At 63.9% G+C, this 57,313-nt stretch carries 46 protein-coding genes, 1 tRNA gene and 2 pseudogenes (1 of these 49 only partly in view); 23 read left to right on the top strand and 26 right to left on the bottom strand.

All coding sequences use genetic code 11. The features are described from left to right. Nucleotides 1-61: 61 nt before the first annotated feature. Nucleotides 62-487 carry a hypothetical protein gene (locus FQ664_RS19110; protein ID WP_144174100.1) on the bottom strand — a complete coding sequence of 142 codons (426 nt, stop codon included), beginning with the start codon at nt 485-487 and terminating at the stop codon, nt 62-64. 246 nt (nt 488-733) lie between these two features. Between FQ664_RS19110 and FQ664_RS19105 the strand changes: the two genes are divergently transcribed. Further along, nucleotides 734-1,036, top strand: coding sequence for a hypothetical protein (locus FQ664_RS19105; RefSeq protein WP_144174098.1), 303 nt, complete (start codon nt 734-736; stop codon nt 1,034-1,036). Nucleotides 1,037-1,039: 3 nt separating this feature from the next. Here FQ664_RS19105 and FQ664_RS19100 read toward each other — a convergent pair whose 3' ends face one another. Together FQ664_RS19100 and gcvA are read right to left on the bottom strand one after the other, a co-directional pair. After that, nucleotides 1,040-2,290 (bottom strand): 2-aminoadipate transaminase, encoded by a 1,251-nt coding sequence (locus FQ664_RS19100; RefSeq protein WP_144174096.1) that lies wholly within the window; start codon nt 2,288-2,290, stop codon nt 1,040-1,042. Nucleotides 2,291-2,525: 235 nt separating this feature from the next. Beyond that, nucleotides 2,526-3,422: a transcriptional regulator GcvA gene (gene gcvA, locus FQ664_RS19095; RefSeq protein ID WP_144174095.1), complete on the bottom strand. Its 897-nt coding sequence runs from the start codon at nt 3,420-3,422 to the stop codon at nt 2,526-2,528. 255 nt (nt 3,423-3,677) lie between these two features. Here gcvA and FQ664_RS19090 point away from each other — a divergent pair, with 255 nt between their 5' ends. The 3 genes from FQ664_RS19090 to FQ664_RS19080 all read left to right on the top strand — a co-directional run bounded on the left by FQ664_RS19090 (nt 3,678) and on the right by FQ664_RS19080 (nt 6,402). Beyond that, entirely contained in the window at nt 3,678-5,060 is a 1,383-nt protein-coding gene (locus FQ664_RS19090) for an amino acid permease (protein WP_144174093.1), read from the top strand. Between the two features lie 60 nt (nt 5,061-5,120). Next, a complete protein-coding gene (locus FQ664_RS19085) occupies nt 5,121-5,618 on the top strand; it encodes a PaaI family thioesterase (protein ID WP_144174091.1) in 498 nt (165 codons plus the stop codon). Between the two features lie 88 nt (nt 5,619-5,706). After that, nucleotides 5,707-6,402 (top strand): glutathione S-transferase N-terminal domain-containing protein, encoded by a 696-nt coding sequence (locus tag FQ664_RS19080; protein WP_144174089.1) that lies wholly within the window; start codon nt 5,707-5,709, stop codon nt 6,400-6,402. 230 nt (nt 6,403-6,632) lie between these two features. Here the strand turns inward: FQ664_RS19080 and FQ664_RS19070 are convergent, their stop codons facing one another. Further along, on the bottom strand, nt 6,633-8,249 hold the full coding sequence (locus FQ664_RS19070; protein ID WP_144174086.1) for an inorganic phosphate transporter: 1,617 nt from the start codon (nt 8,247-8,249) through the stop codon (nt 6,633-6,635). A 128-nt stretch (nt 8,250-8,377) separates the two neighbouring features. On the opposite strand from FQ664_RS19070, the gene FQ664_RS19065 reads away from it, so the two are divergent. From FQ664_RS19065 to FQ664_RS19035, 7 genes are all read left to right on the top strand, one after another. Beyond that, on the top strand, nt 8,378-8,764 hold the full coding sequence (locus FQ664_RS19065) for a DUF488 domain-containing protein (RefSeq protein WP_144174084.1): 387 nt from the start codon (nt 8,378-8,380) through the stop codon (nt 8,762-8,764). A gap of 336 nt (nt 8,765-9,100) precedes the next feature. Next, nucleotides 9,101-9,532, top strand: coding sequence for a GNAT family N-acetyltransferase (locus FQ664_RS19060; RefSeq protein ID WP_144174083.1), 432 nt, complete (start codon nt 9,101-9,103; stop codon nt 9,530-9,532). 117 nt (nt 9,533-9,649) lie between these two features. Then, on the top strand, nt 9,650-10,039 hold the full coding sequence (locus FQ664_RS19055; protein WP_144174081.1) for a helix-turn-helix domain-containing protein: 390 nt from the start codon (nt 9,650-9,652) through the stop codon (nt 10,037-10,039). A gap of 63 nt (nt 10,040-10,102) precedes the next feature. Next, nucleotides 10,103-10,741 (top strand): response regulator transcription factor GacA, encoded by a 639-nt coding sequence (gene gacA / locus FQ664_RS19050; protein WP_003251380.1) that lies wholly within the window; start codon nt 10,103-10,105, stop codon nt 10,739-10,741. Between the two features lie 6 nt (nt 10,742-10,747). Further along, entirely contained in the window at nt 10,748-12,571 is a 1,824-nt protein-coding gene (gene uvrC / locus FQ664_RS19045) for an excinuclease ABC subunit UvrC (RefSeq protein WP_144174079.1), read from the top strand. A 32-nt stretch (nt 12,572-12,603) separates the two neighbouring features. Next, the gene (gene pgsA / locus FQ664_RS19040) at nt 12,604-13,164 is read left to right on the top strand and encodes a CDP-diacylglycerol--glycerol-3-phosphate 3-phosphatidyltransferase (RefSeq protein ID WP_144174077.1); all 561 of its coding nucleotides are present in this window, start codon (nt 12,604-12,606) and stop codon (nt 13,162-13,164) included. 64 nt (nt 13,165-13,228) lie between these two features. After that, nucleotides 13,229-13,304: transfer RNA gene (locus tag FQ664_RS19035), tRNA-Gly, on the top strand. A gap of 198 nt (nt 13,305-13,502) precedes the next feature. Here the strand turns inward: FQ664_RS19035 and FQ664_RS19030 are convergent. Continuing rightward, nucleotides 13,503-14,228, bottom strand: coding sequence for a TorF family putative porin (locus FQ664_RS19030; protein WP_144174075.1), 726 nt, complete (start codon nt 14,226-14,228; stop codon nt 13,503-13,505). Nucleotides 14,229-14,376: 148 nt separating this feature from the next. Continuing rightward, a complete protein-coding gene (locus FQ664_RS19025) occupies nt 14,377-16,098 on the bottom strand; it encodes an amidohydrolase (protein WP_144174073.1) in 1,722 nt (573 codons plus the stop codon). A gap of 60 nt (nt 16,099-16,158) precedes the next feature. Here FQ664_RS19025 and FQ664_RS19020 point away from each other — a divergent pair, with 60 nt between their 5' ends. The 4 genes from FQ664_RS19020 (at nt 16,159) to FQ664_RS19005 (ending at nt 19,927) form a co-directional block, all read left to right on the top strand. Next, nucleotides 16,159-16,350 (top strand): hypothetical protein, encoded by a 192-nt coding sequence (locus FQ664_RS19020; RefSeq protein WP_144174071.1) that lies wholly within the window; start codon nt 16,159-16,161, stop codon nt 16,348-16,350. Continuing rightward, nucleotides 16,343-17,272 carry a LysR family transcriptional regulator gene (locus tag FQ664_RS19015; protein ID WP_144174070.1) on the top strand — a complete coding sequence of 310 codons (930 nt, stop codon included), beginning with the start codon at nt 16,343-16,345 and terminating at the stop codon, nt 17,270-17,272. The genes FQ664_RS19020 and FQ664_RS19015 overlap by 8 nt, the downstream gene beginning before the upstream one ends. Before the next feature lie 180 nt (nt 17,273-17,452). Further along, entirely contained in the window at nt 17,453-18,523 is a 1,071-nt protein-coding gene (locus FQ664_RS19010) for a C45 family autoproteolytic acyltransferase/hydrolase (protein WP_144174068.1), read from the top strand. A gap of 57 nt (nt 18,524-18,580) precedes the next feature. Continuing rightward, a complete protein-coding gene (locus FQ664_RS19005; RefSeq protein ID WP_144174066.1) occupies nt 18,581-19,927 on the top strand; it encodes an MFS transporter in 1,347 nt (448 codons plus the stop codon). A gap of 144 nt (nt 19,928-20,071) precedes the next feature. Here the strand turns inward: FQ664_RS19005 and FQ664_RS19000 are convergent, their stop codons facing one another. From FQ664_RS19000 to FQ664_RS18990, 3 genes are read right to left on the bottom strand one after another with little or no spacing between them, the layout of a single operon-like run. Beyond that, nucleotides 20,072-21,139 (bottom strand): alkene reductase, encoded by a 1,068-nt coding sequence (locus FQ664_RS19000; RefSeq protein ID WP_144174065.1) that lies wholly within the window; start codon nt 21,137-21,139, stop codon nt 20,072-20,074. A gap of 48 nt (nt 21,140-21,187) precedes the next feature. Further along, nucleotides 21,188-21,976, bottom strand: a complete 789-nt coding sequence (locus FQ664_RS18995) for an SDR family NAD(P)-dependent oxidoreductase (RefSeq protein ID WP_144174063.1) — start codon at nt 21,974-21,976, stop codon at nt 21,188-21,190. Between the two features lie 45 nt (nt 21,977-22,021). After that, on the bottom strand, nt 22,022-23,020 hold the full coding sequence (locus tag FQ664_RS18990) for an NADP-dependent oxidoreductase (RefSeq protein WP_144174061.1): 999 nt from the start codon (nt 23,018-23,020) through the stop codon (nt 22,022-22,024). 412 nt (nt 23,021-23,432) lie between these two features. Between FQ664_RS18990 and FQ664_RS18975 the strand changes: the two genes are divergently transcribed. After that, nucleotides 23,433-23,876, top strand: coding sequence for a winged helix-turn-helix transcriptional regulator (locus FQ664_RS18975; protein WP_144174060.1), 444 nt, complete (start codon nt 23,433-23,435; stop codon nt 23,874-23,876). A 139-nt stretch (nt 23,877-24,015) separates the two neighbouring features. Here FQ664_RS18975 and FQ664_RS27935 read toward each other — a convergent pair. Next, nucleotides 24,016-24,129 (bottom strand): annotated as a pseudogene (locus tag FQ664_RS27935) (quinone oxidoreductase); the annotation flags it as partial. A gap of 91 nt (nt 24,130-24,220) precedes the next feature. Between FQ664_RS27935 and FQ664_RS18965 the strand changes: the two are divergent. Next, nucleotides 24,221-25,119, top strand: a pseudogene (locus FQ664_RS18965) (LysR family transcriptional regulator). 63 nt (nt 25,120-25,182) lie between these two features. Further along, nucleotides 25,183-25,668, top strand: coding sequence for an adenosine-specific kinase (locus FQ664_RS18960; RefSeq protein WP_144174058.1), 486 nt, complete (start codon nt 25,183-25,185; stop codon nt 25,666-25,668). 119 nt (nt 25,669-25,787) lie between these two features. On the opposite strand, the gene FQ664_RS18955 is transcribed toward FQ664_RS18960, so the two are convergent. Together FQ664_RS18955 and FQ664_RS18950 are read right to left on the bottom strand one after the other, a co-directional pair. After that, nucleotides 25,788-26,303: a DUF4880 domain-containing protein gene (locus FQ664_RS18955; RefSeq protein WP_144174056.1), complete on the bottom strand. Its 516-nt coding sequence runs from the start codon at nt 26,301-26,303 to the stop codon at nt 25,788-25,790. 434 nt (nt 26,304-26,737) lie between these two features. Further along, nucleotides 26,738-27,049, bottom strand: coding sequence for a DUF6124 family protein (locus FQ664_RS18950; RefSeq protein WP_144174054.1), 312 nt, complete (start codon nt 27,047-27,049; stop codon nt 26,738-26,740). Between the two features lie 130 nt (nt 27,050-27,179). On the opposite strand from FQ664_RS18950, the gene FQ664_RS18945 reads away from it, so the two are divergent. Further along, the gene (locus FQ664_RS18945; protein WP_144174051.1) at nt 27,180-27,845 is read left to right on the top strand and encodes a LexA family transcriptional regulator; all 666 of its coding nucleotides are present in this window, start codon (nt 27,180-27,182) and stop codon (nt 27,843-27,845) included. A 136-nt stretch (nt 27,846-27,981) separates the two neighbouring features. Here the strand turns inward: FQ664_RS18945 and FQ664_RS18940 are convergent, their stop codons facing one another. The 4 genes from FQ664_RS18940 to FQ664_RS18925 are packed head-to-tail and all read right to left on the bottom strand — an operon-like array spanning nt 27,982 to nt 33,540. Next, entirely contained in the window at nt 27,982-29,934 is a 1,953-nt protein-coding gene (locus FQ664_RS18940; RefSeq protein ID WP_144174050.1) for an acetyl/propionyl/methylcrotonyl-CoA carboxylase subunit alpha, read from the bottom strand. Beyond that, complete coding sequence (locus FQ664_RS18935; protein ID WP_015271009.1) at nt 29,931-30,746, bottom strand: gamma-carboxygeranoyl-CoA hydratase; 816 nt, start codon at nt 30,744-30,746, stop codon at nt 29,931-29,933. The genes FQ664_RS18940 and FQ664_RS18935 overlap by 4 nt, the downstream gene beginning before the upstream one ends. Before the next feature lie 3 nt (nt 30,747-30,749). After that, a complete protein-coding gene (locus tag FQ664_RS18930) occupies nt 30,750-32,357 on the bottom strand; it encodes a carboxyl transferase domain-containing protein (protein WP_144174049.1) in 1,608 nt (535 codons plus the stop codon). Nucleotides 32,358-32,376: 19 nt separating this feature from the next. Next, on the bottom strand, nt 32,377-33,540 hold the full coding sequence (locus tag FQ664_RS18925) for an isovaleryl-CoA dehydrogenase (RefSeq protein ID WP_144174048.1): 1,164 nt from the start codon (nt 33,538-33,540) through the stop codon (nt 32,377-32,379). A 236-nt stretch (nt 33,541-33,776) separates the two neighbouring features. Here FQ664_RS18925 and FQ664_RS18920 point away from each other — a divergent pair, with 236 nt between their 5' ends. Then, nucleotides 33,777-35,459, top strand: a complete 1,683-nt coding sequence (locus FQ664_RS18920) for an AMP-binding protein (RefSeq protein ID WP_144174047.1) — start codon at nt 33,777-33,779, stop codon at nt 35,457-35,459. A gap of 140 nt (nt 35,460-35,599) precedes the next feature. Here FQ664_RS18920 and FQ664_RS27315 read toward each other — a convergent pair whose 3' ends face one another. After that, a complete protein-coding gene (locus tag FQ664_RS27315) occupies nt 35,600-35,761 on the bottom strand; it encodes a hypothetical protein (RefSeq protein WP_172228164.1) in 162 nt (53 codons plus the stop codon). 140 nt (nt 35,762-35,901) lie between these two features. On the opposite strand from FQ664_RS27315, the gene FQ664_RS18915 reads away from it, so the two are divergent. The 3 genes from FQ664_RS18915 (at nt 35,902) to glgB (ending at nt 43,523) form a co-directional block, all read left to right on the top strand. After that, the gene (locus tag FQ664_RS18915) at nt 35,902-37,920 is read left to right on the top strand and encodes an alpha-1,4-glucan--maltose-1-phosphate maltosyltransferase (RefSeq protein ID WP_144174046.1); all 2,019 of its coding nucleotides are present in this window, start codon (nt 35,902-35,904) and stop codon (nt 37,918-37,920) included. 74 nt (nt 37,921-37,994) lie between these two features. Continuing rightward, nucleotides 37,995-41,309 carry a maltose alpha-D-glucosyltransferase gene (treS, locus tag FQ664_RS18910; protein WP_144174045.1) on the top strand — a complete coding sequence of 1,105 codons (3,315 nt, stop codon included), beginning with the start codon at nt 37,995-37,997 and terminating at the stop codon, nt 41,307-41,309. 3 nt (nt 41,310-41,312) lie between these two features. Further along, complete coding sequence (glgB, locus tag FQ664_RS18905; RefSeq protein WP_144174043.1) at nt 41,313-43,523, top strand: 1,4-alpha-glucan branching protein GlgB; 2,211 nt, start codon at nt 41,313-41,315, stop codon at nt 43,521-43,523. 117 nt (nt 43,524-43,640) lie between these two features. On the opposite strand, the gene FQ664_RS18900 is transcribed toward glgB, so the two are convergent. From FQ664_RS18900 to FQ664_RS27310, 9 genes are all read right to left on the bottom strand, one after another. Continuing rightward, complete coding sequence (locus FQ664_RS18900) at nt 43,641-44,717, bottom strand: autotransporter domain-containing protein (RefSeq protein WP_144174042.1); 1,077 nt, start codon at nt 44,715-44,717, stop codon at nt 43,641-43,643. A gap of 316 nt (nt 44,718-45,033) precedes the next feature. After that, nucleotides 45,034-45,828 (bottom strand): endonuclease/exonuclease/phosphatase family protein, encoded by a 795-nt coding sequence (locus tag FQ664_RS18895; protein ID WP_144174041.1) that lies wholly within the window; start codon nt 45,826-45,828, stop codon nt 45,034-45,036. Between the two features lie 92 nt (nt 45,829-45,920). Beyond that, complete coding sequence (glgX, locus tag FQ664_RS18890; protein ID WP_144174040.1) at nt 45,921-48,074, bottom strand: glycogen debranching protein GlgX; 2,154 nt, start codon at nt 48,072-48,074, stop codon at nt 45,921-45,923. 153 nt (nt 48,075-48,227) lie between these two features. Then, nucleotides 48,228-48,476: a DUF2934 domain-containing protein gene (locus tag FQ664_RS18885; RefSeq protein ID WP_144174039.1), complete on the bottom strand. Its 249-nt coding sequence runs from the start codon at nt 48,474-48,476 to the stop codon at nt 48,228-48,230. Nucleotides 48,477-48,490: 14 nt separating this feature from the next. Beyond that, the gene (locus FQ664_RS18880; protein ID WP_144174038.1) at nt 48,491-51,265 is read right to left on the bottom strand and encodes a malto-oligosyltrehalose synthase; all 2,775 of its coding nucleotides are present in this window, start codon (nt 51,263-51,265) and stop codon (nt 48,491-48,493) included. Then, nucleotides 51,262-53,331, bottom strand: a complete 2,070-nt coding sequence (malQ, locus tag FQ664_RS18875) for a 4-alpha-glucanotransferase (RefSeq protein ID WP_144174037.1) — start codon at nt 53,329-53,331, stop codon at nt 51,262-51,264. Before malQ ends, FQ664_RS18880 begins: the two co-directional genes overlap by 4 nt. Then, entirely contained in the window at nt 53,328-55,070 is a 1,743-nt protein-coding gene (gene treZ / locus FQ664_RS18870) for a malto-oligosyltrehalose trehalohydrolase (protein ID WP_144174035.1), read from the bottom strand. The genes malQ and treZ overlap by 4 nt, the downstream gene beginning before the upstream one ends. Nucleotides 55,071-55,083: 13 nt before the next feature. Next, a complete protein-coding gene (gene glgA / locus FQ664_RS18865; protein ID WP_144174034.1) occupies nt 55,084-56,640 on the bottom strand; it encodes a glycogen synthase GlgA in 1,557 nt (518 codons plus the stop codon). A 641-nt stretch (nt 56,641-57,281) separates the two neighbouring features. Continuing rightward, nucleotides 57,282-57,313, bottom strand: the end of a protein-coding gene (locus FQ664_RS27310) for a DUF6026 family protein (RefSeq protein ID WP_178091018.1). It continues 136 nt past the right edge of the window; the window shows 32 of its 168 coding nt (coding positions 137-168); its start codon lies off the right edge, out of view; the stop codon is at nt 57,282-57,284.

Genomic DNA, 57,313 nt, shown 5'->3' with positions numbered 1-57,313 from the left:
GTGGATGAGCGGATTCTCCCACGGTAGCAGACCGGGAGAATCCTGCCGTGCCGCCGGGCCGTCAGTCGGCCTGGGCTTGCAGCAGCCACTGGCCGTCCACTTCGCGGGCCAGGCCGCTGGCTGGCAGCAGGGCCAGCAGGCGCGTATGCAGGGCGGCTTCGGTGAAGGTCTTGAGGGTGGCCAGGTCCAGTGCACCGACCAGGTTGAGATCGGCCTTGGTGTACGACAGCCAGGCCTTTTTCAGGGCCTGGGCGACGTCGCTGCCAGAGGTGCAGGCGAAGCGGCGGTGCCATTGGCGACCGTCGAAGGTGAAGGTGTGGGCGTGGCTGTAGGTGCTTTGGTCGCCACCTTCGGTGCAGCGGTGGCAACGGCACGGGCCTTCGCCGAAGGCGTTGCGCAGGTAGCTGTTGAAGTCCACCACGGGCTTGAGGGACAGGCGTTTGTCGACTTCGAACAGGTCGGCGATCAGGGGTTCTTCGGCGCTCACTCGGGATCCTCGTGTGGTGTGGCTTGCATCGGCGGGCACCCTAACAGATCGGACCCTTCAGATCACCTTTTGCAGGCCCGGCCTCTTCGCGGGTAAACCCGCTCCCACAGGTATTGCGCGCGCCGTGGGCAGTGTGCGGTCCCTGTGCGAGCGGGTTTACCCGCGAAGAGGCCAGTAGAGACAATAGAGATCACCTGCCGTACTCTACGCGCCCATATGCCTACACACCCACAGAGGTAACCCCGCTTGAGCACCAAGTACCCGTACATCGCCACCGTCACCATCAGCGCCGAAGACCGTGGCGGCGACGCCGAGGCCTCGGAAAACCCCAACATGCGCGTTGGCCTGGAAGCGGTGACCGAAACGCTGAAAAAGGTGCATTTCGTCGGTACGCTCGCAGCCCCTGAAAAGTCGGCCACGCATATCTGCGTGACCCTGGAAAACGGCCTGACCTACTACGGCCCCATCGTCAACGGCCACGCCGAACTCGAAGGCGGCTGGATTGCCTTCGAGTCCGACATGCTCACCCCGGCAGAACTGGATTTGTAAGTATCAGTTCAGCTCGGCCAGGCACTGTTCGAGGATATCCAGGCCTTCCTCGAGCACTTCGGCCTCGATAGTCAGCGGTGCCAGCAGGCGGATGATGTGCCGCGCCTTGCCGCTGGGCATCAGTAGCAGGCCCTTGGCCCGCGCTGCTTCCATCACCTTGGCCAGGTGCGCCGGTGCCGGGCTGCCGTCGGCATTGACGAACTCGATCCCGCGCATGGCGCCGACGCCGGTCAGGCGGCCGATGAACGGGCTCAGCCCCGAAGCCTTCCAGCGCTCGTAGCGGCGCACGATTGCCTGCTCCTGGCGCTCACCCCAGGTGGCGACGTTCTCGTCGGTCATCTGCGCCAGGCTGGCCAGGGCCGCCGCGCAGGCGATCGGGTTGCCCGAATAGGTGCCCCCCAGGCCGCCCTTGGGCAGCGCCGCCATCAACTCCTTGCGCCCGACCACCGCACCCAGCGGCATGCCGCCAGCAATACTTTTGGCCAACAGCAGCAGGTCGGGCTCAAGCCCTAAGCGCGGGAAGGCGAAGCGCTGGCCGGTACGACCGAAACCCGACTGGATCTCGTCGATGATGATCAGGATCCCGCGTTCGTCGCAGAAGCGGCGCAGGGCCTGGGCGAAGCCCGGATCAAGGGCGAGGAAGCCGCCTTCGCCCTGCACCGGCTCGAAGATGAACGCCGCCACGTCCTCCACTGCCAGCTCGACGCTGAACAGGCGGTCCATGGCCTTGAGGGCCTGTTCGCAGGTAACCCCGGTGTCGGCGCTGGGGTAGGGCAGGTGGTACACCGGCCCCGGCAGCTCACCGACCCGTTGCTTGTACGGGGCGACCTTGCCGTTGAGGTTCAGGGTGGCCAGGGTGCGACCGTGGAAGCCGCCGTCGAAGGCGATGATGGCGCGTTTGCCGGTGGCACCGCGGGCCACTTTAAGGGCGTTTTCCGCGGCTTCCGCGCCGCTGTTGGTGAGCATGCCGGCCAAGGGGTAGCTGACCGGCACGAATTGGCTCAGTTGCTCCATCAACGCCAGATACGGACCGTGGGGGGCTGCGTTGAAGGCGTAGTGGGTCAGACGAGTGGCCTGGGCCTGGATCGCCTCGACCACGGCCGGGTTACAGTGGCCCAGGTTGAGTACGCCGATACCGCCGACGAAGTCGATGTAACGTTTGCCGTCGGTGTCCCAGACTTCGGCATTACGGCCATGGGAAAGTGTAATCGGGTGAACGATGGCAATGGATTGGCTGATACTTTCCTGGTTCATGGGCACGCGGACCTTTGTTCGAATTTCTTATTATCCAAGCGTGTTGGCGGGTTATTCCGCAAACGAATTATTCGATTGCGGTTATTCCCTGGATTCTTGATCTTGGCTGATTTTGTATTGCTGGCACTGGCCTCTTCGCGGGTGAACCCGCTCCCACAGGTACGGCGCCACACTTGAAAGCTGTGCGATCCCTGTGGGAGCGGGTTTACCCGCGAAGAGGCCCGCCCAGGTGATATCAATCCCCCTCGGCCACCCGCTCCCGGATCCACTGCACAAAGGCCCGCACCTTGGGCACTTCGGCGGCATGCTCGGCATGGGCGATGAAGTGCCGGCCATTGCTCGCCACCGGGTGGTCCCAGGCCACCACCAGCTTGCCCTCGCTCAGTTCTTCGGCCACCAGGTAGCGCGGAATCAGGGCGATGCCGCAGCCGGCAATGGCTGCGCGGATGCACAGGTAGAACGTGTCGAAGCGTGGCCCGTGGTAGCTGTTCTGGCTATGCAACCCCAGCCCCAGAAACCATTCGTGCCAGGCCTCCGGGCGTGACACGCACTGCAACAGGCGGTGTTCGGTCAGCGCCTGGGCACTGTCGAAACGGTGGTTGGCCAGCAGCTGCGGGCTGCACACCGGCACCACCTCCTCGCTGAACAGTTCGATACAAGTTGCCCCGGGCCAGGTGCCCTGGCCAAAGAAAAACGCAACGTCGGCCTTGGCCTGCACCAGGTCGAACGGCTCCAGTTCGTTGCGGATATCCAGGTGAATGCGCGGGTAGCGGTCGCCAAAACCCTTCAGCCGGGGCACCAGCCAGCGCGCGCCGAAGGTGGGCTGGGTGGCGATGCGCAGCACTTCGGTCTCGTCGCCGTAGCTGAGGATGTAGCGGCTGGAAATGTCGATCTGGGTGAGGATCTTGTTCACTTCGGTGAGGTACAGCGCGCCGGCAGGGGTCAGGTGCAGGCGCCGGCGAATGCGCTGGAACAGTGAGTGCGAGAGCATGTCCTCGAGTTGCGCCACCTGCTTGCTGACGGCGCTCTGGGTCAGGTGCAGTTCCTGGGCCGCGCGGGTGAAGCTGAGGTGGCGGGCGGCGGCTTCGAAGCACTGAAGGGCGGTGGTCGAAGGCATCAGGCGTTTGGACATGACGGGCAAATACCGAGCAAAAAAGGAAGGAGTTCATTCCGTGTTGGAATCATGTGTTTCGAAAAGGTCGTTTGTTGACCCCGCCCTATAGATTAATACTGACCTGGATCAACGATTACAACCGGTCGTGCAAAGAGGAGGTCAATACCTGCTTCCGGCATCTGCAAAACAACAACAACGTACATCAGAAATTTATAAGAATTCTGCTCCAGTCTTCAGCCGCTCCGCTGCGGCCGACCCATTCGAGGGTTCTTCATGGCTTCGCAACACAACAACAAACAGCGTTCCCTGCAGCACGGCCTGACGTCCCGTCAGGTATCCATGATTTCCATCGCCGGCATCATCGGTGCCGGTCTGTTCATCGGTTCCTCCAACGCCATCGCCACCGCCGGTCCGGCCATCCTCATCTCTTACGCCATGACCGGCCTGCTGGTCTTGCTGGTGATGCGCATGCTGGGCGAAATGGCCATCGCCAACCCCAACAGCGGCTCGTTTTCCACCTATGCCTCCGAAGCCATCGGCCCTTGGGCAGGTTTTACCATCGGTTGGCTTTACTGGTGGTTCTGGGTCCTGATCATTCCCGTCGAGGCCATTGCCGGTGCCGATATCCTGCATGCCTACTTTCCCGGTGTGCCGTCGTGGCTGTTTGCCTTCCTGATCATGCTGGTGCTGTCGGGTACCAACCTGATCAGCGTGAAGAACTTCGGGGCCTTCGAATACTGGTTCGCGTTGGTCAAGGTGGTGGCGATCATCGCCTTCATCGTGGTCTGCAGCCTGGCGGTGTTCGGCGTCTGGCCGTTGGCCGAGGTGTCCGGGGTGAGTCGGTTGTGGGACAGCGGCGGCTTCATGCCCAACGGTTTCGGCACCGTACTCGGTGGCGTGCTGATCACCATCTTCTCGTTCTTCGGCGCCGAAATCGTCACCATTGCCGCTGACGAAACCGCCAACCCGAAAGACAAGATCCGCCGCGCCACCAACCTGGTGGTGTACCGCATCGCCATCTTCTACCTGGCGTCGATCTTCCTGGTGGTGTCGCTGGTGGCCTGGAACGACCCGGGGCTTAAAGCGGTGGGTTCGTTCCAGCGCGTGCTGGAGGTGTTGAACGTGCCGGGCGCCAAGTTGCTGGTGGATATCGTGGTGCTGGTGGCCGTGACCAGTTGCATGAACTCGGGCCTGTACACCGCGTCGCGCATGCTCTATTCGCTGGGCGCCCGTGGCCAGGCGCTGAGCGTGACCAAGCGTATTTCCGGTTCTGGCGTGCCGACCGTGGCGGTCATCTTCTCGACCCTGGCCGGCTTTGCCGGGTGCTTCGTCAACTATGTGTTCCCGGGCAAGGTGTTCGGCTTCCTGCTGTCCACTACCGGCGCCATCGCCTTGCTGGTGTACCTGGTGATTGCCGTGTCGCAGCTACGCATGCGGGCTCGTGCCGAGCGTGAAGGGCGGCCGCTGGAGCTGAAGATGTGGCTGTTCCCATGGCTGACCTGGCTGGTGATCGGCACCATCGTCATGGTGCTGGGTTACATGTTGTTCAGCGATGCCTACCGCTACGAGACACTGATGACCGCCGGGGTAACCGCGTTCATCCTGCTGGTTTCGCTGACCCAGCGGCGGGCCAGGGTGGTTGCCCAGACGGCCTGATGTTTTTGTTTTAATGTGGGGGCGTTGCGCGCCCCCCATATCAATAAGCACAGGAAGCGTATGAACGACCACTCCCTTTCCCTCCAAGCCCTCGCGGCACCCGACGGCACTTGCTACGGTTGCGGTTGCGCCCACCCCAGCGGCCTGCACCTGCAAAGCCATTGGGATGCCGACGGCATCCACCTGTTGTGCCGGCACGCGCCCGACAGCACCTTCATCGGCTGGCCCGGCCTGGTCTACGGCGGCCTGCTGGCGATGCTGGTCGACTGCCACTCCAACTGGACGGCAATGGCTTACCACTACCGCAACGAAGGTCGCGCAGCGGGGAGCCTGCCGCGCATCGACTGTGTCACTGGCAGCCTCGGCCTGAACTACCTCAAGCCCACACCCATGGGCGTCGAATTGTTGCTCAAGGCGCGTGTGGAAGGTGAGGTCGGGCGCAAGACCCGGGTGATCTGCGAAGTCTGGGCTGACGATGTGCTGACGGTGACCGCCGACTCGGTGTTCGTCCGCGTCGATACCGAAAAGCTCAAGCTCAAGGCTCACGGCCAAGCCTGAACTGCCCGTGCTGACAACTGGTCGGTGATGGTCAGCCGCCGGGGATGTCTCTAGAGTGAGAGGTTCATTCCCCCCGGCAAGGTTGATCATGACCGATCTCAGTGCTTTCCCCATTACCCGCAAATGGCCGGCCAGACACCCCGAGCGTCTGCAGCTGTATTCACTGCCGACACCCAACGGCGTCAAGGTGTCGATCATGCTCGAAGAGATTGGCCTGGCCTATGAGCCGCACAGGGTCAGCTTCGACAACGATGACCAGCTGAGTGCCGAGTTCATCTCGCTCAGCGCCAACAACAAGATCCCCGCCATCCTCGACCCCAATGGCCCGGGCGGTCAGGCGCTGTCGCTGTTCGAGTCGGGGGCGATCCTGCAGTACCTGGCGGAGAAGAGCGGCCAGTTGCTCAGCCAGGATCCGGCCCAGCGATACCAGACCCTGCAGTGGCTGATGTTCCAGATGGGCGGCATCGGGCCGATGTTCGGCCAGGTTGGCTTCTTCCATTTCTTTGCTGGCAAGGAATACGAGGACAAGCGCCCGCGGGACCGTTATGTCAACGAGTCCAGGCGCCTGCTTGGTGTGCTGGACCGGCATTTGAAAGGCCGGGAATGGATGGTCGACGAGTACAGCATTGCCGACATCGCGATCTTCCCGTGGGTGCGTAACCTGGTGGAGCGTTACAACGCCGGTGACCTGGTCGGCTTCGATCAGTTCAAGCAAGTGCAGCGGGTGCTGGCGGCGTTTCTCGAGCGGCCGGCGGTGCAACGCGGGCTGAAAATTCCAGGTTGATCAGGTTGCGCTGAACCTGTGGGAGCTGGCCCAGCCCTTTGGGCTGCGCTGTCGCATAGAGAACTGAATTCGCAAGCGGTCCGTGCATCCTGTGGGAGCGGCTTTAGCCGCGAAGAAACCAACGCGGTGCATGGCACCGGCTGCGCCGGTGTTCGCGGCTAAAGCCGCTCCCACAGGGGCCCTGCTAATTCAACGAGTTATGTGCAGTTCTATGAGAGCGGCGTACAGATTCAGAAGATGTGGTGCAGCAGCCAGTACAGGCTGCCGGCCAACAGCATCGCTGCCGGCAAGGTCAGCACCCAGGCCATCAGCAGGTTGATCAGCGTGCGCGTCTGAATCCCCGAGCCGTTGGCCACCATGGTCCCGGCTACCCCGGAGCTCAGCACGTGGGTGGTCGACACCGGCAACCCGAACATGTCCGCCGCACCAATGGTGCACATTGCCACCACCTCGGCTGAAGCACCCTGGGCATAGCTGAGGTGGGTCTTGCCGATCTTCTCGCCTACCGTCACCACGATGCGCCGCCAGCCGACCATGGTCCCCAGCCCCAGCGCGATGGCCACGGCCACTTTCACCCACAGCGGGATGTAGCGGGTGGCGTCATCCAGCTGGGTCTTGAACAGCAGCACATGGCTGCGGGTGTCGGCATCGAACGCCACCAGCTGGTTCTTCTCGATCAGGCGGATGGCTTCGCTGGTCAGGTACATGTCGTTGCGCACGTTGGCCATGGCTTCGGCCGGTACCCGCTTGAGCGAGCCATAACCTTTGACCTCTTCGCCGATCATGCCGGTCAGCGCCGCCAGCGCCGGGACCAGTTGCGGGCTGGCCTTGGGTTCGGCAATGAACGCGGTCAGCACCTGGCGAGGGTCGGCCGGGGCCGCTTGCGGGTCGTTGCGCAGCAGTGCCTGGCGGGTTACCTCGGCGACGGCGGAAAACTGCAGGGCCTGCTGATTGGGCATGGTCTTGTTCAGCGCGTAAGCCATCGGCAGGGTGCCAACCAGAATCAGCATGATCAGGCCCATGCCTTTCTGGCCGTCGTTGGAGCCGTGGGCAAAGGACACCCCGGTGCAGGTCAGGATCAGCACGCCGCGGATCCACCACGGTGGTGGTGTCTGGCCTTCCGGCGCCTGGTACAGTGCCTGGCGCTTGACCAGCGCGCGCAGGGCCAGCAGCAACAGGGCAGCGCAGGCAAAGCCGATCAGTGGCGAAAACAGCAAGGCATAACCGACCTTGCTGGCCTGGGCCCAGTCCACGCCGCTGGTACCGTCGCGCCCGTGCATCAGCGCATTGGCCACGCCCACACCGATGATCGAACCGATCAGGGTGTGCGAGGATGATGCTGGCAGGCCCAGCCACCAGGTGCCGAGGTTCCAGATGATCGCCGCCAGCAGCAGGGCGAAGACCATGGCGAAACCGGCCGAAGAGCCGACCTGAAGAATCAGCTCCACCGGCAGCAGGGCGATGATGCCGAACGCCACCGCGCCGCTGGAGAGCAGCACGCCGAGGAAGTTGCACAGCCCGGACCAGACCACGGCTACCGGTGCCGGCAACGAGTGGGTGTAGATCACGGTGGCCACTGCGTTGGCGGTGTCATGGAAGCCATTGACGAACTCGAAGCCCAGGGCAATCAGCAAGGCCAGGCCCAGCAGCAGGAATGGCGTGACCGTGGTGATTACCGTGCCGCTGGCCGTCACATCCTGCTTCAGGCTCCAGGCGGTGTAGGTGATGCCGACCAGCAGCAGGCCGAAGAACAACACCAGGGTGGCACGCCCAGGCTTGTGGGCAAGCTGCGGGCGGGAATCGCGTTGGGTCAGTTGCGGCTGGCTGGCCAGTGACGGGGTTGCCATGGGGGCTCCGGTTGGCGTGGGGCGAAGGTGCCGAAGGCCTTGAGCATAGAAACAATTCCTGACCCGGCCGTGACCTCGATCAATGATTTATCTAGGCTCAAGACGGACGGTAATGGCAGGAGAAACCCATGATTCGCTGCAAGCGTGTCTACGATGCGATTGAGCAAGACGATGGCCAGCGCGTGCTGGTCGATCGCCTGTGGCCGCGTAACAAGCGCAAGGACGATCTGCACGGGCAGTGGTTGCGCGAAGTTGCACCCTCGGCTGAATTGCGCAAGGCGTTTCACCAGGGTGAAGTGGACTTCGCCGGCTTCACCCGGCGCTACCAGCAGGAACTGGCAGCCCACCCCGAACACTGGTACCCGCTGCTGGACCTGGCGGGGAAGGGCGCGCTGACATTGCTTTATGCGGGCAAGGACACCGAGCATAACAATGCCCGGGTGCTGGCTGAATGGCTGGAGGACGAACTGGACCGGCGTGGGCCTGGCAGTTCGCCCGTGTGCTACGGCCAATGATCGATATTCGTTGTACCGGCCCTGTCGCCGGCAAGCCAGCTCCCACAGGTACAGCGATAGCCTTGAAGGCAGCGCTGTACCTGTGGGAGCTGGCCCAGCCCTTTGGGCTGCGCTGTCGCATAGAGAACTGAATTCGCAAGCGGTCCGTGTATCCTGTGGGAGCGGCTTTAGCCGCGAAGAATCCAACGCGGTGCATGGCACCGGCTGCGCCGGTGTTCGCGGCTAAAGCCGCTCCCACAGGGGCCCTGCTAATTCAACGAGTTATGTGCAGTTCTATGAGAGCCTGGCTTGCCGGCGACAGGGCGGGGCCTGGCAAACTGAAAAGTCGGAAATGTGATGTCCCTGAAACTGACCCCCGCCAACGACAGCCACTGCACCTTCGCCCGCGACCTCACGCGCCGCGCCATGCTGGCGTACTACCGTGAATACGACCTGCTGTGGATCGAGCAAGCCTTCGACGAAGCCTGGGGCTGGCGCGAGCAGTGGCTGGTGACTGAAGGTGACACCGTGCTCGGCTTCTGCAGTCTCAGCCAGGACCGCCAGGCACTGTTCATCCGCGAGTTGCACCTGCTACCTGAGCACCGTGGGCGTGGTGTCGGCAGCTGGGTGCTGGAGCAACTGGCGCTGTGGGCCCGCCGGCGGCATCTGCCGCTGCTACGGCTGATGGTGTTTCGCAGCAACCCGGCGCGTGTGCTGTACCAGCGCCATGGCTTCGTCGAGATGGGTGAGGACGAATGCTTTGTGCGTATGCAGCGGACGATCGACTGATAGCTCAATGATGGCTTGTCGCGACTGGTGAGCATGGGCATAGTGAGCTCGGGCGTATACGGCTGTCTGCAGGCGGATAGGCCGTGCATGAGTGTGATCAGGGACAAGGAGAATCCCATGAAAGGAATCGGTCCGCGGCTGCGGGAAGAGCGTGAGCGTCTGGGGATGACCCAGCGCGTGTTTGGCGATATCGGTGGGGTCGAACCCAATGCCCAGGGCAAATACGAGAGTGGTGAGCGCACGCCGCGAGCCGATTACCTGGCGGCATTGGCGGCCAGAGGCGTGGATGCGCTATATGTGCTCAGCGGTATCCGCACCTCGGCACCGCTCGAGGGGCTGAACACCGATGAGTCCGGTTTGCTGGGGGCTTTCCGGCAGTTGTCGGGCGACGATCAGGCGGCACTCTGGCACCTGCTGCGGCGTTTGACCAACAACGACAAATCCCGGCCGACAGTGAGGCCGCGCACGGTTGAACGTCAGGCGTTTCTTACGGAAGGAATGCGTTAGGTCCGCCGTGAAAAATTTTGTTAAGGTGGCGGGATCCAATCGCCCTGCTGACGAGGTGTGTGCTTGATTAGGGTCTTAGTGGTCGATGATCACGATCTGGTACGAACCGGTATTACCCGCATGCTGGCCGACATCGATGGCCTGCAGGTGGTGGGTGAGGGTGACTCGGGCGAATCGGCACTCAAGCTGGCCCGTGAACTGAAGCCGGACGTGGTGCTGATGGATGTGAAAATGCCCGGCATCGGTGGTCTGGAAGCCACCCGCAAGCTGCTGCGCAGCCACCCGGACATCAAGGTGGTTGCCGTGACCGTGTGCGAGGAAGACCCATTCCCCACGCGCCTGCTGCAGGCCGGTGCCGCTGGCTACCTGACCAAGGGCGCCGGCCTTGACGAAATGGTCCAGGCCATCCGCCTGGCCTTTGCCGGCCAGCGCTACATCAGCCCGCAGATCGCCCAGCAGCTGGCGCTGAAACCGTTCCAGCCACAGGGCTCGCCGTTCGATGCCTTGTCGGAACGGGAAATCCAGATTGCCCTGATGATCGTCGGCTGCCAGAAAGTGCAGATCATCTCCGACAAGTTGTGCCTCTCGCCCAAGACCGTCAATACTTACCGTTATCGGATCTTTGAAAAACTCTCGGTCACCAGCGATGTCGAACTGACCTTGCTGGCCGTTCGCCACGGTATGGTCGACGCAAGCCTGTAAAACCTCATGTCCCAAGTTTTCGATGCCAGCGCATTCCTGGCGACCTGCAGTGGCCGCCCGGGCGTCTACCGGATGTTCGACGGCGAAGCCCGGCTGCTTTACGTGGGCAAGGCCAAGAACCTCAAGAAGCGTCTGGCCAGCTATTTCCGCAAGACCGGTCTGGCGCCCAAGACCGCCGCGCTGGTGGCTCGCATCGCCCAGGTCGAAACCACCATCACCGCCAACGAAACCGAGGCGCTGCTGTTGGAGCAGAACCTGATCAAGGAATGGCGGCCACCGTACAACATCCTGTTGCGTGACGACAAATCCTACCCCTACGTGTTCCTTTCCGACGGTGAGTTCCCGCGGCTGGGCATTCACCGTGGAGCGAAGAAGGCCAAGGGCCGCTACTTTGGCCCATACCCCAGCGCCGGGGCCATTCGTGAAAGCCTCAGCCTGCTGCAAAAGGCCTTTTCGGTGCGCCAGTGCGAAGACAGCTACTACGCCAACCGCACCCGGCCGTGTCTGCAATACCAGATCAAACGCTGCAAAGGGCCCTGCACGGGCCTGGTGACCGCCGAGGAATATGCCGAGGACGTGCGCCACTCGGTGATGTTCCTCGAAGGGCGTAGCCAGCAATTGGGCAATGAGCTCAATGCCGAGATGGAGAAGGCCGCCATGGCCCTCGATTTCGAGAGGGCCGCCGCGTTGCGCGACCAGATCGCCTTGCTGCGCCGGGTCCAGGACCAGCAGTACATTGAAGGCGGCAGCGGCGACGTCGACGTTATCGCCGCCTTCGTCAACCCCGGTGGCGCCTGCGTGCACCTGATCAGCGTGCGCGGCGGGCGGGTGCTGGGCAGCAAGAACTTCTTCCCGCAGGTAGGCATCGAGGAGGAGGTGGCCGAAGTGATGGCCGCGTTCCTCTCCCAGTACTACCTGGGCAATGCCGAGCGCGAATTGCCGGGGGAACTGATTGTCAACGTGGTGCACGAAGACTTCGCCGCCATCAGCGAAGCCCTGCAGACCCTGCGCGGCCGCGAGCTGACCATCAGCCACCGGGTACGCGGTACCCGGGCCCGCTGGCAGCAGCTGGCGGTAACCAACGCCGAGCAGGCGCTCAATGCCCGCCTGGCCAACCGCCAGCACATGGCCGCACGTTTCGAGGCGCTGGCCGAGGTGCTGGGCCTGGACGAGGTGCCGCAGCGCCTGGAGTGCTACGACATCAGCCATTCCAGCGGTGAGGCCACGGTGGCCAGCTGCGTGGTGTTCGGCCCCGAAGGCCCGCTCAAGTCCGACTACCGCCGCTTCAACATCGAAGGCGTCACTGCCGGCGACGACTACGCCGCCATGCACCAGGCCCTGACCCGCCGTTACGGGCGCATCAAGGACGGCGAGGGCAAGTTGCCCGATGTGCTGCTGGTGGACGGCGGCAAAGGCCAGCTGAACATGGCCCGTGACGTGATGCAGGCGCTGGGCTTCAGCGACCTGACCCTGCTTGGCGTGGCCAAGGGCGTGACGCGCAAGGCTGGTTTCGAAACCCTGTACCTGAACGATGTGCACCACGAGTTCACCCTCAAGGGCGACTCACCGGCCCTGCACCTGATCCAGCAGATCCGCGACGAAGCCCACCGTTTTGCCATCACCGGTCACCGCGCCCGCCGTGGCAAGGCCCGCCGGGTGTCCAGCCTGGAGGATGTAGCCGGGGTAGGGCCCAAGCGCCGGCGCGACCTGCTGAAACATTTCGGCGGCCTGCAGGAGCTCAACCGCGCCAGTATCGATGAAATCGCCAAAGCACCCGGCATCAGTAAAAAGCTTGCCGAGTCGATTTATGCCAGCCTGCATAGCGAGTAGAATGCGGGCTCAACTTGCGGCCAGTCGTACCGATGAATATTCCAAACCTGCTCACCGTTCTACGCGTCCTGCTCATCCCGATCTTCATCCTGCTGTTCTATATGCCTTACCCCTGGAGCTACACAGCCGCCAGCAGCGTGTTCGCCGTTGCCGCCGCCACCGACTGGCTGGACGGCTACCTGGCGCGTCGCCTGCAGCAGAGCACGCCGTTCGGTGCCTTCCTCGACCCTGTGGCCGACAAGCTGATGGTGGCGGTGGCCCTGGTGCTGCTGGTGCAGACCCACGCCAACTTCTGGCTGACCTTGCCGGCCGCGGTAATCATCGGCCGCGAGATCGTGGTGTCGGCGCTGCGCGAGTGGATGGCCGAACTGGGCGCACGGGCGCATGTGGCAGTGTCCAACCTCGGCAAGTGGAAAACCGCGGCACAGATGCTGGCGCTGGTGATCCTGCTGGCCAATCCACCGGCGATGACCTTCTGGGTAATCCTCGGCTACGCACTGCTGCTGGTGGCGGCGGGGCTGACCCTGTGGTCGATGGTGCACTACCTGCTGGCCGCCTGGCCGCACCTGCGCGAAGGCTCGGAGCAGAAATAAAAGTTTTTTTGAATCAAGGGGTTGACGCTGTTTTAGAATTCGCTAGAATGGCACCCATCACGACGCGGGAATAGCTCAGTTGGTAGAGCACGACCTTGCCAAGGTCGGGGTCGCGAGTTCGAGTCTCGTTTCCCGCTCCAAATATAGATCTACAGAGTTCCATGGAAGTCTGTAAGTCATTGAAAAAAGGGCCTTACGGCCCTTTTTTCGTTCCAGCGGGAACCACCGAAAACCGGCAGTATCCAGCCATTTCAAGGCCAGGTTCAAGGCCAGGTTTGAGGCCAGAACTGGAAAAGTCCCCATCGGGCGAAGGCGGCACCTGTCGGTACCGCACAGGTTCAGAAGCTTTTGCCGACCGAGGCCACCACCGTGGCCGAGCAAATGTCGTTGAAGCCCAGGTAACTGGCGCATTCTGCCTTCGACAGGTCTGTGTCGATGTAGCTGACCGACCAGTCTAGCGACAGCATCATGCGGCTCAGTTTCACTTCCCATTCGTGGTAGGTATCGCGGCTCGAACCGTCGTTGGCGAACCAGCTCGGATCTTTGTAGTCATTGCGCCCGTAGCGTGTTTCCAGGCCAATGCCATAGGGCAGCTGCGTGGCGTAGCCGACATAGCTGTAGAGCATCGACTGGTTGCCGTTGAAATTGTCCGAGTAATTGCCGCCTAGCAGCATGCCCCAGGCGCGCAGTTCAGCATGGTATTCACCGTAGTTGAAGTTGCCCTGGCGCGGGTAAACGTACTTGATGTACGAGGTGTCGAGGGTGACGTCGCCGCTGACCTGCCAGAAGTAGCCGGCGTAGTAGTCCAGCTCCTGACGCGTGCTGCTGCCATAGCCAAAATCGACGTTGGAGCTCCACACGCCTGCGTACAGGCCGCTGGCGTGAATCAAGCTCAGTGAGCCTTGCAGGGCCCGGTCGTTCTGGGTCTGGGAGATGCCGCGGGTGCGGTAGTCGCTGAAGACCCCGGCCTTGGCTTCGAGGCTGAAGTCGTCTTTGAGGTCGATGGCATGGGCCAGTGGCGCGCAGCCGAGCAGGCCGCCTGCGATGAGGTAGCGTACGTTCATTCGATGCTTTCCATTCTTGTTGTTGTGAGCGGTGCGTCAGGGCCGGCCTCTTCGCGGGCAAGCCCGCTCCCACAGGGTTCGGCGCTATTGCTGTGGGAGCGGGGTTACCCGCGTTGCGCTGCATCGGTGGGCATAGGCAGGCGCCGCCTCAGCGCGCGTAGATCTGCTTGCCGGCAAACCAGGTCTGCAGCACTTGCGTATCGCGCAGCGCCTCTGGCTCGACGGTGAACACGTCGCGGTCGAGGACGATCATGTCGGCCTGCTTGCCGACCTTCAGCGAGCCGACCTGCTGTTCCAGGCGCATGGCCCGGGCGGAGTTGAGGGTGTAGGCCTGGAACATCACTTGGCGGTCAATGGCCTCGTCGGCGTTGAGCACACCTTTGGGCCCTTTGCGGCTGACGGCCTGGTAGATCGCTTTCCACGGCTCCGGGGTGGTGATCGGCCAGTCGCTGGCGCCAGAGATGGTCGCGCCATGCTTGAGCAGCGAATGGGCCGGGAAGGTGTGCATGAAGGCCATGGCATTCACGTAGGGCTTGACCAGGTCGATGTTGGACTCGTCGGCACTGGCCCAGTACAGCTGCATCGCGGCGATCACGTCGAGGTGCTTGAAGCGGGCATATTCCTTGGGGCTGACCATCTGCAAGTGGGTGATGGAGTGGGGGATGCCACTGTGGCGATCACGCCGGGCCTGCTCGATGCCATTGAGCGCTTCGCGTACGGCGCGGTCGCCAATCGCGTGCACGTGCACCAGCCAGCCGCGGGCATCGGCGGCACTGACCAGCTCGCCGAAGTGTTTCGGGTCAAGCAGCAGCTCGCCGTTCTGCCCGGAGTTCTTGTAGGGATCGAGCATCGCCGCGGTCTGCGCCGGCGCCTCGGCCACGCCGTCGGCGAACACCTTGATGCCCGGCAGGGTGAGGTTGCGCACGCCGAGGAATTGTTGGCGTACTTTGTCCAGTTCGTCGAGGTCGGCGGGGCGGGCCTTGGAGTCGGCCATCAGCAGCGCCGCGACGTGGGCGGTCAGCTCGCCGCGCTCGGAAAGGTTCTTGTAGACCGGCAGCACGCCGAGCGCGTTGTTCTTCACGTCGGCGCCCGGCAGTTCGTTGGCCAGCGGGTCCATCCAGCCGGTGATGCCCAGTTGCTTGTAGTAATCCAGGGCCATGCGCCCAGCGGTCATCAAGGTGTCGTGGGACAGCGGTGGCAGCAGGTCGGTCACCGGGTAGTAGCTGGCATCGGCGAGGAAGCCGTTCGGGGTGCCGTCCTTATGCTGGCCGACGGTATTGCGCGCCTCGGCGGGCAGGGCCGCGATGGTCTTGGCGTCGATGCCAGCGCGTTTGAGCATGGCCTGGTTGGCCCAGCCGGTGTGCATGTCATTGGCGGCGAAGAGGATCGGCTGGTCGGCCCACTCACCGTGGTTGAAGCGCTGCTCCAGGGCGGGAATGTCGTCCCAGTAGGTGCCGGGCACGCCACCGACGCTGAGGAACTCGCCACGCACGGCCTTGCCGTCCTTGCGCCACTGATGCAGGCGCCGCTCCAGTTCATCGAGGGGGACTTCTTCGCCAGCCAGGTTGGCCAGCTCCAGTTGCAGGCCGCCCTTGATGGCATGGGAGTGGGAATCGAGCATGCCAGGCATCAGCACTTTGCCGCCCAGGTCGATCACCTGCGTACTGTCGCCTTTCAGGCTTAGCACGGCCTGGTCGGATCCCACCGCCACGATCTTCTCGCCTTCGACTGCCACGGCCTGCTGCAATGGCTGGCCTGGCTCGGCGGTGTAGACCTTGGCGTTGTGCAGGATCAAGTCCACTGCCGCAACACTCGGCAGGGCGGTGCAGGCAAGGCCCGCGCTGATCGCCATCTTCAGGAGCTGCTTCATTCGATGCCTCGTTCTTGTTGTGTTGGAGCGGCAGCCTAGCCAAGGCACGCAGTTGGAAAAATGCGCAAGCAGGCACAACTTTTTTCGCCCTGGGGAAATAATCCGTCGCCTATGATTGCCGTGCTGCAAGCCGCCCCCATTCCAGTGCCTATTCAAATACGCGGTAATTACGGGCTTGATAAAAAGGCGCGCACGCTTACCCGCGCCGCGCATCGCCCCGTTTGTGCCGAACAGGAAGAAAACCATGGATAAAATGACGGCCCTGACCATCTTCGTCGCCGCCGCCGAACACGGCAGCTTCAGCCGTGCGGCCGAGCAATTGGGCAAGACCCCCTCGGCGATCACCAAGGCCATCGCGCACCTGGAGACCGAGCTGGGCGTGCGCCTGTTCGAGCGCACCACGCGGCGCATGGCACTCACCGAAGCGGGCACGCTGTACCTGGAAGGTGCTCGCCAGGCGCTGATGCACCTGCAATTGGTGACCGAAGAAGTGGAGCAGTTGCAGCATGAGCTGCGCGGCACCTTGCGCATCACCGCACCGCCATCGTTCGGCCCGGCGTTTCTCAACCAGGTGTGTTGCCGCTTCATGCGCGAACACCCGCAGGTGCGTCTGGAGGTGAACCTCAACGACGCCAATGATGATTTGATCGACGGCGGCTACGACCTGTCGCTGCGCGACGGCCCCACCGACCAGCCCGAGTTGATCGCCCAGCCGTTGATCGAGAACCGCGTGATCCTCTGCGCGAGCCCCGACTACCTGGCCCGGCGAGGCGACTCGATCACCCTGGAAAACTACGCCCAGCACGACTGGCTGTTGCTGCGCCATCCGCTGCTCAACCGCAGCTTCTGGTGGATCGAGCGCGACGGCCAGGCGCTGCGCGTACGCCAGCCCACGCCTCGGTTGGTGAGCGACAACTTCGATTTTTTACTGGCCTGCCTGCTCGATGGCCAGGGCTTGCAGTTCGTGCCCACGTGGAGCGCCGCGCCGTACCTGGCCAAGGGGCAACTGGTAGAGGTGATGCCTGACTACTGGCGCGCGCTGAGCGCATTCGGGCCCTGGGTGCACGTGCTGTACCTGCCGCACCGGCGCAACACGCGTAAGGTGCAGACCTTCATCGCCCTGTTGCACGAACACCTGCGGGGGCAGGGCCTGGAGGCGGGCGTACGGGGCTGAGTTTTTCCGTTTGGGCACAAAAGTTGTGCGGAGTGTGGCGATGATCGGCGGGGGATGGGTCGCTAGGCTAACGGTGGTTTGCCTGAATCCAGCGGCCGCTTCGCGCCCGATTGCGATGCGGCCCCACTCTTTCCAGAACAGCAACGATGCCTTGAGCCCGCTGTACCAGGAGTTCCCGCAGTGAAGATCCACACCTTAGTCACCGATGTCCGCAACCCCCTCGAACGGGGTCGCCAGATCGGCGAACGCTTCGCCGAGCAGATCCGCACCACCACCGAGCTGTACCTGGACTTCTTCCCGCGGGTCGGCGTAAGCCTGCGCGAAGCGCAGCGCATCGGCGAAAACAGCCTGGCCGCGCTGGAGGCCTGGAGCCCGGACCTGGCCGGAGAACTGATCGGCATGGCCAGCGGCGCCGGCCTGCCACTGTGGCAATTGGCGAGCCTGAATGCCCGCACCGAAGTGCTGGCGGCACGCACCCGCCATAGCGAATGTTCGACCACCGTGCACGCCCCGCGCGGTCCGCGCGCACCGCAGACCTTGCAAACCTGGGACTGGCACGACAGCCTCTGCCCCCATGGCCTGATGCTGGCGCTGCACACCGAGCGTGGCATGCACGTCAAGCTATTCAGCGAGTTCGGCATTTTGGCCAAGCTGGGCGTGAACAGTGCCGGCCTGGGCCTTCACTTCAACATCCTCCACCACGTCAGCGACAACGACAGCGGCGGCGTACCAGTGCATGCCATCGCCCGTCGTCTGCTGGAGGAAGCCAGCAGCGTCGAAGGCGCCGTAGAGCTTGCGCGTTCGGCACGGGTCAGTGCCTCCACCGTGCTGACCGTGTTCTCCCGCGAGGACAGCAGCCCGCGCGCGGTCAGCATCGAGCTGAGCCCTGAGCGCACCGCGCTGGTGCTGCCGCGCGAAGACGGCTGGCTGCTGCACACCAACCACTTCCTCGACCCGCACCTGAGCCAGGGCGAGCAGGTGGCCGACCGCGCTGACACCCAATGCCGTCTGGGCCACTTGGAGCAGGTGATCGGCCAGATGGGCAGCGCCGACCTGCGTGCCCGCGCCGAAGCCATGTGCGGTGCCCAAGGCGACAGCGCGCCGATCTGCTTCCACCCGGACATGGCCATGCCCGACACCGAGCGCTGGGAAACCCTGCTGAGCGTGGGCATCGACACCGAACGTTGCCTGCTGGAATACGTGGCGGGCACGCCACTGCAACTGGCCAAGGCCGGGTTCGAAACCTTCTGAGCCAACCCGGTGCCGCCAGCCGTAGCCGGCGGCACCCGCTGAACGAGAACAACAACAATGCATGCGGATCATTCCCAACCTGCGTCATCGCGCTCCGCCTTCCGGACCTTCTGTGTTTCCGGCATGGGCACGGCGCTGGAATTCTACGATTTCATCATCTATGGCACCGCCGCCGCGCTGGTGTTTCCCCAGGTGTTCTTTCCCCAGATGGACCACCTGACCGCTACCCTGGTGGCGTTCAGCGCTTTTGGCGCCGGTTTCTTCGCCCGGCCGTTGGGCGGGCTGGTGTTCGGTCACTTCGGCGACCGTATCGGCCGGCAGAAAGTGCTGGTCGCGACCTTGCTGCTTATGGGCCTGAGCACCTTTCTCATCGGTTGCTTGCCAACTCACGCTAGCATCGGTGTGGCCGCGCCGATCCTGCTGGTGCTGCTGCGCCTGGTCCAGGGCTTCGCCGCGGGCGGGGAGTGGGGCGGTGCCGCGCTGTTCGGCATCGAGTCTGCGCCGCCGGGCCGGCGAGGCCTATGGGGTAGCTTCACGAGCATGGGTATCGGTGTTGGCGGCATCTTCGGCGCGGCGGTCTTCGCCATCGTCAGTGCCGCCTTCGACGACAACCTGGTGGACTTTGCTTGGCGCATCCCGTTCTGGCTCGGCGGCACCCTGGTGCTGATCGGCCTGTACGCCCGCCTCAAGTCTCCAGCCCCCGTTGCCGCCCCTGCGGTCAAGCCGGTACGCCCGCCGCTGGCCCAGGCCCTGCGCCAGCGTCCACGGCAGCTGCTGTTGTGCACCGGCATCGCCTTTGGCTATTGCACCATTGCCTACATTGGCAGCACGTTCTTCCTGACCTATGCCACCCAGGTAGGTTATGGCAGCACCGAGGCGTTGATGTTCGACCTGACGTTGTCGATCGCCATCGTGTTCTCCGCACCGCTGTTCGGCTACCTGTCCGACCGCCTGGGTCGGCGCACGGTGATGGTGTTCGGTGCCGTGGTCATGGCGCTCGGGCTGTTCGCCTTCTTCGAACTGGTCGGCATGAAGAGCTTTGGCATCGCCCTGTTCGCCTACAGCCTGACCGGCTTGCTGATGGGCGCGACCCAAGGGCCGATCCCGGCGTTTCTGGGCGAGCAGTTCCCGCGCAGCATGCGCTACTCGGGAATCTCGGCCAGCTACCAGATCGGCGCGGCGCTGGGCGGGGGGACGGCATCGAGTATCGCCACGGCGATTCTTATCCTCACCGAGCACAACCCGCTGGGGGTGGCATTGTATGGCACGGGGGCATTGGCCTTGGTGGCGATATGCTCGTTGATGTTGCGCGAGACCTCGCAGTTGAGCATGGAGGAAATCGATGAGGAGCGTGTTGGTGTTGCATTTGGGGGACCAAGTTACTGCGACATCAATCGCCATTAGCAGACAAAGACCGAGAATTTCTGCGCATAGCGGCGTTCAGTTGAACCGGAGAGGGTACAGGCTTACCTTTCCGAACGGCAGCCATGGGCCGGTGACCTGGTCCCCCGTCGCTCAATATGGCACTGCTGGAAGGGACGCCAGAGGTCAATAATCGGTGTAGCCCTTTTCTCCAGGGGTGTAAAAGGTCGAGCTATCAGGTGCTACCAAGTTCTGTCCCGACGCCAGCTTGGTGACCAGGTCTGGGTTCGAGATGAATGGACGACCGAACGCAACCAGGTCGCCACGCTGTGCGTCGAGATCCGCATTGGCACGGGCGACATCGTAGCCACCGGAGAGTATGTATTGGCCGTTGAATGCGGCACGGATAGCGGATTTCAATTCGGCGCTGACTTCCGGCGCCCCCATGGCGCTGTGATCGACGATGTGAATATAGAGTAGGCCGAGCGCATTCAAGTCCTCGATCAAATGCAGGTACATCGCGTCCATATCGGCATCCGGCAGCTGGCCATTGAACACTCCATACGGCGAGATACGCATGCCAACCCGCTGCGCGCCAATGGCGGCGACAGTTGCCCTGGCAACTTCGACCGCGAAGCGGATGCGGTTTTCGAGCGAGCCTCCCCAGCGATCATCACGCTGGTTGGATGCGGTATTGAGGAATTGGTCGATCAGGTAGCCATTGGCTGCATGCAGCTCGACGCCATCGAAACCAGCCTGTATCGCCAGTTTGGCCGAGGCTGCATATTCGGCGATGCTCTGGGCAATGTCCGCCTCGCTCATTGCGTGTGGGGCAGGATGCGGCTGCATTCCTTCAGCGTCGGTCCACATCTCGCCGGGAGCGGCGATCGCCGAGGGTGCCAGGATGCGAGCGCCTGCCGGCAGGTTCGCAGGGTGGCTGACCCGCCCGGTGTGCATCAATTGCACAAAAATCCTTCCACCGGCCTGATGGACACCATCGGTCACTCTTCGCCAGCTGTGCACTTGCTCTTCGTTGAACAGGCCAGGAATGCGTGGGTAACCCAGGCCATTGGGTGATGGAGAGGTGCCTTCGGTAATAATCAGTCCGGCGTCCGCCCGAAGGCGGTAGTACTCTGCCATCAGTTCATTGGGCAGGTTGCCGATCGCGCGGCTGCGGGTCAGTGGCGCCATGACAATGCGGTTCTTCAGCGTGAGGTTGCCGAGCTGGGCAGGGGTGAACAAGCGGTTGTTCATGGACGTTTCCTTGGTGTTGGATTCGATCGTTCCTAGAGCATCACGCGCTCAAGGTTGTAGCTGGTATCGTTCAGCCGCGTGGGTTTGTCGAATGTCAGACAACAGCCCTTGACGCGCACCTTCCAGCGCATTCCAGCGCTCAGCATCGTGAAGCGGCGGGATGGTTACCAACTCGCGACGGTCGAAGCCGACGAGTGCCGCATCGACCAGCTCACCGACCTCCATCAGCTCGGGGAGTGTGTTGACGTCAATGCCGGCACGCGCCCAAATCTCGGTGCGGGTCGCTGCCGGCAGCACCGCTTGCACGTATACGCCTTTGGGTGACAGCTCCAGGCTCAGGCCCTGTGACAGAAACAGCACGAAGGCTTTGGTAGCGCCATAGATGGACATGCCGAACTCGGGCGCAAAACCCACCACAGAACCCACGTTGACGATCGCCCCCGTGCCTGACTGCGCGAGGCGCGGCGCGATCGCAGCAGCGAGCCGCGTCAGGGCGGTGGTGTTGAGCGTGACAAGGCGATCAATGGCTTCGGCGGATTGGTCCAGGAAACCACCCGATTGGGCCATCCCCGCATTGTTGATCAAGACGCCGATATCAGCGTCATCGCGCAGTCGATTTTCAAGTACGCACAGGTCTGCCGAGCGGGTCAGGTCGGCGGGCAGCACCTCAACGGCCACAGTGCTTTCCTTGCGCAAGCGCAAGGCCAGCTGCTCCATGCGCGATTTGTCGCGCGCAACAAGGATGAGATCATGGCCACGACGGGCGAAACGCTCGGCGTAGGTGGCGCCAATGCCGCTGGAGGCACCGGTAATGAGTACGGTCGGACGTGTGATCATGGGGTTACCTTCATGTCGATGGTTTGGTGGGGAATACGGCGGCAGTCACATCTTGATCACGACCTTGCCCTTGGAACGTCCTTGCGCAAGGTACTCAAGCGCACCTTTTGCGTCCGCGAACGGAAATACCCGGTCGATCACCGGCTGAATTCGCTGAGCTTCCAGAAGTTTGCCGATTTCGGCGAGTTGGGCGCCGTCGGGGTGGACGAAAAGGAACGAGTATCTGACGTTCCGCTTCTTTGCCAGGCGCATGATCTTGCGGCTCATCAGCCCGAATACGAAGGTCAGGAAGACGTTCAGCCGTTTGGTACGGGCAAATGCAGCATCCAGCGGGCCGATGAGCGAGACGATCTGGCTTCCCGGTCTGAGGATGGACATGGATTTTTCAATCGCGTCGCCCCTTACGGTGCCGAGCACTGCGTCATAGCCGCGCAGCACGGTCTCGAATTCCTGGGTCTTGTAGTCCACAACCTCGTCTGCCCCCAGAGCGCGCACCAGTTCAAGGTTGCCTGTGCTGGTGGTGGTTCCCACCGTTGCACCAAGGTGTTTCGCCAGCTGAATTGCAAACGTGCCGATCCCGCCCGACCCGGCAGGAATGAATACCTTCTGCCCAGCCTGAAGATTGACGCGTTCCTTCAGCGCTTGCCATGAGGTGAGGCCGACCATCGGGATCGACGCAGCCTGTACGAAGCTCATGTTGGCCGGTTTCATCGCGGCAGCGCTCTGCGGTACCACCGCGAATTCGGCAATCGCCCCTGTGCCAAGATCGAAGATGCTGGCGAAGACAGCATCGCCTGGCTTGAAGCGGGTCACGTTACTACCAACCTCGGTCACTATGCCGGCCAGATCGCTGCCCAGGGTGGCTGGCAGCTGGAAATGCAATACAGGCTTGAACATCCCCGTCGGAATCATGTTGTCGATCGGGTTCAGGCCGGCAGCGTGAACCTGTACCAATAATTCGTCGGCCTTTAACGTGGGGCGGGGAATGTCGGCCAATCCGATGTCGGGCGACTTGCCATAGCGTTTGAAGGTTAGTGCTTTCATGGTTCGGTTATTCATCATGGGTTTTTGATACTTGTCTGTTCTGAACCGTCAGGGAGAAAGTCCCGTACCGCAGGTACAAAGGCTTGGCAATTTTGCAAGACCCCCATGACCAGAATCGGGATAGATGGTCAGTTGGGCCTTCGGCAGGCGGCGAGCCATGTCAGCTGAAAGCCTGCTGTCGACCATGAGGTCGTTGTCGCCATTGGCGACTCACACCGCCCATTGAAAAGCCAAGCAGATCGACCCTGTCGAGTCCCAATGCACGAATGAAGGCAATTGCATCACGCCCCATTATTTCTCGCGCTCATCAGTGACGCCTCCCGAACCGGTGGATGGCTCATCACCGAGGTGTTACTATCGATTTGATACAGACAATACTACCATTTCGAAGGCTGGTCACTATCAAAATAGTATGGACATGAAAAATAGTTGCGATAACCCGTGCCCGATCGCCCGCAGCCTGGCTGTTGCCGGTGACGCCTGGAGCATATTGATCCTGCGGGATGCCCATGCTGGCCTCACTCGCTTTGACCAATTCCGGAAAAGCCTGGGTATTGCGCCGACAATGCTGACCCGCCGGCTGGCGACACTGACGGAGGAGGGATTACTGGAGAAGCGGCGCTACTCGGAGCACCCGCCTCGAGAGGAGTATCTGCTGACCGCTGCGGGTCGCGATTTTCTACCTGTGCTTTTCATGATTGGTGCATGGGGGCGGCAATACCGAGGTGGTGGCAAGCTGACGCGCTTCTTCGACGCGGAAACAGGCACGGAAATTAAAGCTGTCGCCGTGGACGAGATTACAGGGGCGAAGATCGGCACTCGCCCCATGCGCATTGTTATACCTGACGAAAGCTGAGACGATCTCTGATCCCGTCGGTAGATCATTGGTCGAGCCTCAAAGCTACTATCGACCCATCATAGATAGGCGCCACGGACCGGCTTCGGCCAGGCGCAGCCCCTCCTGGCCAGATACGTTGACTTGAGCCGTCTCGGCTCTATTCACTCACCAACTGGATTATCGTCTTGCCCTTGGCGCGACCTTGAGCGTCCTGGCGAAATGCGTCGTTGACCTTATCCAGTGCAAACCATTCCGGATTCACCCGCAAGGCTGTCGAATGAAGGGCCGGTTGCTCCGTCTCCTCCATTCCGATAAGAAGCTAAATTTGCATATCAGTTGTTCCCCCAAGAGGCCCAGTGGCGATGGATCTGTTCGACAGCATGCGCATCTTCGTACGCGTCGTGGAGCGAGGGTCTTTTTCGGCAGTGGCTCGGGAGCTGAACATGGGGCAGCCGGCAGTGAGCAAGCAGGTCCGCGCTCTGGAGCAGTACCTGGGCGGGCCAGTGTTCGCCCGCAGCACCCGGCACCTGGTTCTGACCGACCAGGGGCAACGTTTCTACAGTCACTGCCAGGAAATTCTCGGCCACCTCGAAAGCGCCACGCGCAGCTTTGCCTGCGGTCAGGAGCAGATCGCTGGGCCCCTGCGCGTCGCTGCACCGGTCAGCTACGGGAGGTTATGCATAGCACCTCTGATCGGAACTTTTCTGCAGCGCTATCCCGATGTGCGGATCGATCTGCGGTTGAACGATCACAATGAAGACCTGCTCATGGAAACATCGACCTGGCGATCCGGATCGGGGTGGTGAAGAACGAGGGGCTGGTGGCTGTGTCCCTAGGCACCAGCCCCCGGCGGGTATACGCCTCGCCTACGTATCTGCAACGCCACGGCCTGCCACTCGAACCGGGTGAACTGGCAGGCCACAACTGCATCGGCTTCACCTTGCTGGAGCACTACGACCGCTGGCGCTTCACGCACAAGGCGGACGAGTTCGAGGTTGCCATCACCGGCAACGTCACCAGCAACAGCAGCGAGGCGATTCGTGAAATGGTACTCTGCGGCTTGGGCATCTCCCTGTCGCCACAATGGCTGTTCGCGGCGGACGTTGAACTTGGCAGCGTGCGTAGTGTGCTCGACGATTACCAGCCTCTCGCGCTACCAGTCAGCGCGGTGTTCAGTCGTGAGCGGCGACATTCGGCACGGGCAATGGCGTTCATCGATTTTCTCCGCGAGCACCTGCAAGTTACCCCAGGCGGAGCATAGGCCCGCGGTTGTCGGCGCAGTCGGTGAAGCTTTCGCTGTCCACAGCGTGAAAGGAGGTGTTTGATGCAACTCATCGCTCTGAAAATCGACAAGCCAGAAACGACGAACTTCATTTTTGGCCAGACGCACTTCATCAAGTCTGTCGAGGACATCCATGAAGCGCTGGTAAATGCCGTGCCAGGTATCCAGTTTGGCCTGGCCTTCTGTGAAGCGTCCGGCGAACACCTGGTGCGCTGGTCTGGCACCGATACCGCCATGATCGAGCTTGCCCAGAAAAATGCACAAGCCATTGCGGCTGGCCATAGTTTCATCATCTTTCTCGGCGATGGCTTCTATCCATTGAATGTGCTGAACACCATCAAGCTGGTTCCAGAGGTGTGCCGTATTTTTTGTGCGACAGCCAATCCGGTTGAAGTGATTCTTGCCGAGACGGGACAGGGGCGGGCAGTCCTTGGGGTAGTGGATGGTGTGTGCGCCACTGACATTGAAGGCGATGAAGACATTGTGAGACGCAAGGGCTTGTTACGACAGATCGGCTACAAATTGTGAGTTGGCGAGCGGGTACGCATGAGCGCTGCCTTGTACGATGGCCACGCTAACCAGTACTCGAATTTGATAACAAACAAGCCATTCCCGGTGAAACGAAAGCGGCGTAGCTGAGACATTGATCAGGCCCAGAAACCAAACAGCAGCAACGCCGCCACACCTAACCCGAGCGCAACCGAACACCCCCCCAACGACAGTGCTGCTCGGCCTTCCTGGTACCAGCCGTCATGGCCCAGCTGCCGTGCCGGCGCCAACAGGCTGCGCCAGTGCAGTTCCGTGTCATGAAACGCCTGCAAATGCGCCGGGTCCGCATCCAGCCAGCGGCGAAAATCGATCCGTTCGCACGCCGTCACCTGTGGGCTTTGCAAGCGCACATACCATTGCCCGGCAACACTCGCCGCTACATCCCGGCGCGAGCGGCCGGCCTGCAGCGCCTGGCCCATGTGCCGCTCGATGCTCGCCAATGGCAGATCGAGGCGGGCGGCGATGCTGGCGAAGTCCAGCTGGTCGAGGCGATTGAGCAGGAACACTTGCTGCACACGCCGTGGCAGGCGCTTCAGGGCATGCAGCAGAGCGTCGTCGGCATGATATTCGGCAGCAGGGTTTGGGTGCTCAAGGGGCAGTAGCAGACGGTTCATGGACAGCTCCTTGCTCTGGTAAGGATGAGAGGGGGCATCTTCCGTGATGCGTGATCAGCGTAGGTTAAGCGAGATTGATTCTCAAGTGCTGATTCCGCAAAGTTTTGTAATGAGCGTTCACGCCCTGAAACACCTTTGCTATCATGCGCGCCATTACGATCTTCATTAGCCTGAAGAGCCAAAAAAAAGACCCAGCAAAAAGCTGGGTCAAAAACCGTGATTAGCCTGATGAGGAGATAATCTGAGAGCGACCTAAGCTCCAGGTTATCCAGCAGATCTTGCGATCAGCTGAGTGCAATAATAATGGTTATCATTTGCAAGTCAAATGAATTTTCGCTAACCCGGTAAAAAAATTTACCGGTGCGCTTCCTTGTCCCGGCAATCGGGGCCTTTGCCGTTACCAGGCCATCACGTTCTCTCCCTTCTTTTCGTGTCTACAAACCCGGCCCCACGGTGCGTTTGTGCTCCAGCAGTGCGCGGGCCATGTCCATCATGTGCATCAGGGCGAAGGTCAGTTCGCGCTGGCTGCCGTGCTGGTGGCTGGCGGTTTCCTGCGCGGTGGCGGCGGCGCAACGCAGCAGGGCGATGGCGTGCTCCTGGGCCTGGTCGGTGGTTACGCCCTCGTGCAGGGTCCAGATCTTGTTGTCCTGGGTGGGACGCGGCGGGTTGGGGTTGAGGTAGTAGTCGAGGGCGCGGCGGGCGGCTTCGCTGTCGAGATCTGTTTCGTCGTTTTTCGGTGGTTTCATCCTGATACCTGCTAACACCAGTAGGGAAAGGGTTCAGATCGATACTAATACCTAAAGTATTTTTTTGCTTTCCGATAAATAATACTGAATGTTTATTGAGCGCTAGAAGGCAGTCCGTATCGTGCCAGCGATGAATATGGATAAATGGATTGCCCTCGTCCGTGACCGGATGGAGGAGCTAGGGCTCACTCAAGAGCAGCTTGCCGAGCGCGTTGGCGTGTCTCAAGGCAGCGTGGGGCATTGGGTGAACAAGCGGCGCCAGCCGAAGATCGAGTCGATGAACCGCACATTCGTCGAGATTGGCATGCCCCACTACAACGTCAGCCTACAGCTGCGCATTGTTGGTCAGGTTGGCGAGGAGCGCGGTATTTACGAGGTCGATGACACCGATGACGACCTGGACCTCATGCAATACATCGTGTGCTTCCGCTACCCGGTGCTGGGTTGGGATGAGCTAGGTGTTGCAGAGGGGGCGGAGCCAGGTGTGTTCGAGCAGACGGACTACCTGGCCCAGGGCAAGGCGTTCTGGCTGACTGTCGAGAATGATGCGATGAGTGCCGCCAGTGGCCGCAGTGTGCCGCAGGGCATGCGGATGTTGGTGGACCCTGGGGTAGATGCCGAGCCAGGGCGTCTGGTTATCGCTCGGCAGCCCGGCAAACCGGCGATTTTCCGTGAGTTGGCGGAGGAAGGTGGGCAACGGTACCTGAAGGCACTTAACAGCAACTACCCGGCGCTGTTGTGTGAGGATGGCTGCGAGTTTCTGGGGGTGGTCGTGCGAGTGCATGGCTCTTTCTAGATTGCCGGGGCTGCTGCGCAGCCCTTTCGCGACACGAGGCCGCTCCCACAAGTACCGCACCAACCTCAAGGCATGCACCGTACCTGTGGGAGCGGCCTTGTGTCGCGAAAGGGCCGCAAAGCGGCCCCTAGGGCTCTTACTCCACCAATTCGACCAGCACCGTCCCTTCGCTGACCATATCCCCTTCCTGGCAGAACAACGCCTTCACCGTGCCGCCATGCGGCGCACGGATGCTGTGCTCCATCTTCATGGCTTCCAGCACTACCAGCGCCGTACCCGCTTCCACCACCTGCCCCGGCTCCACCAGCACACGGACGATGCTGCCGTTCATGGGCGCGCCCAGGCCACCCTGGTGGCTGTGGCTGGCCTCGGCCTCGGCAATCGGGTCGAAGGCTTCGATGGCATGCATCTCGCCGTCCCAGTGCAAGTACAGCGTGCCACCGCGGCGGATCGCAAGGTGCTGGCGACGCACGCCAGCCTGGTCATGTACCAACTGCTCGCCTACTAGTTGCCAGGTAGACGCAGCGCTGCGCTCCAGGGCAACCGCCTGGTCCTGCCCGCCACTCACCAGGTGCAGGCTGCTGCGCGCCGGCAGGCCCAGGCGCAGGCCGTTGCGCTCGGCCCACGGCGAACTGCGGTCGTCCTCCCGCTGCTGTGCGGCCTGGCCCTGCAACCAGGCCTCGGCCGCCGCTTCCCAGAAGCCTGCTGGCAGCGCTTGAGGCGCGGGCAGCAAAACCTCCTGGTGACGCGGAATGAAGCCGGTATCCAACTCCGCTGCGGCAAATGCCGGGTGGGCGAGGATGCGGCGCAGGAAGGCGATGTTGGTCTTCAACCCGCCAATGGCAAACTCGTCGAGCATGGCCAGCAAGCGCAGGCGCGCCTGCTCGCGGTCTTCGCCCCAGGCGATCAGCTTGCCCAGCATCGGGTCGTAGAACGGCGACACCACATCGCCTTCGCTGACCCCGCTGTCCACCCGTCGCCCTTCGCCGGCTGCCGACTCGCGGTACAGCGCCAGCGTGCCGGTCGCGGGCAGGAATTCGTTGGCCGGGTCCTCGGCGTACAGGCGTACTTCGATGGCATGGCCGATCAGCGGCACCTGCTCCTGAGTGATCGGCAGGGCCTCGCCGCAGGCCACGCGAATCTGCCAGGCCACCAGGTCGAGCCCGGTAATGGCCTCGGTAACCGGGTGCTCCACCTGCAGGCGGGTGTTCATCTCCATGAAGAAGAACTCGCCACGGGCATCGAGCAGGAACTCCACGGTGCCGGCGCCCACGTAGCCGATGGCCTGGGCTGCGCGTACCGCTGCCTCACCCATGGCCCGGCGCAATTCGGCTGACAGGCCTGGCGCAGGGGCTTCTTCCACCACCTTCTGGTGACGGCGCTGGATCGAGCAGTCCCGCTCGTTGAGGTACAGGCAGTTGCCGTGCTGGTCGGCGAATACCTGGATTTCCACGTGGCGCGGCTTGAGCACGTACTTCTCCACCAGCATGCGCGCATCACCGAACGACGACTGCGCCTCACGCTGGGCCGAGGCCAGGGCGTCGGCCAGCTGGCTTTCTTCCTCGACCACTTTCATGCCCTTGCCACCGCCGCCGGCGCTGGCTTTGAGCAGCACCGGGTAGCCGATGCGTTCGGCGGCGGCGCGGAAGGTGTCCAGGTCCTGGGCTTCGCCGTGGTAGCCCGGCACCAGCGGCACGCCGGCGGCTTCCATCAGCGCCTTGGCCGCCGATTTGCTGCCCATGGCGTCGATGGCGCTGGCCGGTGGGCCGAGGAAGATCAGCCCGGCTTCTTCGATGGCGCGGGCGAAGCCTGCGTTCTCGGACAGGAAGCCATAGCCCGGGTGGATGGCCTGGGCGCCACTGGCCTTGGCGGCGGCCAGCAGCTTGTCGACCAGCAGGTAGCTTTCGGCGGCCTTGGTGCCGCCGAGGTCGACGCGGATATCGGCTTCGCGGCTATGCCGGGCGTCACGGTCGGTGGCGCTGTGCACGGCGACAGTGGTCAGGCCCATGGCCTTGGCGGTGCGCATCACTCGGCAGGCGATTTCGCCGCGGTTGGCAACCAGCAGGGTGGTCAAAGCGGGGCGGCTCATGGGCGCGGCTCCTTCTTGTCGTCGGTTTGCCAGGCGGGGCGGCGTTTTTCCAGGAAGGCGCGCAGGCCCTCCTGGCCTTCGGCGCTGACGCGGATGCGGGCGATGGTGTTTTCGCAGTAGCGGCGCAGAGCCGGGCTGAGTTCGCCGTCGTCCACTTCGCGCAGCAGGTCCTTGGTGGCGCGCAGCGCTTGCGGGCTGTTCTGCAGCAGGTTGGCCACCCAGGCTTCGACCTGGGCGTCCAGTTCGCTGGCCGGGTATACCTCGGCCAGCAGGCCCAGCTCGCGGGCCCGTACACCGCTGAAACGCTCGGCGGTGAGGGCATAGCGGCGCGCGGCACGCTCACCGATGGCCTTGACCACGAACGGGCTGATCACCGCCGGGGCCAGGCCGATGCGCACTTCCGACAGGCACAGCTGGGCGTCTTCGGCACCGATGGCCATGTCGCAGCAGCTGATCAGGCCCAGCGCGCCGCCAAAGGCCGCGCCTTGCACCACGGCCAGGGTCGGCGCCTTGAGGCGGTGCAGGGCGTACATCAGCTCGCCCAGCTCGCGGGCATCATCCAGGTTGGTGTTGAAGTCCAGCTGCGCCGACTGCTGCATCCAGGCCAGGTCGGCGCCGGCGCTGAAGTGCCGGCCACGGCCGCGCAGCAGCACGAAGCGCAGGCTGGCGTCCTCGGCCAGCTGGTCGAGGGCGACGATCAGCTCGCGGATCATCAAGGCGTTGAAGGCGTTGTTCTTGTCCTCGCGGCTCAGCCACAGGGTGGCGAAGCCGCGCGGGTCGCGGATCACTTCGAGGGTGCTGAAATCGCTCATGGGTCACATCCGGAAAATGCCGAAGCGGCTCTGTTCGATCGGTGCGTTCAGCGCGGCAGACAACGCCAGGCCGAGCACGTCGCGGGTCTGTGCCGGGTCGATGACACCGTCGTCCCACAGGCGGGCGCTGGAGTAGTAGGGGTGGCCCTGGTGCTCGTACTGGTCAAGGATCGGCTGCTTGAGCCGGGCTTCGTCTTCGGCGCTGAACGGGTGGCCACTGCGCTCGCTCTGTTCGCGCTTGACCTGGGCCAGCACGCCGGCGGCCTGTTCGGCCCCCATCACGCCAATCCGCGCGTTGGGCCACATCCACAGGAAGCGCGGGTCGTAGGCACGGCCGCACATGCCGTAGTTGCCGGCACCGAAGCTGCCACCGATGATCACCGTGAACTTTGGCACCTGGGCACAGGCCACGGCGGTGACCAGCTTGGCACCATGCTTGGCGATGCCGCCTTCTTCGTACTTTTTGCCGACCATGAAGCCGGTGATGTTCTGCAGGAACAGCAGCGGGATGCCGCGCTGGCAGGCCAGCTCGATGAAGTGCGCGCCTTTTTGCGCGGCCTCGGCGAACAGGATGCCGTTGTTGGCCAGGATCGCCACCGGGTAGCCGTGCAGGTGGGCGAAGCCGCACACCAGGGTGGTACCGAACAGCGCCTTGAATTCATCGAACACCGAGCCGTCGACCAGGCGCGCGATCACCTCGCGCACGTCGAACGGTTGCTTGGCATCGGCCGGTACCACGCCGTACAACTCGTCGGCGGCGTACAGGGGGGCCACCGGGGCCTGGCGCTGCAGCTTGCCCAGCTTGCGCCAGTTGAGGTTGGCCACGCTGCGTCGGGCCAGGGCCAGGGCATGTTCGTCGTTGTCGGCATAGTGGTCGGCCACGCCGCTGGTGCGGCAGTGCACATCGGCGCCGCCGAGGTCTTCGGCGCTGACCACTTCACCGGTGGCGGCTTTCACCAGCGGCGGGCCGGCGAGGAAGATGGTCGCCTGCTGGCGCACCATGATCGCTTCGTCGGCCATTGCTGGCACGTACGCGCCGCCCGCGGTGCACGAACCCATCACCACGGCGATCTGCGGAATGCCCAGTGCGCTCATGTTGGCCTGGTTGAAGAAGATCCGCCCGAAGTGCTCGCGGTCGGGGAACACTTCGTCCTGGCGCGGCAGGTTGGCGCCACCCGAGTCCACCAGGTAGATGCACGGTAGGCGGTTCTGCAGGGCGATGGTCTGCGCCCGCAGGTGCTTCTTCACTGTCAGCGGGTAGTAGGAACCGCCTTTGACCGTGGCGTCGTTGGCCACGATCATGCATTCCACGCCTTCGACGCGACCGATGCCGGCGATCACGCCGGCAGCGGGCACGTCTTCGCCATATACCTCATGGGCGGCCAGCTGGCCGATTTCGAGGAACGGCGAGCCCGGGTCCAGCAGGCGGTCGATACGCTCGCGTGGCAGCAGCTTGCCACGCGAAGTGTGCCGCTCCTGGGCCTTGGGCCCACCGCCCTGGGCCACCTGGGCGAGCAGACCGCGCAGGGCCTGGACCTGTTCGAGCATGGCCGCGCTGTTGCCGGCGAACTCCGCCGAACGCGGGTTGATCTGGGTGTGCAAGGTAGCCATGTGCGCCCGTCCCTTGTGCTCAGCGGGTTTCGTTGAACAGTTCGCGGCCGATCAGCATCCGGCGGATTTCGCTGGTGCCGGCACCGATCTCGTACAGTTTGGCGTCGCGCAGCAGGCGGCCCGCCGGGAATTCGTTGATATAGCCGTTGCCGCCGAGAATCTGGATCGCCTCCAGGGCCATTTGCGTGGCGCGCTCGGCGGTGTACAGGATCACTCCGGCGGCGTCCTTGCGGGTGGTCTCGCCACGGTCGCAGGCCTGGGCCACGGCATACAGGTAGGCGCGGCTGGCGTTGAGCTGGGTGTACATGTCGGCGATCTTGCCCTGGATCAGCTGGAACTCGCCGATGCTCTGGCCGAACTGCTTGCGGTCGTGGATGTAGGGCACTACCAGGTCCATGCAGCTTTGCATGATGCCGGTCGGCCCGCCCGACAGCACCACGCGCTCGTAGTCCAGGCCGCTCATCAACACGCGCACGCCACCGTTGAGCTGGCCGAGGATGTTTTCTGCCGGCACTTCCACGTCGTCGAAGAACAGCTCACAGGTGTTCGAGCCGCGCATGCCCAGCTTGTCGAACTTGTTGCTGCGGCTGAAGCCTTTCCAGTCACGCTCGACGATGAACGCGGTGATGCCGTGCGCGCCCTTGTCCAGGTCGGTCTTGGCGTAGATCACGTAGGTGTTGGCGTCAGGGCCATTGGTGATCCAGGTCTTGCTGCCGTTGAGCACGTAGCGGTCGCCGCGCTTCTCGGCGCGCAGTTTCATCGATACCACGTCGGAGCCGGCGTTGGGCTCGCTCATGGCCAGGGCGCCGATGTGCTCGCCGCTGATCAGCTTGGGCAGGTACTTGAGCTTCTGCTCGTGGCTGCCGTTGCGGTTGATCTGGTTGACGCAGAGGTTGGAGTGGGCACCGTAGGACAGCGCCACCGAGGCCGAGCCACGGCTGATTTCTTCCATCGACACCACGTGGGCCAGGTAGCCCAGGCCGGCACCGCCGTACTCTTCCGGCACGGTGATGCCCAGCAGGCCCATGTCGCCGAACTTGCGCCACATATCAGCAGGGAACAGGTTGTCGTGGTCGATTTGCGCGGCGCGCGGGGCCAGTTCAGCGGCGACGAAGGTGCGCACCTGGTCGCGGAGCATGTCGATGGTTTCGCCCAGGGCGAAGTTCAGGGAGGGGTAATGCATGCTGGGGCACCTTGTTGTTCTTGAAATTGGGTAACACCGTAGCTCAAGGGCTATCCACCGGCCCTGTGGGAGCGGGTACGCCGACAAACCCGATGTCGTTTTCACCTTTACGTTAACGTAAACATGCGGACGACCACTGTCAATCTACTCGTCACCTTTACGTAAACGTAAATCTGCGCCAGAGTATTCCCCGCTTGCTTCAGTCGTGCCCAGAACAACCACAAGAAGGGACACCCATGAGTCAACCAAGCTATACCTGCGGTCGCCAGGACCAACCCTTGCTGACCCAGACCATCGGCCAGGCCTTCGATGCCACCGTGGCCCGTTGCGCCGACAGCGAGGCCCTGGTGTCGCGCCATCAGGGCCTGCGCTACAGCTGGCGGCAGCTGGCCGGGCAGGTCGAGGTGCATGCCCGCGCCTTGATGGCCTTGGGCGTTAACACCGGCGACCGGGTCGGCATCTGGTCACCCAACTGCGCCCAGTGGTGCATCCTGCAGCTGGCCAGCGCCAAGGTCGGTGCCATCCTGGTCAACATCAACCCGGCCTATCGCGTGGGCGAGCTCGAATACGTGCTGCGCCAGTCCGGCTGCCGCTGGCTGGTGTGTGCCGACGCCTTCAAGACGTCCGACTACCACGCCATGGTCCAGGAACTGGCGCCGGAGCTGACCAGCGCCACCCCGGGTGAAATGGCCAGTGAACGCCTGCCCGACCTGCGTGGTGTGGTCAGCCTGGCCGCCAACCCGCCGACAGGCTTCCTGCCTTGGCAAGCGTTGGCCGAGCGGGCAGGGCAAACCTCTGTCGAGGCCTACGCGGCGCGCCAGCAAAGCCTGCAGTTCGACCAGCCGGTGAACATCCAGTACACCTCCGGCACCACCGGCGCGCCGAAGGGCGCCACGCTCAGCCACTACAACATCCTCAACAACGGCTTCATGGTCGGCGCCAGCCTGGGCCTGAGCGCACGTGACCGCATGGTGATCCCGGTGCCGCTGTACCACTGCTTCGGCATGGTCATGGCCAACCTCGGCTGTATCACCCATGGCAGCACCATGATCTACCCCAACGACGCCTTCGACGCCGAGCTCACCCTGCGCGCCGTGGCCGAAGAGCGCGCCAGCATCCTCTATGGCGTGCCGACCATGTTCATCGCCATGCTCGACCACCCCGCGCGTGCGCAAATGGACCTGTCGACCCTGCGCAGCGGCATCATGGCCGGCGCCACCTGCCCGATCGAGGTAATGCGCCGGGTCATCGACCAGATGCACATGGCTGAAGTGCAGATCGCCTACGGCATGACCGAAACCAGCCCGGTGTCGCTGCAGACCGGCCCGGACGACAGCCTGGAGCTGCGCGTGACCACCGTTGGCCGCACCCAGCCGCAGCTGGAGAACAAGCTGGTGGACGCCGACGGCTGCATCGTCCCGCGCGGCGAGATTGGCGAGCTGTGCACCCGCGGCTACAGCGTGATGCTCGGCTACTGGGACAACCCCCAGGCCACGGCGGATGCCATCGACCCGGCCGGCTGGATGCACTCGGGCGACCTGGCGGTGATGGACGAGCACGGCTACGTACGCATCGTCGGGCGCAACAAGGACATGATCATTCGCGGCGGCGAGAACATCTACCCGCGTGAGCTGGAAGAATTCTTCTACACCCACCCGGCTGTGGCCGATGCGCAGGTGATCGGCATTCCGTGCAGCCGTTATGGCGAGGAGATCGTCGCCTGGATCAAGCTGCACCCGGGGCACACTGCCACGGTCGAAGAGCTGCAGGGCTGGTGCAAGGCGCGCATTGCACACTTCAAGGTGCCGCGGCATATCCGCTTTGTCGACGAGTACCCGATGACGGTGACGGGCAAGGTGCAGAAGTTCCGCATGCGCGAGATCAGTGTGGCGGAGATTTCGGCTGCAACTGCTGGTTGATGTACTGATGCTACCGGCCCTTTCGCGGGTGAACCCGCTCCCACAGGTACAGCGCCGCGTTCGAGGTTGGCGCGGTCCCTGTGGGAGCGGGTTCACCCGCGAAAGGGCCGGTCCTGCCTTCACCAGTTCCTGGTCTACCCTTAAGCCTTCACCGGTGGTTCCTGGCTCGGCGGGTCGCCCACCGTCGGCGGCACGGTCGGCTTGATCGGCAGCTCGTCCGGGTCTTGTTCCGGCACGGGCGGCGGCAAGCTCGGGTCGTCGATGTTGGGGTCGGGTGTCTCCGGTGGAATAGGAATGTTCATGGCCTGACCTCGCATGGGTAATTGAAGAGGTGCTGCAGGCTTCGACCCCTGGCAGTTGCCGTTCGCTCAATTTTTTTGAACCCCACGCCTGTGCCCGGCTCTGAACCCTTACTGCCACCAGCCTGAGGGAGCAAGGTCCGATGTCACGAAACGAGCCCTTCGAAAGCGTGCCCATGGCCAACGATCACCCGGACCAGGCCATCAGCCTGTCCCAGGCGCTGCTGGCGCCGCGCATCGTGATTGAAGACACCCAACCCGTGCTCGAAGCCGGCACCTTCGCCGCCAAGGCCATCAGTGGCCAACCGGTGGCGGTCAGCAGCAAGGTCTACAGCGACGGCCATGACCGCCTGGTAGTAGTGCTCAACTGGCGCCAGGCCCATAGCCGGCGCTGGCATTGCGTGCCCATGCAGTCGCCGGGCAACGACCTGTGGCTGGCCGAGTTCACCCCCACCGAACTGGGCCCGCACCTGTTCAGCATCGAGGCCTGGATCGACCCGTTCGCCACCTATTGCCACGACCTGGAGAAGAAGTACCACGCCGGTGTCGAGGTAAGGCTGGAGCTGGAAGAAGGCCGGCTGATGCTGGGCAAGGGCATCGAGTTGTGCAACGGCGCCCTGCGCGAGGAACTCGAAGCCGTGCGGCAGCGCCTGCCCACGCTAAGTGCCGATGACCAGGTGGCGCTGTTCCTCGACCCCGCCACCGCCCGCCTGATGAGCGACGCCGAGCACCGTAGCTACCTGGCCCGCAGCTGCGAGTTCCCTGTCGATGTCGACCGCCCGGCGGCGCAGTTCGCCAGCTGGTACGAGCTGTTCCCGCGCTCGATCACCGACAGCCCAGAGCGCCACGGCACCTTCAATGATGTGCACGCGCGCCTGCCGATGATCCGCGACATGGGCTTCGACGTGCTGTACTTCCCGCCCATCCACCCCATCGGCATGCAGCACCGCAAGGGCCGTAACAACGCCCTGAAAGCCGAGCCGGGTGACCCGGGCAGCCCGTATGCCATCGGCAGCCCGGAAGGCGGCCACGAGGCGATCCACCCGCAACTGGGCAGCCGCGACGACTTCCGCCGCCTGGTGGCCGCGGCGGCCGAACATGGCCTGGAAATCGCCCTCGACTTCGCCATCCAGTGCTCACAGGACCACCCCTGGCTCAAGGAGCACCCCGGCTGGTTCAGCTGGCGCCCGGACGGCACCATCCGCTATGCCGAGAACCCGCCGAAGAAATACCAGGACATCGTCAACCTCGACTTCTACGCACCCGACGCCGTGCCCTCGCTGTGGCTGGCCCTGCGTGACGTGGTGGTCGGTTGGGTCAAGGAGGGCGTGAAAACCTTCCGCGTCGACAACCCGCACACCAAGCCGCTGCCGTTCTGGCAATGGCTGATCGCCAATGTGCGCAGCCGGAACCCGGATGTCATCTTCCTCGCCGAAGCCTTCACCAAGCCGGCGATGATGGCCCGCCTGGGCAAGGTCGGGTACGCGCAGAGCTATACCTACTTCACCTGGCGCAACCACAAACAGGAACTGCGCGAGTACTTCGAGCAGCTCAACCAGCCGCCATGGAGCCAGTGCTACCGGCCCAACTTCTTCGTCAACACCCCCGACATCAACCCGTACTTCCTGCACACCTCTGGCCGCGCCGGCTTCCTCATTCGCGCGGCGCTGGCGGCCATGGGGTCGGGCCTGTGGGGCATGTACTCGGGGTTCGAACTGTGCGAAGGCACGCCGCTGCCGGGCAAGGAGGAGTACCTGGATTCGGAGAAGTACGAAATCCGTCCGCGCGATTTCAGCCAGCCCGGCAATATCATCGCCGAGATCGCCCAGCTCAACCGCATCCGCCGGCAGAATCGCGCCTTGCAGACCCACCTGGGCGTGGCGTTCTTCAACTGCTGGAACGACAACATCCTGTACTTCGCCAAGCGCACGCCCGAGCGCGACAACTACATCCTGGTGGCAATCAGCCTCGACCCGCACAACGCCCAGGAGGCGCATTTCGAGCTGCCGCTGTGGGAGCTGGGGCTGGACGACAATGCCGAAACCCATGGTGAGGACCTGATGAACGGCCATCGCTGGTCGTGGTATGGCAAGACCCAGTTCATGCGTATCGAACCCTGGCACCTGCCGTTCGGTATCTGGCGCATCGAAAAGGTCCGTTAGGGCTTGATTACTGGGGGCTGCACAGCAGCCCCAAAACCAGGCAACACGATCCACAGAAATGAAAGGAGTCGCACATGGCCAAGCGTTCCCGCCCGACAGCCTTCATTGACGACCCGCTGTGGTACAAGGACGCCGTCATCTACCAGCTGCACATCAAGTCGTTCTTCGATTCGAACAACGACGGCATCGGCGATTTCGCCGGCCTGATCAGCAAGCTCGACTACATCGCCGAGCTGGGCGTCAACACCCTGTGGCTGCTGCCGTTCTATCCCTCGCCACGCCGGGACGACGGCTACGATATCGCCGAATACAAGGCCGTGCACCCCGACTACGGCAACCTGGCCGATGCCCGCCGCTTCATCGCCGAGGCGCACAAACGCGGCCTGCGGGTGATCACCGAGCTGGTCATCAACCACACCAGTGACCAGCACCCTTGGTTCCAGCGCGCCCGCCATGCCAAGCGCGGCAGCAAGGCGCGGGACTTCTACGTGTGGTCGGATGACGACCAGAAGTACGACGGCACGCGCATCATCTTCCTCGACACCGAGAAGTCCAACTGGACCTGGGACCCGGTCGCCGGCCAGTACTTCTGGCACCGCTTCTACTCGCACCAGCCCGACCTCAACTTCGACAATCCGCAAGTGCTCAAGGCAGTGATCGGGGTCATGCGCTTCTGGCTCGACCTGGGTGTCGATGGCCTGCGCCTGGACGCCATCCCCTACCTGATCGAGCGCGACGGCACCAACAACGAGAACCTCGCCGAAACCCACGACGTGCTCAAGGCGATCCGCGCCGAAATCGATGCCAACTACCCCGACCGCATGCTGCTGGCCGAGGCCAACCAGTGGCCCGAGGACACCCGCCCATACTTCGGCGAAGGCGAGGGCGACGAATGCCACATGGCCTTCCACTTCCCGTTGATGCCGCGTATGTACATGGCCCTGGCCATGGAGGACCGTTTCCCGATCACCGACATCCTGCGCCAGACTCCGGAAATCCCCGCCAACTGCCAATGGGCGATCTTCCTGCGCAACCACGATGAGCTGACTCTGGAAATGGTCACCGACCGCGAGCGCGACTACCTGTGGAACTACTACGCCGAAGACCGTCGCGCGCGCATCAACCTGGGCATTCGCCGGCGCCTGGCGCCGTTGCTGCAGCGCGACCGCCGGCGCATCGAACTGCTCACCAGCCTGCTGCTGTCGATGCCAGGCACGCCAACCCTGTACTACGGCGACGAACTGGGCATGGGCGACAACATCTACCTGGGCGACCGCGACGGCGTGCGCACCCCCATGCAGTGGTCGCCGGACCGCAACGGCGGCTTCTCCCGCGCCGACCCGCAACGCCTGGTGCTGCCGCCGATCATGGACCCGTTGTATGGTTACCAGACCGTCAACGTCGAGGCCCAGGCCAGCGACCCGCACTCCCTGCTGAACTGGACCCGGCGCATGCTGGCGGTGCGCAAGCAGCAGAAGGCCTTTGGCCGCGGCAGCCTGCGCACCCTCACGCCGAACAACCGGCGCATCCTCGCCTACCTGCGCGAGTACACCGACGCCGATGGCAACACCGAGGTCATCCTGTGCGTGGCCAACGTCTCCCGCGCCGCCCAGGCGGCGGAACTGGAATTGTCACAATTTGCCGACAAAGTACCGGTGGAGATGCTCGGCGGCAGCGCCTTCCCGCCGATCGGCCAACTGCCGTTCCTGCTGACCTTGCCACCCTACGCCTTCTACTGGTTCCTGCTGGCCAGCCACGACCGCATGCCCAGCTGGCACATCCAGGCCACCGAGGGGTTACCCGAACTGACCACGCTGGTACTGCGCAAACGCATGGAAGAACTACTGCAAGCCCCCGCCAGCGATACCCTGCAAAGCGCCATCCTGCCGCAGTATCTGCCCAAGCGCCGCTGGTTCGCCGGCAAGGAAGGGCCGATCGACGCAGTGCGCCTGTGCTACGGCGTGCGCTTCGGCACGGCCACCACGCCGGTGCTACTCGGTGAAATAGAAGTGCTCAGCGATGGTGTGGCCAACCGCTACCAACTGCCGTTCGGGTTGCTGCCCGAGGAACAGATCAACACTGCGCTGCCGCAGCAGCTGGCCCTGGCGCGGGTGCGCCGTGCCCATCAGGTTGGCCTGATCACCGACGCCTTTGTCCTCGAGCCGTTCATCCGCGCGGTGCTGCGTGCTTGTGCGGATGGCCTGCATCTGCCTTGTGGCAACGGCGAGGGCGAGCTGTGCTTCGAGAGCACGCAGCAGTTGGCGGGCCTGGCGTTGAACGAAGAAAGTAGCGTGCGCTACCTCAGCGCCGAGCAGTCCAACAGCTCGGTGGTGATCGGCGACCATGTGGTACTCAAGCTGATCCGCCGGGTCAACCCGGGCGTGCACCCGGAGCTGGAAATGAGTGCCTACCTGACCGCCGCAGGCTTTGCCAATATTTCGCCGTTGCTGGGCTGGGTCAGCCGGGTGGACGAGCAGGGCGCGCCACACCTGCTGATGATCGCCCAGGGCTACCTGAGCAACCAGGGTGATGCCTGGGCCTGGACCCAGAACACCCTGGAGCGGGCCATCCGCGACCAGATGGAGCCTTCCAGCCTCGACGCCGAGGCCCATACCGACGCGCTGGCCGAACTCACCGGCTTTGCCGCCTTGCTCGGTCAGCGCCTGGGCGAGATGCACCTGCTGCTGGCCGCACCGACCAATGACGAGGCGTTCCAGCCGCGCCCAAGCGATGCCGACGACAGCGAACGCTGGAGTACGCAGATCAGTGCCGAGCTTACCCATGCCCTCGACCTGCTGGCCCAGCACCGCGACAGCCTCGACAGCGACAGCCAGGCGCTGGTCGATGACTTGCAGCAACAGCGCGACGGCCTGGCCCAGCACATTGCCAACCTGACCTGGCAGGCCCAGGGTGGCCTGCTGATGCGCGTGCACGGCGACCTGCACCTGGGCCAGGTGCTGGTGGTGCAGGGCGATGCCTACCTCATCGATTTCGAAGGTGAACCGGCCCGGCCGCTGCAAGAGCGCCGGGCAAAACACAGCCCGTACAAGGATGTCAGCGGCGTGCTGCGATCCTTCGACTATGCTGCTGCCATGATCTTGCGCAACGCGTCTGCGGTCGACCTTTCCGACCCGGCACGTCAAGCCCGGCAACGTGTTGCCCGGCAGTACCTGCACCAGTCGCGGCATGCCTTTGTCGAAGCTTATGGCCTGGCCACCGCAGCCATGCCGCACGCCTGGCAGCAGGCTGAGGGCGAGCGTGCCGCACTGGAGCTGTTCTGCCTGGAAAAAGCCGCCTACGAAATCACATACGAAGCCGAGAACCGTCCGAGTTGGCTGGCCGTGCCTTTGCATGGCCTGCATGGACTGATCAGTACCTGGGGAGAGTGATAGATGAATGCAACCACGCGTGAAAACGGCGGCCTTCGGCACCGGGACCTCGACGCCCTGGCCCGCGCCGAGCACGCCGATCCATTTGCGGTGCTCGGCCCCCATGGCGATGGCGCGGGCGGGCAGGTGATCCGCGTCTTCCTGCCCAATGCCCTGAATGTGCGCATTCTGGCCCGGCATGACGGGCGCATCCTCACCGAAATGGAGCAGGGCAGCCTGCCCGGATTGTTCACCGCGCACCTGGATGAGGCGCACCCGTACCTGCTGCAGATCGGCTGGGCCGGCGGCGAGCAGGTCACCGAAGACCCCTATAGCTTCGGCCCGCAACTGGGCGACATGGACCTGTACCTGTTCGCCGAAGGCAACCACCGCGACCTGTCCGGGCGCTTCGGCGCCCAGCCGATCCAGGCCGAGGGTATCGACGGCGTGTGCTTTTCGGTGTGGGCGCCGAACGCGCGTCGGGTGTCGGTGGTGGGTGACTTCAACAACTGGGATGGCCGCCGCCACCCCATGCGCCTGCGCCATAGCGCCGGGGTGTGGGAGTTGTTCGTGCCGCGTCTGGGCGTGGGCGAAACCTACAAGTTCGAAGTGCTGGGCAAGGACGGCATACTGCCCCTGAAGGCCGACCCGCTGGCGCGCGCCAGCGAACTGCCGCCGAGCACCGCCTCCAAGGTTGCGGGGGCGCTCAGCCACGCCTGGCAAGACCACGACTGGATGGCGCAACGCGCGCAGCGCCATGCCTACAACGCGCCGTTGTCGATCTACGAGCTGCACCCGGGGTCGTGGCGCTGCGAGCTGGATGAGGCGGGCGAAGTCGGGCGCTATTACAACTGGCGCGAGCTGGCCGAGCGCCTGGTGCCGTACGTTCAGGAGCTGGGCTTCACCCACATCGAACTGCTGCCGATCATGGAGCACCCGTTCGGCGGCTCCTGGGGTTACCAGCCGCTGTCGCTGTTCGCGCCCACCTCGCGCTACGGCAGTGCCGAGGACTTTGCCGCCTTCGTCGACGCCTGCCACCAGGGCGGCATTGGCGTGCTGCTCGACTGGGTGCCGGCGCATTTCCCCACCGACGAACACGGCCTGGCGCGTTTCGACGGCACCGCCCTGTACGAATACGACAACCCCCTGGAGGGCTACCACCAGGACTGGAATACGCTGATCTACAACCTTGGCCGTAACGAAGTGCGCGGCTTCATGATGGCCTCGGCGCTGCACTGGCTGAAGCACTTCCACATCGATGGCCTGCGCGTCGATGCGGTGGCCTCGATGCTGTACCGTGACTATTCACGCAAGGCCGGCGAATGGGTGCCCAACCGCCATGGCGGGCGCGAGAACCTGGAGGCCATTGACTTCATCCGCCACCTCAACGGCGTGGCGGCCCACGAGGCCCCGGGCGCGCTGATCATCGCCGAGGAGTCCACCGCATGGCCCGGCGTCAGCCAGCCGACCCAGCAGGGCGGCCTGGGCTTTGCCTACAAGTGGAACATGGGCTGGATGCATGACACCTTGCATTACATGCAGAACGATCCGGTGCACCGCACCTACCATCACAACGAGATGAGCTTCGGGCTCATATATGCCTATTCCGAGCATTTCATCCTGCCCATCTCCCACGACGAAGTGGTGCACGGCAAGCATTCGCTGATCGACAAGATGCCCGGCGACCGCTGGCAGAAGTTCGCCAACCTGCGCGCCTACCTCACGTTCATGTGGGCGCACCCAGGCAAGAAGCTGCTGTTCATGGGTTGCGAGTTTGGCCAGTGGCGTGAATGGGACCACGACAGCGAGCTGGACTGGTACCTGCTGCAGTACCCGGAACACCAGGGGGTGCAGCGTCTGGTAGCTGACCTCAACCGCCTGTACCGCGAAGTGCCGGCGCTGCACGAGCAGGATTGTCAGGCGCAGGGTTTCCAGTGGCTGATTGGTGACGATGCGCAGAACAGCGTGTATGCCTGGCTGCGCTGGAGCAGCAGTGGCGAGCCGGTGCTGGTGGTGGCCAACTTCACCCCGGTGCCGCGTGAGGGGTATCGCATTGGCGTGCCGTTCGGTGACCGCTGGCAGGAACTGCTGAACAGTGATGCCGAGCTGTATGCCGGGTCGAATGTCGGCAACCTGGGGGTGGTGGAGAGTGAGGAAGTGGCCAGCCATGGCCAGCCGCTGTCGCTGGCCCTGAACCTGCCGCCGCTTGGGGTTCTGATAATGAAGCCAGCCTGATGTGTTGCTTGTCCTGGCCTCTTCGCGGGTAAACCCGCTCCCACAAGGACCGCACAGGGTCCGAAGCTTGTGCAATATCTGTGGGAGCGGGTTTACCCGCGAAGAGGCCGGGCCTGCCTACCAGCGCATCCGCACCCCAAGGCTGCCAATCAACCCGTTCAAATCATTGTCATCCACATCACTGCTGTAATCGGCACTGACAAACAGCGCCACCGTGGGCGTCACCCGCGCCACCAGCCCCAGGCCCAGTTCCACTGTGGTCGAGTAGCGCGAGCTGGAGATCTTGTCGACCTGGTCCAGCTTCACCTCATCGGCATTGCTGAAGTCATACCACACGTTGGTCCGCACATAGGGCTCGATCGGCATGCCGCGTACTTCATAACGCCCGGACAACCTGGCGCCGACCCGGCCGCTCCAGCTCGGCTGGCTGTCGAAGGCTTGCAAGGTTTCTTCCTGCGCCCGGTTGCCGGGGAAGAACTGCTGGTTGATCAACTGCGCCTGCGGCTCGATTACCCAGCCGCCACCCAGGCCGATGGGGATGCCGCCTTCCAGCGAGAAGGTCATCGCGTGGCCGCTGTCGTCCAGCCGCTGGCCGTTTTCGCCACGGCCATTGACGTCGATGCGCGAGCCCATGGCCACGGCGTCAAGGTGCCAGCCCTGTTCATGGGTCATGCTCCAGTACACTCCCAGGCTTTCTCCGCTCAGGTTCACCGCGTTGCGCTGCTTGTCGCCCAGTAGCCGGCGTATGCCGTTGAAGTTGGTCTGCAGGTTGTTCTGCCCGACGAAGATACCCGCGCGGTGCACATTGCCTGCTGCAGTTTCACGCACGAACAGGTCCGGGCCGATCAGCAGTTGCTGGCTGGGTGCTTCCAGCTGGTCTGGTGGTTGCGCACCATTGCGCGAGGCGGTCGGAAAGAACTGCGCCCACTGGCTGGCAACCAGGTCCACTGCAGCCTGCCCGTGGCGCTCGCTCATCTTTTGTGAAAACGCATTCAAGGTATCGATACTCAAGCCACTGGCGCTGACCGGGTCGAGCGACAGCTGTGGTACTGCCGGTTGTAGCAGGAAGCCGGGCGAGGTCGGGTCGTCCTGCAGTTCATACGCGATAGTTTCCACCGGGGTTGCCAGAAGCAGCGACGTGGAAACCGCGTAGAAAATGCTGTCGAAGCGCAAGGGGTTCGAGGTGCTTTTCATGGCGGATCTCCTTTGTTTTTGTGTTACAGCCCTAGGACCTGGCCTGTTGTCACGAGCTGTACGGCAAAAACAGTGGGCGACCCAAACCAGCACGCCAGCTTTCGCGGACGCGCACGAAGGCGCGAGCTAGAGGCCCGGCGCGAGATTTCTACTGCTTGATAATGATCAGCTAAGGAGAGGTCGCCGCTTGCGTCAAGAAAGTGTGAAGGCAGCGTCCATGTTCCGTGCTATGGCACAAATCTTTGTTTTATCGAGTGAAATAAAGAGAGATAGCGGTGTTCGTTATTTGCCGCCTGGCGGCTATGAAGAATCATTGCTACAGCCTGACTTCGACCGCCAACGGCAGGTGATCTGACAAGTGCGACCAAGGTTTGTGCCCCAGAATCCGTGGCCCATGGCTTTCGGCGTTACGCAGGTAGACGCGATCCAGGCGCAGTAGCGGCAGGCGTGCAGGGTAGGTGCGGGCCAGGTGGCCGTGGTGGCGCTCGAAGGCCTCGTGCAGGTCGCGCTGCAGGCCCAGGGTGCGGTTGCCGTGGGATTTCCAGTCATTGAAGTCGCCGGCGATGATCACCGGAGCGTCGGCGGGCAGGGATTCGAGCAGCTTGCGCAGCAGTTGCAGCTGCTTCTGGCGGTGGCTTTCCAGCAACGACAGGTGTACGCAGATGGCATGCACCTGGCGCTGCCCGGGTACGTCAAGGATGCAGTGCAGCAGGCCACGGCGTTCGGGGCCGGTGATCGATACGTCGAGGTTGCGGTGTTCGATGATCGGGTATCTGGACAGTAGCGCGTTGCCATGGTGGCCGTCGGGGTAGACCGCGTTGCGGCCGTAGGCAAAGTCGCTCCACATGCTGTCGGCGAGAAATTCATACTGGGAAGTCTGCGGCCAGCCGGGGTAGCGCGCGGCGTGGCGGTCATGGCTGCCGAGCACTTCCTGGAGGAACACGATGTCGGCCTGGGTGCTGCGCACCGCCTCGCGCAGTTCCGGCAGGATGAAGCGCCGGTTGAAGGCGGTGAAGCCCTTGTGGGTATTCACCGTCAACACCCGCAGCCGCTGCACTGCCGGGGCCTGGTTGACGCTGGCGAAACCTTTACTGCCGGCTTCGGGGTTCACGGTTACTCCTGTTGGTGTTCCTGAATAAATTGACCAAACCCTGTGGGAGCCTGGGGCGGTCAAAATTTACGACCTGCCTGCGCCATTACGGTTCACTCCTCATCGCGTTGCAACACCATCAGCAGCAACGACCGCCCCTTCACCTCGAAGGTGCTGTCGAAGTGCAGATGCTGCCCCTTGCGCAGCTCTGGCCGGTCGGTATCGACCAGGCAGCTCCAGTAATCCCCGTCGGGTACCGCCGGCAACTCGAACGGTACGATGTCATGGTGGGCATTGACGATCAGCAGCACGGTGGCCTCGGCGCCTGGCCGGGCAATGCCGCTGACCTGCGCGCGGCCATCGATCAGCATGCCCAGGCAACGCCCGTGCGGGTCTTCCCATTGCTCCACGCTCATCTCGTTGCCATCCGGTGCCAGCCAGGTCACGTCCTTGACCCCGATTGCCTCATTGTAGTCGCCCACCAGAAAGCGCGAGCGGCGCAGTATCGGGTAGGCCAGGCGCAGGCGGGTCAGGCGCTTGACGAAGGCCAACAGCTCCTTACCCTCCTGGTCCAGGTCCCAGTTCACCCAGCCGATCTCGCTGTCCTGGCAATAGGCATTGTTGTTGCCGTGCTGGGTGCGGCTGAACTCATCACCGGCGACGATCATCGGGGTGCCCTGGGCCAGTAGCAGGGTAGCGAAGAAGTTGCGCATCTGGCGCATGCGCAAGGCATTCACCCCCGGGTCGTCGGTCTGCCCCTCGACACCGCAGTTCCACGACAGGTTGTTATCGGTGCCGTCCTGGTTGTTCTCGTCGTTGTCTTCGTTGTGCTTGTGGTTGTATGACACCAGGTCGCGCAAGGTGAACCCGTCGTGGGCGGTGACGAAGTTGACCGAGGCATAGGGGCGCCGGCCACGGTTATTGAACATGTCTCCCGAGGCGGTCATGCGCGAGGCAAAGTCGGCCAGTTGGCCTTCGTCGCCTTTCCAGAAGGCGCGCACGGTGTCGCGGAAGCGGTCGTTCCACTCTGCCCAGCCCGGGGCGAAGTTGCCCACCTGGTAGCCGCCCGGACCGCAGTCCCAGGGCTCGGCGATCAGCTTTACCTGGCTCAACATCGGGTCCTGGCGGCAGGCGACGAGGAAGCCGTGGCGTTCACTGTAGCCGTCGTGGTAGCGGCCGAGGATGGTCGCCAGGTCGAAGCGGAAGCCGTCCACGTGCATTTCGCCGGCCCAGTAGCGCAGTGAGTCGGTGACCAGCTGCAGCACGCAGGGATGGCTCAGGTCCAGAGTGTTGCCGGTGCCGGAGTCGTTGATGTAGTAGCGCTTGTCGTCCGGCATCAGGCGGTAGTATGAGGCGTTGTCGATGCCGCGCATCGACAGCGTGGGGCCGCGCTCGTTGCCTTCGGCGGTGTGGTTGTAGACCACGTCGAGGATCACCTCCAGCCCGGCGTCGTGCAGGTGCGCGACCATTTCCTTGAATTCGGCGATCTTGCCGCTGGCCAGGTAGCGCGGGTGGGGGGCGAAGAAAGCGATGCTGTTGTAGCCCCAGTAGTTGTTCAGGCCTTTGTCCAGCAGGTGCTGATCGTTGACGAAGGCATGAACCGGCAGCAGTTCGATGCTGGAAACACCCAGCTCCTTGATGTGCTTGAGCAGTTCGTCATTGGCCAGGCCGGCGAAGGTGCCACGCAGTTTTTCCGGCACCGCCGGGTGGCGCATGCTGATGCCACGGGTGTGGGCCTCATAGATGATCGTGCGTTCCCAGGGGATCAGCACGCGCTGGTCGCGGCCCCAGGTAAAGGCAGGGTCGATCACCTTGCATTTAGGCACGAAGGGCGCGCTGTCGCGCTCGTCGAACGACAGGTCGCCGTCGGGGTGGCCGATGGTGTAGCCGAACAGCGCTTCGGACCACTGCAGGCTGCCGACCAGTTGCTTGGCATACGGGTCGATCAGCAGTTTGTTGGGGTTGAAACGGTGGCCGTTCTCCGGCTCGTAGGGGCCGTGCACGCGGTAGCCGTAGACTAGCCCCGGGTGCGCGTCTGGCAGGTAGCCGTGGTAGATCTCGTCGGTGTATTCGGGCAGCTCGATGCGTTCGATTTCGTGCGCGCCAGTGGAATCGAACAGGCACAGCTCGACCTTGGTGGCGTTGGCCGAGAACAGGGCAAAGTTGACCCCCAGGCCATCCCAGGTGGCGCCGAGGGGAAAGGGCAGGCCTTCGCGGATACGCGACGGGGCGACCGAGCGGGTTTTCTTCGGGGTGCGGGGGCTCATGGCGGTCCTCTGTGGCCGTTGTGGGGGAGGGAGCTGTGTAGGCCTGCACCGGCCTCTTCGCGGGTAAACCCGCTCCCACAGGTACACCGTCATCCTCAGGCCTGGCGCTATCCCTGTAGGAGCGGGTTTACCCGCGAAGAGGCCGGTGCAGGCTTAACCGGCAGCCGGCTTTTTCACCGCCCGGGGCTTCTTCACTGCTACGGCTTTCTCAACCGGTTCAGCCGCTACCTTGGGCTTGGCCGGCGCCCGCTTGCGCGGCGCCGCCTTGGGTGCCAGCGCCTCGGCTTCGGCCAGCTTGCGGGCCATGTCCCAATGGCGTTCTTCCTGGCCGGTGGGCTTACCTTCGGACTCCCAGATCTGGTAGGCGAATTCGCGGATCCGTTTTTCATCAATACTCATCATGACGCTCCTGATGCTCAAGATTGTTGTATCAGCAGGTTGACCGGAAACTCCGCCAGCACGGCGCTCAACAACAGCTCCCTGGAAGAGCTGACCGCAGCACTGGGGAAAAGTCCCGTCGAGTTGGCAGGCGACAAGGCAAACGGCAGGCTGACTCGGGTGTCGTCCCAGTTCTGTGCCGGGATCAGGGGTATCGGTGCACCCGCCAGCAAGGTACTGGCCAGGCGTGGCGCGATGATGACGGCGCGCTCGCCTTCGCCCAGGCGGGCGAAGGCCACCACCTTGTCGGCGTGCCGGCCGTGCACGGTCAATGGCAGGTAGGCGCCACGGCGGAACAACTCGGCGTGGGCCAGGCGGCAGTCCAGCACCCGGGCGATCAGCGCCTGCTTGAGGCGGCCGTCGCGCCAGTGCGCCAGCAGCTCGGCTACCGGCGTTGCATCGTCCAGGGTGCGACGCCTGCAAGCATAGTCCACGGTGCGACGGTTATCCGGGTCGACCAGGCTGAAGTCCCAGTATTCGTTGCCCTGGTACAGGTCGGGCACACCGGGTGCGGTCATGCGCAGCAGGGCCTGGGCCAGGCCATTGAGGGCGCCGGGGCAGGCCAGCAGGTGCGCGGCATCGGCCAGCGATTTGCGCAGTTGCTGGTTCTCGCTGTCCAGCAGCAGGCCATCGATGTAGCGGGCGCAGGCGCTTTCGTAGGCCTCGTTCGGCGCGCTCCAGCTGCTGCGCAGCTTGGCCTCGCGCAGGGCCTTCTGCTGCCACTGGCGAATGCGTTCGGCGTACTGGCCAAGGGCGTTGTCGTCGTGCAGGTCGAGGTCCAGCGGCCAGCTGCCCAGCAAGGTCTGCACCAGCATCAGCTCGTCGCCGGGGCTGGGCGCCGAGCCGTCATCCAGTTGCGTGCGCAACGGCGTGGCCAGTTCGCGCCAGTGTTCCATTCGGCTGGCCAGCCATGGGCCGCGCTCGCTGAGCACGGCCAGGCGCGCGCGGGTGTCTTCGCCGCGCTTGTGGTCATGGGTGGCGCTGGCCAGCAGGTTGTCGGGGAAATCGCGCAGGCGCCATTGGGCTTCATCGTGGAAGTGTTCGAGCGGGGCGCTGAAACGCTCGGCGTCGAAGCCCACGTCGTTGCGCGACAGCAGCCGGGCGCTGCGGTAGAAAGCGGTGTCTTCCACTGCCTTGGCGGCGCTTGGCGCGGTGAGTTGCTGAAAGCGCACGCAGGCGTGGCGCAGCTGCTTGCGTGCCCGCCCCGCTGGCAGGTGGCGCCAGGCTTGCCCGCCCAGCCATTGTTCAAGCTGCTCGAGCAGTGGCCAGTCGGCTTCGCCGAGGTCCTGGCGGGCATTGGCCAGCGCCTGCTGGAAAAACCTTTCGTCTTCTGCCGGGCGCCCGCAGGCATTGAAGTAGGTGCGGTACACCGGGTAGTGCGCCACCAGCGCCTGCAACGCGCGGCGGATTGCGCCCAGAGTCAGGTCGCGGGTCATCAGGTCGTTGCGCGCTACCTGCAACAGCGCCTGGGCCACCGACTCGCAGTCGCCGGCCAGGCTGGCATTGAGCACCAGGTGGCGGGCCTGACGCACTTCTTCGGGGAAGTCGGGGCGTTCGCTCACATTGGCCCACAGCTCGGTCAGTGCTGCTTCGCCCGCCGGGTCGTGCTGCAGCAGCGAGACCTGGTTCATGAAGTCATAGCCGGTAGTGCCATCGGTAAGCCAGTCGCGGTGCAGGTGCTCGTTGGTGCCGAGGATCTTTTCCACGTAAATGGGGAAATGCTCCAGGGCGGCATGCAATGGCCGCCGCGCCAGCAGGCCATCGACCCTTCGGCGCAGCTTGCGGCAATAACCGCGCGGGTCGGCCAGGCCGTCGATATGGTCGATGCGCAGGCCGTCCACCAGGCCACGCTCGATCAGTTCGAACAGCTTGGCGTGGGTGGCTTCGAACACCACCGCGCGTTCAACCCGCAGGCCGCCCAGTTCGTTGATGTCGAAGAAGCGCCGCCAGTTGATGTCGTCGGCGGCGGTGCGCCAGCTGGCCAGGCGGTAGCTCTGGCGTTCCAGCAGCAGGTGCAGGCGCTTGAAGCCGTTCTCGCTACGGCTGTCGAACGCCACCAGGGCCGATTCGAGGTCGGCGCCTGCGCCTGCCAGGCGCGCCAGTTCGGCTTGCAGGGGCAGGGCGTCGGCCAGCGGCGTGGCCGATGCGTTCAACGCGCTGAAGCGTTCGGCCAGGGCCTGGAGCGCCGGCTCCGGGCTGAGGGCGAGAATCCAGCCATAGTCGATCGGGCAGATAGGGAAGCGGTGTTGGTAATGGGCGATTTGCAGCAGCCCAAGGTGCTTGTCGAACTCAAGCGGTATCTCGCCATTTTTCAGCGCTATGCCATAGTCGCTGGCGAGGAACGGCAACAGCAGCTGGCCGGCCAGCAGTGGGTCGCTGGAGTGCCACTGGATGTCGAAGAATTCCGCATACGGGCTGCGCCGGCCCCAGGCCAGCAGGCTCTGCCACCACGGGTTGTCGGCACCGCCCACGGCCATGTGGTTGGACACTGTGTCGAGGATCAGCCCCATGCCGTGCTGGCGCAGGGCTGCGACCAGCCGTTGCAGTGCCGCCTCGCCGCCCAGCTCGGGGTTGACGCAGGTCGGGTCGACCACGTCGTAGCCGTGGCGTGAGCCGGCGCGCGCCTTGAGGATCGGCGAGGCATACAGGTGGCTGATGCCCAGCTGGGCAAAGTACGGCACCAGCGGCACGGCGTGATCGAGGGTGAAATCACTGTGAAACTGCAGGCGCAGGGTCGCGGTCAGCGCTTTCATCGGTCACGCTCCCAGGCCTGTTCGCGGGCCTGGGCCAGCAGTTCCAGGCGGCGTGCGGCGTCATCGTCGTCGAGCAGTTCACGTACCGGTCGGGCAAAGCGTCGTCGCCAGTTAGGGTGGCCGGTGGTAGTGCCTGGCAGGTTGGGTTGCTCGTCGCAGCCCAGCAGGTCTTCCAGCGGCACCAGCACCAGCGGTGCGCGGGTGTGGCCGACGTAGCGGATGGCCGCGTCGATCAGCGCGTGGTTGTCCGGCAGCGTGCCGTAGTTGGCCTCCAGGGTGCGGCGCAGGCCGTCGTGCTCCTTCTGCCGCTCGTGGCGCCAGTGCAGTTCGGTGGCGGCGTCGATCAGTTGCAGGCGGTGGCTCCAGTCGATGTCGCGGTTTTCCAGCCAGCCGGCCAGTGGCGCCAGGTCGTGGGTGCCGGTGGTGGCCAGGGCGCTGTCCGGCCAGTCGAGAATCGGCTTGAAATGGCCGGGCTGGGTCTGCTCGAACGGTAGCACGCGCATGCCCAGCACGGCCTTGGCCGCCAGTTGCTCGCGCAGGCCGTCCGGCACGGTGCCCAGGTCTTCACCGAGGATGATGGCCTGGTGGCGTACCGACTCCAGCGCCAGCAGGCGCAGCAGGTCGTCCAGCGGGTAGTTGAGGTAGGCGCCTTCGCTGGGCTTGGCCCCCTGCGGGATCAGCCACAGCCGGCGCAGGCCCATGACATGGTCGATGCGCAGGCCGCCGGCGTGGGCGAGGTTGGCCCGCAGCATTTCGATGAAGGCGCGGTAGCCGTTGCGCTTGAGGCCCTCGGGCGAGAAGGCGCAGATGCCCCAGTCCTGGCCGGCACGGTTGAGGATGTCGGGCGGTGCACCCACTTTCAGGCCTGCCAGCAGCTCGTCCTGGCGGCTCCAGGCCTGGCTACCGGCACCGTCGGCGCCCACCGCCAGGTCAGCGATCAGGCCGACCGCCATGCCGTTGCCGCGTGCGGCTTCCTGGGCGCGTTGCAGGCCCCGTTCGGTCAGCCATTGACAGAAAGCATGGAACTCGATCTTGGCCGGGTAAGTGTTGGCGAAGGCCTCCACTTCCGGGTGGTACGGGTCGTGCCAGGCCTTGGGCCAGTGACGCCAGTCGGCGCCCAGGCCGTGCTCCACGGCTTGGGCCTGCAGCACCTCGAAGCGGCAGTGGTGTTCCAGGGCCTGGCCGCCGGCTTCGCGGAAACTGTCGAAATCCTTGCGCAGCGGGTGGTCGCCCTGGCTGAAACCCTGGTACAGGGCCTCAAGCAGGCGCTGGCGGGCGCTGGCGGCACGCGACCAGTCGACCAGCGGGCCTTGCTCCAGGTCTTCCAGCTGTTGCTCCAGGCCGCAGGCTTCGATGGCCACGCGCACCGCCCGCTCGCCCAGTAGCGCGGCCGGGCTGGCGTACAGGGTATTGAGCAGCAGGCGGCTGGAGGGCGAGTAGGGGCTGTAGTGCGTCTGGTCGATGGCCGACAGGGCGTGGATCGGGCTGATGGCCAGGGCATCGGCACCGCGCTCGGCGGCCGCGCGGGCCAGTTGCTCCAGCGCCAGGCAGTCGCCGAAGCCGCCATCGCCGGGGCGGCGCAGGCTGTACAGCTGCACGGTCAGGCCCCAGCAGCGCGGGGTCGGCTGTTGCACCCGGTCTTCAAGGCTGTGGCAGCGTGGTGGGGCCACGGCCACGGTGAAGCGGCGGCTGTCGATTGCCACCTGGTGGTAGCCGATGGGCAGCGCACCAGGCAGGCGGGCCTGGTCGTCGAGGCTGAGGGTGAGGGCGCTGTGGTCTTCCAGGGTGCAGTGCGCGACGCTGGCGGCGCTGAAGTAGCGCGCCAGTGCCAGTGGCTGGCCGAGGTCGGCGGTCAGCAGCGGTGGCAGGTGCTCACTGTCTTCGGCAGCGTCCACGGCGCGCAGGCTGGCGGCAATGGCGGCGTCATCGGTGGCCGGGTGACCAAGGCCTTCAAGGATATTGCGCAGCACCTCGTCGCTGACACGCTGGGGCCGGGCATTGGCGTCGATCCAGTCGCGGCTTAGCCCGACGCGGGTCGCCAGGCGGTGCAGGGCAGTTTCGCTCATGGGCGCTCCTGGGCAGGGGGAAGCAGGCTGACCACGCAGCTGTACGCGGCCAGATGGGTATCGGGGTGCCGGGTGTTGCTGCTGTCGAACAGCCGGGTGGCCGGCGCGGGCAGCTCGACCGCCTGTGGGGTAGCCGCCAGGTTCAGGTCGATGCGCAGGGTGTTGCCATCGCCCAGCTGCCAGCGTGCGGTCAGTGCCTTGTCGCCGAGCACCTCGGCGCCCAGCGCGCGGCTGCCGGGCAGGTGCGGAATCACATGGCGGTGGCGCAGGTCGAGCAACTGCTGGTACAGGCCGTGCCAGCCGGCGATCACTTCCCTGGCCTGCGGGCGGGAGGCCTCGAAGGTCTGTTCGGCGTTGGGATCGGGGATGCGTTGGCGCTGCTCGGGGTCGGCGAAGGCGGGGAAATGGGCGAACTCGCCGCGCCGGCCTTCGCGCACGGCGTCGGCCAACTGGTCATGGAAGTCGGTGAAGAACAGGAACGGCTGGCAGCTGCCGTCGTCGTCGCCCATGAACAGCAGCGGGATCATCGGCGCCAGCAGCAACAGGCCGGTAGCAGCGCGCAGCGCCGGCAGCGGGCACAGGCGGGTCAGGCGCTCGCCCAGGGCGCGGTTGCCGACCTGGTCATGGTTCTGCAGGAACAGCACGAAGGCGCTGGGCGCCAGGTGCCCGCTGGGCTCGCCGCGGGGCATGCCATGGCGGTTGGCCTGGCCCTGGAACACGAAGCCTTCGGCAAGGCAGCGGGCCAACTGGTCGATGGGGCGCTGCCGGTAGTCGGCGTAGTAGCCTTCGGTTTCACCGGTCAGCAGCACGTGCAGGGCATTGTGGCCGTCGTCGTTCCACTGGGCGTCGAAGCCCTGTTCCAGCAGGAAGGCCTGGTTGTGCTCGTTCTCCAGTACCAGCCACACGTGGCGGCCCGGCTGCACGGCAGCGCGCACCCTTTGCGCCAGCTCGACCAGGAAGTCGGGCTGGTCGATGGCGTGCACGGCATCCAGGCGCAGGCCATCGCAGCGGTAGTCGCACAGCCACATCAGGGCGTTCTGGATGAAGTACTCGCGCACTTGCGGGCGACGGAAGTCGATGGCTGCGCCCCACGGGGTCTGGCGGTCGTCGCGGAAGAACGGGCTGGCGTACTGGTGCAGGTAATTACCGTCGGGGCCGAAGTGGTTGTACACCACGTCGACCAGCACCATCAGCCCCTGGCCGTGGGCCTGGTCGACCAGCGCACACAGTTGCTCGGGGCTGCCGTAGGTGTTTTGCGGTGCATAGGGCAGCACGCCGTCGTAACCCCAGTTGCGCTCGCCGGGGAACTGCCCCAGTGGCATCAGCTCGATGGCGCTGATGCCCAGTTCGGCCAGGCGCGGCAGTTGCCGGGCGACCCCGGTGTAGCCACCGAGCAAGCCGACATGCAGCTCCTGGATGACCGCCTCGTGCCAGGGCCGGCCTTGCCAGGAGTGTTGCCAGGCATAGCTGGCCACATCCACCACCTGGCTCGGCCCTTGTACGCCGTCGGGCTGGTAGCGCGAGGCCGGGTCGGCCACCAGCAGTTCACCGTCGATACGGTAGCGGTAACGGTCACCGGCCTGGCACGGGGCCACACCGGTGTACCAGCCAGCATCATCGGGCAACAGCTCGAAGGCCGGCTGTTGCTCCAGTTCCACGCTTACGCGGCGCGCATCCGGGGCCCAGAGGGCGAAGCGCGCCGACGTGGCGTCCAGCAGGTGTGCGCCATGCCTGTGCATCTTCGGCTCCCGCTCAGTAGTGGCTGTGCGCCTGCTTGACCAGGTCCTCGTACAGGCGGGCGTAGGGTTCCACGGCCTGGCACCAGTTGAACGGTTGGGTCATCGACAGGCAACGCATGGCGTTCAGCAGGTCCTTCTTGCCGTATACATAGAAGGCGCGGCTGAGTGCCTGGCGATAGCTCTCGACGGTGGACTCGTTGAACAGGAAACCGGTGACGCCGCACTCGATGGTGTCGGCCAGGCCGCCGGTGTTGCGCGCCACCGGCAGCGAGCCGAAGCGCTGCGCGTACATCTGGCTGAGACCGCATGGCTCGTAGCGTGACGGCATCAGCAGGAAGTCGCTGCCGGCGAACATGCGCCGGGCGTCGGTTTCGTTGAAGCCGATGCGCACGCCGATGCGGCCCGGGTGGCGTAGCGCCAGCTCGCGCATGGCCTGCTCTTCTTCCGGCTCGCCACGGCCGATGATCGCGATCTGCCCGCCTTGCTCGACGATGTAGTCGGCCACGGCCAGGGTCAGGTCCAGGCCTTTCTGGTAGACCAGTCGTGAAACCACGGCGAACAGCGGGCCTTCGGAGGGCTGCAGTTTGAACAGCTCGCGCACTTCCTGGGCGTTGCGTGCCTTGCCGTCCCAGTCGTTGATGCTGAAGTTGTGCTGCAGATGCTTGTCGGTGGCCGAGTCCCAGCTCTCGTCGATGCCGTTGGGGATGCCGCCAAGCAGGCCTTGCTGGGCCTTGCTGGCGAGGAAACCGTCCAGGCCGCAGCCGAATTCCGGGGTGGTGATTTCCCGGGCATAGGTGGCGCTGACGGTGGTGATGTGGCTGGCGTAGGCCAGACCGGCCTTGAGGAACGACAGCTTGCCGTAGAACTCCATGCCTTCCTGCTGCATGGCGTGCTCGGGGATCGCCAGCTCCGGGCTGCAGCCGCGGCTGTACACGCCCTGGTAGGCCAGGTTGTGGATGGTGAACAGGGTTGGCGTACTCAGCCCGCGCCAGTGCATGTAGGCCGGCGCCAGGCCTGCGGGCCAGTCGTGGGCGTGCACCACTTCGGGCTTCCAGTGGATCCTGCCTTCGCCGGCGGCGATTTCGGCGGCGGCCAGGCCCAGGCGGGCGAAACGGATGTGGTTGTCGGGCCAGTCGCGGCCGTTGTTGGCGCCATAGGGGGTGCCGTCGCGCTGGTACAGCTCGGGGCAGATCAGCACATAGATGACCAAGCCATCGGCCATGTCCATGCGCCCGATCTTGCACGGCGGCAGGGCGGCGTGGCCGCCCAGTTCACCGACGATGTGAATGGGGTTGTCACTTGCCATTACCTGGCGGTAGCCGGGGATCAGCACCCGAACATCGTGCAGGTGTGCCAGGGCGCGCGGCAAGGCTGCGGATACGTCACCCAGACCGCCGGTTTTCACCAGATCGGCGATTTCCGAGGTCACGAACAAAATCTTGCGTTTGTTGCGGTTGTGCTGGCGCTGGGCGCCGGGTGCCTTGCCTGTCGCGGCGAAGTCCGGGGTGAGCGGTTCGCGGTTGTCCGGGTTGAATGAATCTACGTGAGGCTCGACAGCGGCACTGATCATACTTCTCTCCGTCCCTATGCTTGGCCGGGTGCTGGCACCCGTGGCGATGTTTCGTGTTGGTTCTCTCTGTTTCTGAATTCTGCGTAGTGCGTTCCATGCCCCAGGGGCGTGCGCGCAGGCACAGCGCGATCAGCATTCCGGCCGAAGGCGCTTGGGCTGGTGTGGGTGTGTGGGCCGATGCTGGGAAGTCCCTTGCGTTTGGCCTACTTAGTTCCTGACCTGCCCGTGTTCCTGAAAGTTCGACTTTTTTTCGTCACTCTTCCAATGAGCAAATGGCGGGCCGAAACCCGAGTGTAGGAGAGAAAGAGCAAAAAAGGTGACCCGCTGGTCACCATTCTCGTGCCGCGGAATAGACGCAAACGTTGGCGTCTGTGACCGGATGTGAACAGCGTTGGGCGAGGGGCTTTCGGTGGTGCGCCATATTGTGGCTTGCGTGGGCGGATGCACCATAGTTGGGCGCTGGAAAGATGGCTGCTTGTTCGCGGGTAAACCCGCTTCCACAGGATTTGCGCTGCTTCTGCATCCCACGCTGTACCTGTGGGAGCGGGTTCACCCGCGAAGAGGCCAGGCCTGGAAAAGCTGGATCAGGAGAGATCAGGCAGGGGTGGGAGCCATTCAGCCCCCACAAGAAGAAGGTAGAATCAGACGCTGACAGTTTTGTCTTCAGCGCGCT

The organism is Pseudomonas persica (genome assembly GCF_900291015.1).
GTDB lineage: Bacteria > Pseudomonadota > Gammaproteobacteria > Pseudomonadales > Pseudomonadaceae > Aquipseudomonas.
The sequence above is the reverse complement of the archived record's forward strand: the minus strand, read 5'-3'. Positions and strand labels throughout refer to the sequence as shown.

What these genes read in the sequence shown, in the direction of transcription:
- FQ664_RS19100 (WP_144174096.1), bottom strand. Translation starts at nt 2,290, where the DNA reads ATGAACCAGGAAAGTATCAGCCAATCCATTGCCATCGTTCACCCGATT.
- gcvA (WP_144174095.1), bottom strand. Translation starts at nt 3,422, where the DNA reads ATGTCCAAACGCCTGATGCCTTCGACCACCGCCCTTCAGTGCTTCGAA.
- FQ664_RS19090 (WP_144174093.1), top strand. Translation starts at nt 3,678, where the DNA reads ATGGCTTCGCAACACAACAACAAACAGCGTTCCCTGCAGCACGGCCTG.
- FQ664_RS19085 (WP_144174091.1), top strand. Translation starts at nt 5,121, where the DNA reads ATGAACGACCACTCCCTTTCCCTCCAAGCCCTCGCGGCACCCGACGGC.
- FQ664_RS19080 (WP_144174089.1), top strand. Translation starts at nt 5,707, where the DNA reads ATGACCGATCTCAGTGCTTTCCCCATTACCCGCAAATGGCCGGCCAGA.
- FQ664_RS19070 (WP_144174086.1), bottom strand. Translation starts at nt 8,249, where the DNA reads ATGGCAACCCCGTCACTGGCCAGCCAGCCGCAACTGACCCAACGCGAT.
- FQ664_RS19065 (WP_144174084.1), top strand. Translation starts at nt 8,378, where the DNA reads ATGATTCGCTGCAAGCGTGTCTACGATGCGATTGAGCAAGACGATGGC.
- FQ664_RS19060 (WP_144174083.1), top strand. Translation starts at nt 9,101, where the DNA reads ATGTCCCTGAAACTGACCCCCGCCAACGACAGCCACTGCACCTTCGCC.
- FQ664_RS19055 (WP_144174081.1), top strand. Translation starts at nt 9,650, where the DNA reads ATGAAAGGAATCGGTCCGCGGCTGCGGGAAGAGCGTGAGCGTCTGGGG.
- uvrC (WP_144174079.1), top strand. Translation starts at nt 10,748, where the DNA reads ATGTCCCAAGTTTTCGATGCCAGCGCATTCCTGGCGACCTGCAGTGGC.
- pgsA (WP_144174077.1), top strand. Translation starts at nt 12,604, where the DNA reads ATGAATATTCCAAACCTGCTCACCGTTCTACGCGTCCTGCTCATCCCG.
- FQ664_RS19030 (WP_144174075.1), bottom strand. Translation starts at nt 14,228, where the DNA reads ATGAACGTACGCTACCTCATCGCAGGCGGCCTGCTCGGCTGCGCGCCA.
- FQ664_RS19025 (WP_144174073.1), bottom strand. Translation starts at nt 16,098, where the DNA reads ATGAAGCAGCTCCTGAAGATGGCGATCAGCGCGGGCCTTGCCTGCACC.
- FQ664_RS19020 (WP_144174071.1), top strand. Translation starts at nt 16,159, where the DNA reads ATGCGCAAGCAGGCACAACTTTTTTCGCCCTGGGGAAATAATCCGTCG.
- FQ664_RS19015 (WP_144174070.1), top strand. Translation starts at nt 16,343, where the DNA reads ATGGATAAAATGACGGCCCTGACCATCTTCGTCGCCGCCGCCGAACAC.
- FQ664_RS19005 (WP_144174066.1), top strand. Translation starts at nt 18,581, where the DNA reads ATGCATGCGGATCATTCCCAACCTGCGTCATCGCGCTCCGCCTTCCGG.
- FQ664_RS19000 (WP_144174065.1), bottom strand. Translation starts at nt 21,139, where the DNA reads ATGAACAACCGCTTGTTCACCCCTGCCCAGCTCGGCAACCTCACGCTG.
- FQ664_RS18995 (WP_144174063.1), bottom strand. Translation starts at nt 21,976, where the DNA reads ATGATCACACGTCCGACCGTACTCATTACCGGTGCCTCCAGCGGCATT.
- FQ664_RS18990 (WP_144174061.1), bottom strand. Translation starts at nt 23,020, where the DNA reads ATGAAAGCACTAACCTTCAAACGCTATGGCAAGTCGCCCGACATCGGA.
- FQ664_RS18975 (WP_144174060.1), top strand. Translation starts at nt 23,433, where the DNA reads ATGGACATGAAAAATAGTTGCGATAACCCGTGCCCGATCGCCCGCAGC.
- FQ664_RS18960 (WP_144174058.1), top strand. Translation starts at nt 25,183, where the DNA reads ATGCAACTCATCGCTCTGAAAATCGACAAGCCAGAAACGACGAACTTC.
- FQ664_RS18955 (WP_144174056.1), bottom strand. Translation starts at nt 26,303, where the DNA reads ATGAACCGTCTGCTACTGCCCCTTGAGCACCCAAACCCTGCTGCCGAA.
- FQ664_RS18950 (WP_144174054.1), bottom strand. Translation starts at nt 27,049, where the DNA reads ATGAAACCACCGAAAAACGACGAAACAGATCTCGACAGCGAAGCCGCC.
- FQ664_RS18945 (WP_144174051.1), top strand. Translation starts at nt 27,180, where the DNA reads ATGAATATGGATAAATGGATTGCCCTCGTCCGTGACCGGATGGAGGAG.
- FQ664_RS18940 (WP_144174050.1), bottom strand. Translation starts at nt 29,934, where the DNA reads ATGAGCCGCCCCGCTTTGACCACCCTGCTGGTTGCCAACCGCGGCGAA.
- FQ664_RS18935 (WP_015271009.1), bottom strand. Translation starts at nt 30,746, where the DNA reads ATGAGCGATTTCAGCACCCTCGAAGTGATCCGCGACCCGCGCGGCTTC.
- FQ664_RS18930 (WP_144174049.1), bottom strand. Translation starts at nt 32,357, where the DNA reads ATGGCTACCTTGCACACCCAGATCAACCCGCGTTCGGCGGAGTTCGCC.
- FQ664_RS18925 (WP_144174048.1), bottom strand. Translation starts at nt 33,540, where the DNA reads ATGCATTACCCCTCCCTGAACTTCGCCCTGGGCGAAACCATCGACATG.
- FQ664_RS18920 (WP_144174047.1), top strand. Translation starts at nt 33,777, where the DNA reads ATGAGTCAACCAAGCTATACCTGCGGTCGCCAGGACCAACCCTTGCTG.
- FQ664_RS27315 (WP_172228164.1), bottom strand. Translation starts at nt 35,761, where the DNA reads ATGAACATTCCTATTCCACCGGAGACACCCGACCCCAACATCGACGAC.
- FQ664_RS18915 (WP_144174046.1), top strand. Translation starts at nt 35,902, where the DNA reads ATGTCACGAAACGAGCCCTTCGAAAGCGTGCCCATGGCCAACGATCAC.
- treS (WP_144174045.1), top strand. Translation starts at nt 37,995, where the DNA reads ATGGCCAAGCGTTCCCGCCCGACAGCCTTCATTGACGACCCGCTGTGG.
- glgB (WP_144174043.1), top strand. Translation starts at nt 41,313, where the DNA reads ATGAATGCAACCACGCGTGAAAACGGCGGCCTTCGGCACCGGGACCTC.
- FQ664_RS18900 (WP_144174042.1), bottom strand. Translation starts at nt 44,717, where the DNA reads ATGAAAAGCACCTCGAACCCCTTGCGCTTCGACAGCATTTTCTACGCG.
- glgX (WP_144174040.1), bottom strand. Translation starts at nt 48,074, where the DNA reads ATGAGCCCCCGCACCCCGAAGAAAACCCGCTCGGTCGCCCCGTCGCGT.
- FQ664_RS18885 (WP_144174039.1), bottom strand. Translation starts at nt 48,476, where the DNA reads ATGATGAGTATTGATGAAAAACGGATCCGCGAATTCGCCTACCAGATC.
- FQ664_RS18880 (WP_144174038.1), bottom strand. Translation starts at nt 51,265, where the DNA reads ATGAAAGCGCTGACCGCGACCCTGCGCCTGCAGTTTCACAGTGATTTC.
- malQ (WP_144174037.1), bottom strand. Translation starts at nt 53,331, where the DNA reads ATGAGCGAAACTGCCCTGCACCGCCTGGCGACCCGCGTCGGGCTAAGC.
- treZ (WP_144174035.1), bottom strand. Translation starts at nt 55,070, where the DNA reads ATGCACAGGCATGGCGCACACCTGCTGGACGCCACGTCGGCGCGCTTC.
- glgA (WP_144174034.1), bottom strand. Translation starts at nt 56,640, where the DNA reads ATGATCAGTGCCGCTGTCGAGCCTCACGTAGATTCATTCAACCCGGAC.